At 43.8% G+C, this 45,798-nt stretch carries 53 protein-coding genes (1 of these 53 running past the window's edge); 41 read left to right on the top strand and 12 right to left on the bottom strand.

What is annotated here, in order from left to right; genetic code table 11:
- Positions 1-55: 55 nt before the first annotated feature.
- The 6 genes from V7K48_RS18300 to V7K48_RS18275 form a co-directional block, all read right to left on the bottom strand.
- Complete coding sequence (locus V7K48_RS18300) at positions 56-553, bottom strand: AAA-like domain-containing protein (protein ID WP_335074670.1); 498 nt, start codon at positions 551-553, stop codon at positions 56-58.
- Between the two features lie 100 nt (positions 554-653).
- The gene (locus V7K48_RS18295) at positions 654-1,040 is read right to left on the bottom strand and encodes a four helix bundle protein (RefSeq protein WP_335074669.1); all 387 of its coding nucleotides are present in this window, start codon (positions 1,038-1,040) and stop codon (positions 654-656) included.
- A 105-nt stretch (positions 1,041-1,145) separates the two neighbouring features.
- Positions 1,146-2,681, bottom strand: coding sequence for an AAA-like domain-containing protein (locus tag V7K48_RS18290; RefSeq protein ID WP_335074668.1), 1,536 nt, complete (start codon positions 2,679-2,681; stop codon positions 1,146-1,148).
- A gap of 587 nt (positions 2,682-3,268) precedes the next feature.
- Positions 3,269-7,726 carry an NACHT domain-containing protein gene (locus V7K48_RS18285; protein WP_335074667.1) on the bottom strand — a complete coding sequence of 1,486 codons (4,458 nt, stop codon included), beginning with the start codon at positions 7,724-7,726 and terminating at the stop codon, positions 3,269-3,271.
- Between the two features lie 99 nt (positions 7,727-7,825).
- Positions 7,826-8,833, bottom strand: a complete 1,008-nt coding sequence (locus V7K48_RS18280; protein ID WP_335074666.1) for an SPFH domain-containing protein — start codon at positions 8,831-8,833, stop codon at positions 7,826-7,828.
- 87 nt (positions 8,834-8,920) lie between these two features.
- Positions 8,921-9,355 carry an NfeD family protein gene (locus V7K48_RS18275; RefSeq protein ID WP_335074665.1) on the bottom strand — a complete coding sequence of 145 codons (435 nt, stop codon included), beginning with the start codon at positions 9,353-9,355 and terminating at the stop codon, positions 8,921-8,923.
- Between the two features lie 233 nt (positions 9,356-9,588).
- Here V7K48_RS18275 and V7K48_RS18270 point away from each other — a divergent pair, with 233 nt between their 5' ends.
- Complete coding sequence (locus V7K48_RS18270) at positions 9,589-11,583, top strand: protein phosphatase 2C domain-containing protein (protein ID WP_335074664.1); 1,995 nt, start codon at positions 9,589-9,591, stop codon at positions 11,581-11,583.
- Here V7K48_RS18270 and V7K48_RS18265 read toward each other — a convergent pair.
- Positions 11,563-11,874: a hypothetical protein gene (locus V7K48_RS18265; protein WP_335074663.1), complete on the bottom strand. Its 312-nt coding sequence runs from the start codon at positions 11,872-11,874 to the stop codon at positions 11,563-11,565. The two genes, V7K48_RS18270 and V7K48_RS18265, sit on opposite strands and share 21 nt — an antisense overlap.
- Before the next feature lie 10 nt (positions 11,875-11,884).
- Between V7K48_RS18265 and V7K48_RS18260 the strand changes: the two genes are divergently transcribed.
- The 12 genes from V7K48_RS18260 (at position 11,885) to V7K48_RS18205 (ending at position 24,906) form a co-directional block, all read left to right on the top strand.
- A complete protein-coding gene (locus V7K48_RS18260; RefSeq protein WP_335074662.1) occupies positions 11,885-13,306 on the top strand; it encodes an AAA family ATPase in 1,422 nt (473 codons plus the stop codon).
- A 3-nt stretch (positions 13,307-13,309) separates the two neighbouring features.
- Positions 13,310-13,510 carry a hypothetical protein gene (locus tag V7K48_RS18255; protein WP_335074661.1) on the top strand — a complete coding sequence of 67 codons (201 nt, stop codon included), beginning with the start codon at positions 13,310-13,312 and terminating at the stop codon, positions 13,508-13,510.
- Complete coding sequence (locus V7K48_RS18250; RefSeq protein ID WP_335074660.1) at positions 13,503-14,624, top strand: beta-propeller domain-containing protein; 1,122 nt, start codon at positions 13,503-13,505, stop codon at positions 14,622-14,624. The genes V7K48_RS18255 and V7K48_RS18250 overlap by 8 nt, the downstream gene beginning before the upstream one ends.
- A gap of 32 nt (positions 14,625-14,656) precedes the next feature.
- Positions 14,657-15,718, top strand: coding sequence for a WD40 repeat domain-containing protein (locus V7K48_RS18245; RefSeq protein ID WP_335074659.1), 1,062 nt, complete (start codon positions 14,657-14,659; stop codon positions 15,716-15,718).
- Positions 15,719-15,723: 5 nt separating this feature from the next.
- Positions 15,724-16,296 carry an ATP-binding protein gene (locus tag V7K48_RS18240; RefSeq protein ID WP_335074658.1) on the top strand — a complete coding sequence of 191 codons (573 nt, stop codon included), beginning with the start codon at positions 15,724-15,726 and terminating at the stop codon, positions 16,294-16,296.
- A gap of 225 nt (positions 16,297-16,521) precedes the next feature.
- Entirely contained in the window at positions 16,522-16,740 is a 219-nt protein-coding gene (locus V7K48_RS18235; protein WP_335074657.1) for a hypothetical protein, read from the top strand.
- 665 nt (positions 16,741-17,405) lie between these two features.
- Positions 17,406-18,152, top strand: a complete 747-nt coding sequence (locus tag V7K48_RS18230) for a GDSL-type esterase/lipase family protein (protein ID WP_335074656.1) — start codon at positions 17,406-17,408, stop codon at positions 18,150-18,152.
- 220 nt (positions 18,153-18,372) lie between these two features.
- Positions 18,373-18,807 (top strand): hypothetical protein, encoded by a 435-nt coding sequence (locus V7K48_RS18225; RefSeq protein WP_335074655.1) that lies wholly within the window; start codon positions 18,373-18,375, stop codon positions 18,805-18,807.
- A 659-nt stretch (positions 18,808-19,466) separates the two neighbouring features.
- Positions 19,467-20,756, top strand: coding sequence for a cation:proton antiporter (locus V7K48_RS18220; protein WP_335074654.1), 1,290 nt, complete (start codon positions 19,467-19,469; stop codon positions 20,754-20,756).
- 501 nt (positions 20,757-21,257) lie between these two features.
- The gene (locus V7K48_RS18215; RefSeq protein ID WP_335074653.1) at positions 21,258-23,468 is read left to right on the top strand and encodes a cation:proton antiporter; all 2,211 of its coding nucleotides are present in this window, start codon (positions 21,258-21,260) and stop codon (positions 23,466-23,468) included.
- 4 nt (positions 23,469-23,472) lie between these two features.
- Positions 23,473-23,973 carry a hypothetical protein gene (locus V7K48_RS18210; protein WP_335074652.1) on the top strand — a complete coding sequence of 167 codons (501 nt, stop codon included), beginning with the start codon at positions 23,473-23,475 and terminating at the stop codon, positions 23,971-23,973.
- Between the two features lie 87 nt (positions 23,974-24,060).
- On the top strand, positions 24,061-24,906 hold the full coding sequence (locus tag V7K48_RS18205) for an AMIN domain-containing protein (protein ID WP_335074650.1): 846 nt from the start codon (positions 24,061-24,063) through the stop codon (positions 24,904-24,906).
- A 67-nt stretch (positions 24,907-24,973) separates the two neighbouring features.
- Here V7K48_RS18205 and V7K48_RS18200 read toward each other — a convergent pair whose 3' ends face one another.
- Positions 24,974-26,893 (bottom strand): transketolase C-terminal domain-containing protein, encoded by a 1,920-nt coding sequence (locus tag V7K48_RS18200; protein ID WP_335074649.1) that lies wholly within the window; start codon positions 26,891-26,893, stop codon positions 24,974-24,976.
- A 294-nt stretch (positions 26,894-27,187) separates the two neighbouring features.
- On the opposite strand from V7K48_RS18200, the gene V7K48_RS18195 reads away from it, so the two are divergent.
- Complete coding sequence (locus tag V7K48_RS18195; RefSeq protein WP_335074648.1) at positions 27,188-27,946, top strand: DeoR/GlpR family DNA-binding transcription regulator; 759 nt, start codon at positions 27,188-27,190, stop codon at positions 27,944-27,946.
- On the opposite strand, the gene V7K48_RS18190 is transcribed toward V7K48_RS18195, so the two are convergent.
- The 3 genes from V7K48_RS18190 to V7K48_RS18180 form a co-directional block, all read right to left on the bottom strand.
- A complete protein-coding gene (locus V7K48_RS18190; protein WP_335074647.1) occupies positions 27,917-28,072 on the bottom strand; it encodes a hypothetical protein in 156 nt (51 codons plus the stop codon). The genes V7K48_RS18195 and V7K48_RS18190 overlap by 30 nt on opposite strands.
- A 15-nt stretch (positions 28,073-28,087) precedes the next feature.
- A complete protein-coding gene (locus V7K48_RS18185; RefSeq protein ID WP_334979390.1) occupies positions 28,088-28,627 on the bottom strand; it encodes a DUF3172 domain-containing protein in 540 nt (179 codons plus the stop codon).
- A gap of 229 nt (positions 28,628-28,856) precedes the next feature.
- Positions 28,857-29,156, bottom strand: coding sequence for a hypothetical protein (locus V7K48_RS18180; RefSeq protein WP_335074646.1), 300 nt, complete (start codon positions 29,154-29,156; stop codon positions 28,857-28,859).
- A 158-nt stretch (positions 29,157-29,314) separates the two neighbouring features.
- On the opposite strand from V7K48_RS18180, the gene V7K48_RS18175 reads away from it, so the two are divergent.
- Positions 29,315-29,860, top strand: a complete 546-nt coding sequence (locus V7K48_RS18175) for a GNAT family N-acetyltransferase (RefSeq protein WP_335074645.1) — start codon at positions 29,315-29,317, stop codon at positions 29,858-29,860.
- Between the two features lie 111 nt (positions 29,861-29,971).
- Here V7K48_RS18175 and V7K48_RS18170 read toward each other — a convergent pair whose 3' ends face one another.
- The gene (locus V7K48_RS18170) at positions 29,972-30,448 is read right to left on the bottom strand and encodes an NAD(P)H-quinone oxidoreductase subunit N (RefSeq protein ID WP_335074644.1); all 477 of its coding nucleotides are present in this window, start codon (positions 30,446-30,448) and stop codon (positions 29,972-29,974) included.
- Positions 30,449-30,925: 477 nt separating this feature from the next.
- Between V7K48_RS18170 and V7K48_RS18165 the strand changes: the two genes are divergently transcribed.
- From V7K48_RS18165 to V7K48_RS18040, 26 genes are all read left to right on the top strand, one after another.
- Positions 30,926-31,126, top strand: coding sequence for a hypothetical protein (locus tag V7K48_RS18165; protein WP_335074643.1), 201 nt, complete (start codon positions 30,926-30,928; stop codon positions 31,124-31,126).
- A gap of 255 nt (positions 31,127-31,381) precedes the next feature.
- Complete coding sequence (gene rplC, locus V7K48_RS18160; protein WP_334979401.1) at positions 31,382-32,014, top strand: 50S ribosomal protein L3; 633 nt, start codon at positions 31,382-31,384, stop codon at positions 32,012-32,014.
- Between the two features lie 229 nt (positions 32,015-32,243).
- Complete coding sequence (gene rplD / locus V7K48_RS18155) at positions 32,244-32,882, top strand: 50S ribosomal protein L4 (protein WP_335074642.1); 639 nt, start codon at positions 32,244-32,246, stop codon at positions 32,880-32,882.
- The gene (locus tag V7K48_RS18150) at positions 32,875-33,189 is read left to right on the top strand and encodes a 50S ribosomal protein L23 (protein ID WP_094349089.1); all 315 of its coding nucleotides are present in this window, start codon (positions 32,875-32,877) and stop codon (positions 33,187-33,189) included. The genes rplD and V7K48_RS18150 overlap by 8 nt, the downstream gene beginning before the upstream one ends.
- A gap of 123 nt (positions 33,190-33,312) precedes the next feature.
- Complete coding sequence (rplB, locus tag V7K48_RS18145; RefSeq protein WP_335074641.1) at positions 33,313-34,176, top strand: 50S ribosomal protein L2; 864 nt, start codon at positions 33,313-33,315, stop codon at positions 34,174-34,176.
- A gap of 143 nt (positions 34,177-34,319) precedes the next feature.
- Entirely contained in the window at positions 34,320-34,598 is a 279-nt protein-coding gene (gene rpsS / locus V7K48_RS18140) for a 30S ribosomal protein S19 (RefSeq protein ID WP_012410721.1), read from the top strand.
- Between the two features lie 81 nt (positions 34,599-34,679).
- Entirely contained in the window at positions 34,680-35,036 is a 357-nt protein-coding gene (gene rplV, locus V7K48_RS18135) for a 50S ribosomal protein L22 (RefSeq protein ID WP_196518347.1), read from the top strand.
- 54 nt (positions 35,037-35,090) lie between these two features.
- Positions 35,091-35,867 (top strand): 30S ribosomal protein S3, encoded by a 777-nt coding sequence (gene rpsC, locus V7K48_RS18130; RefSeq protein ID WP_335074640.1) that lies wholly within the window; start codon positions 35,091-35,093, stop codon positions 35,865-35,867.
- A 107-nt stretch (positions 35,868-35,974) separates the two neighbouring features.
- The gene (gene rplP, locus V7K48_RS18125) at positions 35,975-36,400 is read left to right on the top strand and encodes a 50S ribosomal protein L16 (protein ID WP_335074639.1); all 426 of its coding nucleotides are present in this window, start codon (positions 35,975-35,977) and stop codon (positions 36,398-36,400) included.
- A gap of 3 nt (positions 36,401-36,403) precedes the next feature.
- The gene (gene rpmC / locus V7K48_RS18120; RefSeq protein WP_335074638.1) at positions 36,404-36,631 is read left to right on the top strand and encodes a 50S ribosomal protein L29; all 228 of its coding nucleotides are present in this window, start codon (positions 36,404-36,406) and stop codon (positions 36,629-36,631) included.
- Between the two features lie 6 nt (positions 36,632-36,637).
- Positions 36,638-36,886 (top strand): 30S ribosomal protein S17, encoded by a 249-nt coding sequence (gene rpsQ / locus V7K48_RS18115; RefSeq protein WP_100901244.1) that lies wholly within the window; start codon positions 36,638-36,640, stop codon positions 36,884-36,886.
- Between the two features lie 46 nt (positions 36,887-36,932).
- Entirely contained in the window at positions 36,933-37,301 is a 369-nt protein-coding gene (rplN, locus tag V7K48_RS18110) for a 50S ribosomal protein L14 (RefSeq protein ID WP_069070772.1), read from the top strand.
- Positions 37,301-37,654 carry a 50S ribosomal protein L24 gene (rplX, locus tag V7K48_RS18105; protein WP_335074637.1) on the top strand — a complete coding sequence of 118 codons (354 nt, stop codon included), beginning with the start codon at positions 37,301-37,303 and terminating at the stop codon, positions 37,652-37,654. The genes rplN and rplX overlap by 1 nt, the downstream gene beginning before the upstream one ends.
- A gap of 110 nt (positions 37,655-37,764) precedes the next feature.
- The gene (gene rplE, locus V7K48_RS18100) at positions 37,765-38,313 is read left to right on the top strand and encodes a 50S ribosomal protein L5 (RefSeq protein WP_334979413.1); all 549 of its coding nucleotides are present in this window, start codon (positions 37,765-37,767) and stop codon (positions 38,311-38,313) included.
- A gap of 20 nt (positions 38,314-38,333) precedes the next feature.
- A complete protein-coding gene (gene rpsH / locus V7K48_RS18095) occupies positions 38,334-38,735 on the top strand; it encodes a 30S ribosomal protein S8 (protein ID WP_109011927.1) in 402 nt (133 codons plus the stop codon).
- 99 nt (positions 38,736-38,834) lie between these two features.
- On the top strand, positions 38,835-39,383 hold the full coding sequence (gene rplF, locus V7K48_RS18090) for a 50S ribosomal protein L6 (protein WP_335074636.1): 549 nt from the start codon (positions 38,835-38,837) through the stop codon (positions 39,381-39,383).
- 2 nt (positions 39,384-39,385) lie between these two features.
- Positions 39,386-39,748, top strand: a complete 363-nt coding sequence (gene rplR, locus V7K48_RS18085; RefSeq protein ID WP_335074635.1) for a 50S ribosomal protein L18 — start codon at positions 39,386-39,388, stop codon at positions 39,746-39,748.
- A 209-nt stretch (positions 39,749-39,957) separates the two neighbouring features.
- Entirely contained in the window at positions 39,958-40,485 is a 528-nt protein-coding gene (rpsE, locus tag V7K48_RS18080; RefSeq protein WP_094328453.1) for a 30S ribosomal protein S5, read from the top strand.
- A 48-nt stretch (positions 40,486-40,533) separates the two neighbouring features.
- The gene (rplO, locus tag V7K48_RS18075; RefSeq protein WP_334979417.1) at positions 40,534-40,977 is read left to right on the top strand and encodes a 50S ribosomal protein L15; all 444 of its coding nucleotides are present in this window, start codon (positions 40,534-40,536) and stop codon (positions 40,975-40,977) included.
- A gap of 74 nt (positions 40,978-41,051) precedes the next feature.
- Positions 41,052-42,365 carry a preprotein translocase subunit SecY gene (gene secY, locus V7K48_RS18070; protein ID WP_335074634.1) on the top strand — a complete coding sequence of 438 codons (1,314 nt, stop codon included), beginning with the start codon at positions 41,052-41,054 and terminating at the stop codon, positions 42,363-42,365.
- Entirely contained in the window at positions 42,365-42,916 is a 552-nt protein-coding gene (locus V7K48_RS18065) for an adenylate kinase (protein WP_335074633.1), read from the top strand. Before secY ends, V7K48_RS18065 begins: the two co-directional genes overlap by 1 nt.
- Before the next feature lie 217 nt (positions 42,917-43,133).
- Positions 43,134-43,358 carry a translation initiation factor IF-1 gene (gene infA, locus V7K48_RS18060; protein ID WP_006276978.1) on the top strand — a complete coding sequence of 75 codons (225 nt, stop codon included), beginning with the start codon at positions 43,134-43,136 and terminating at the stop codon, positions 43,356-43,358.
- A 117-nt stretch (positions 43,359-43,475) separates the two neighbouring features.
- Positions 43,476-43,589 (top strand): 50S ribosomal protein L36, encoded by a 114-nt coding sequence (rpmJ, locus tag V7K48_RS18055; protein WP_015129703.1) that lies wholly within the window; start codon positions 43,476-43,478, stop codon positions 43,587-43,589.
- Positions 43,590-43,704: 115 nt separating this feature from the next.
- The gene (gene rpsM / locus V7K48_RS18050; RefSeq protein ID WP_069070762.1) at positions 43,705-44,085 is read left to right on the top strand and encodes a 30S ribosomal protein S13; all 381 of its coding nucleotides are present in this window, start codon (positions 43,705-43,707) and stop codon (positions 44,083-44,085) included.
- Positions 44,086-44,139: 54 nt separating this feature from the next.
- Positions 44,140-44,535, top strand: coding sequence for a 30S ribosomal protein S11 (rpsK, locus tag V7K48_RS18045; protein WP_012410703.1), 396 nt, complete (start codon positions 44,140-44,142; stop codon positions 44,533-44,535).
- A 393-nt stretch (positions 44,536-44,928) separates the two neighbouring features.
- Positions 44,929-45,798, top strand: the 5' portion of a protein-coding gene (locus V7K48_RS18040; protein WP_012410702.1) for a DNA-directed RNA polymerase subunit alpha. The gene runs 78 nt beyond the window's last position; the window shows 870 of its 948 coding nt (coding positions 1-870); it begins with the start codon at positions 44,929-44,931; its stop codon lies beyond the right edge, outside the window.

Here is a 45,798-nt window from a genome sequence, read left to right as displayed (position 1 = left end):
CGCTCGTGCCAATGCCAAGCTCAAGCTTTGTTTTATCAGACTGATGCTTAAAAGACTAGCTGCCAGCTAAAAAAGATATCAAATGGGTTCTATAAAAATCATCGGTAAAATTTAAGCTGAGGGTAGAGTCAATTTCGTCCACAAAAATCACCACCCGTTCTTTAACCTCAGCCAGTAAAACCTGCTCAAAAAACAGTGTTAACCGTTGCGATACTCCTAAATGCTGGTGTTGTTGCCACCAACTCACCACATCTGTATCAAACATCAGTTGGTCATCTAGCTTCACCAAAAAGCCAAAATACCACTGTTCTACTGTGACTTGTACCCCCAATTCCTGGAGGTCAACAATTACTGAGCGAATTCCCTCGTCCCTTAATGTTTCTGCCGTGCGTACCATCAGGCTAGACTTACCCATTTGACGCGGCGTGAGAACATAGGCGAAAGTTGCCGACTCACATAAACGGAGCAATTCTTCATCAGCTTGACGAGGAATGTAAATACCACCGCCAGCTTGCACAGTCCCGCCTACGGTGTAAATGGTTGGATTAGCCATCTAAGGGACTCCGGGACAAGGGGGATAAGGGGACAAGGGGACAAGGGGACAAGGGGGACAAGGGGGATAAGGGGGACAAGGGGGACAAGGAAGATTTGCTTTACTCATGGATAATCCATTGATTAGGATTGTTAATCATGTTTACTAAACCACTTAAAACTTGATTGTAAGTACCGTATAGTTCTCTTCCTTGTTCTATATCTAAATACTCACATTTGACAGCAAACTTTATCCATACCTGAGTTTCAGCAGCCTCAGCTTCGCAGTCATTTAATTTAGCAATAAAAGCAGCTTTATATCTACGCTTTCTCCAAGCTTCTGCTAGATTGGCACATACAGAGCGTGACGAACGCCGCATTTGGTCTGTCAAAGCGTATTTTTCTTCTGTAGGAAACTTTTTTGAGAGTTGAAAGATTTTCATAGCTGTATCAAATGCCAATTTAAATATCGCTAAATCTTCATGGCTCTTAAATCTCTTTTTATCCACTCCCTTAATCCCCCTTGTCTCCTTGTCCCCCTCGTCCCCTCTGTCTTCCTTGTCCCCCTCGTCCCCCCTATCTTCCTTGTCCCCCTCCTCCCCCTTGTCCCCTAACTAGCCACGCAGATGCTCCTGGAAATAGTCGGTGTAAAGTTGACAACGGGGAAACACTACACGCCCTTCCCGGCGCACTAAACCTGCACCCCGCAAACGGAAAAAGATGCGCTCATCTTCACAGGTGCTCTGGCGAATTACTTGGAACATACCCTGAACCAACTCCTGTTTGTTATGCAGCCGGAAGAGGTGGTTACGCAAATGATTGCCAAAGGGGCCATTATCTGCGATCGCATTGGCAAAAAGTTCGGTAGTCTGGAGGCGATCGCTAGCAACTAAATAAAGTGCAAGGCGTACTAAATAAGGATGTCCACCTAGCAACGCTACTAATTGCTTTTCTTCACTGGCGTTGAGGGGTGAACGATGACGGCGGTTTAAATCAGCAACCTGTACTGCTGTAAAGTCCTCTAAATCAATTACTAGCCCAACATTAAAGGGGGATTGGTTGAGATTATCAATTAGCTGGTAGGGTTCGGTGGAAGTCACCAGCGCTAAATCCAGTTGCTTCCAGATGGGAGTGGTAGCGCGGCTATTGTGCCAGCTTCGCAGCATTCCAAAGAAATCAGAGCGAAAATCAGTATCAAAGACCCTTTCAACTTCATCCATCGCTAAGACAATGGGGTTGCCAAATTCTTTCAGCAAATAGCGCCCGACATAGCGAGTGCAACGTTGACTATTGCCCAAAGGCATATTCCAATACTCATCAACTTTGTCTATCATTTCCAGTTCATCAGTTAACCAAGTACAGAACTGGCGAAAGAAAAGATCAGCATTAGTTAAGGCGGCTTTGTCAAACAATTGGAAATCCAGCAAAGTAACCCGCTTCCCTACATTCACAGCAGTATGAATTGTGCGGATTAACAGGGAACTTTTGCCCATTTGCCGGGGGCCTTTAATTGTAATTGTTACACCTTGCCGCTCAATAGTCTGCAAAGCAAGTAGATCAGATGAGCGTTCCACGTAAAAAGCAGATTGCGATTCCATTGTTCCTTCCGGCATTTCCAGCGAGAGGGGCTGTGCTGAAGGAAAGGGATGGGGTAAGAGTGACGGCTGACTCATCTGGAGTAAGTCTGCTTTCGATTTTTCTTCACTGATAGCCAATGCACCGCCAGAGACAGCCTGCAACAACTCTGCAATCAGGCGCGGCGTATCTTCTGCATCTTTCCAGAACGCCCAGTTAATCCCATTTAAGTAAGCACTCAAGGGATACAGGAACGGTTCTTGATACGCCAGACGCACCGGGAGAATTATCGGGCGTCCTGACTGTGATTTTGCTAAGTGGTGTGCTGTCTCTATTTCTGCAACCACCATCTCGCTGCTAGTTGACAAGGCTGAAAGAAAAGTAATCAGAAAATCAGCTTGGCGAATTTCTGCTTCAATACATTCAGCCCAGCGTGTACCAACAGACATGGTTTGGTCGATAAAGACTTTGTGCTGCTGCGATAGCGCCTGGAAGACTTGCATCGCCACCGGCTCATCGGGGCTAGCATTACGCTTATAGCTGATGAAGATGCGTTTAGCCTGTGAGTTTAACATTACTATTAACCTTGTCTTGCTTCAGCTTTTTGAGTGGAAAAGCTTGTCTAGTTGCGAGTCAATCTTGTACAGAAGTTGGGTAATTCTGTGTTTCGTCATCCAAGGGCAGTTTTTCCCTATTTCGAGGATTAGCTAAACAAATTAGGATTTTATTCACAGCGCTATCAATTAGATACACTCTACTACAGCGCAGTTGCAGCCAATTACCGACAGCACAAAAAACTCATTAACGGAGTTCAAAGACTCATTAACGGAGTTTAAAGACTCGTTAACGGAGCTAAAAGAGGCTGCGCCAACGAGAATGTCAAAGGCGAACGCAACGACTAATACCAATTCAATTAATGATTGCAACACATCCTTGGGTGAAGACGCGATGAATCGCGTCTCTACAAATGGTCTATTTGTCGCATTCTTCTTTTAAATTGGTATAATCAGCACTGCGTAAGTACTGCCCACCTAAAACTAAAACTGATGTAGGTTGGGTTGAGGAAGGAAACCCAACACAATTAAGTTTTTGTTGGATTTCGCTATCGCTCAACCCAAGCGTATTGCTCTATTATTACCAGAAGTGCAATAAGCTAAAAGTATTAAGCTCCATCTTCCATAGCACCTAATGCTTTGAGAGTTGCTTTTTTAGATTCGGTTAAGCCTGTAATGCCTGTAATGTTCATATCTTCGTAAGGTCTTTTTAGTCTAATGGTTCTTATGCTATTACCTGTGCTAGTCTCCCAAAGCATTATTGTGCCATCACAACTACAACTAGCAAGCATTTTACTATCCAGACTAAAAGCAACTGAACGAATCCAAAGAGAATGACCTTGTAAAATTTTCAGGCATTTACCGCTGTTTATATCCCAAAGTATTATAGTTTGGTCGTCTGCACCACTCGCTAGAGTTTTACCATCTGGACTAAAAGCAACTGCGGATACTGATCTGATGTGACCTTGTAAAGTTTTCCAGCATTCACCCGTGAAGGGACACCATAACCCAACGCTTTCATTAAGAGTACCACTAGCTAAAAGTTTACCATCCGCACTGAAAGCAATTGAACGTGTCCAAGGGCCGCTTCCGATTTCTAATATTTTAAGACATTGGCTTGTATAAATATTCCATAGCTTTATCTCTCCGCCATAATTGCTAATAGCTAATGTTTCACCATCGGGACTGAAAACAACTGAGCGGATTGAGTAATTATCTTCAAAAATTTTCCAGCATTCTCCCAGTTTAACATTCCATAATCTTACACTTCTGTCACTACTACCACTGGCAAGTATCTCACCATTTGGGCAGAAAACGATTGATTGTACCCAATCACTGTGTCCCTGCAAAATGTTCAAGCATTCTCCTGTGCAGAAATTCCATAATCTGATTGTTGTATCAGCACTACCGCTAGCAAGTATTTTACCCTCTCTATCAAGAGCAACTGATTGCACCCAATTGGTGTGACCTTGTAAAATTTTTACAGATTTACCAGTGCTAATATTCCATAATTTTACTGTTGTCTCATCATCTGCACTAACAATCATTTCACCATTTAAACTAAAAACGACAGAGTTTACCCAAATACTGTGTCCCTGTAAAACTTTTTGGCATTCACCTGTAGCAACACTCCAAAATCTCACTGTCTTGTCATAGCTACCACTAACAAGAGTATCTCCATCTGGACTAAAAGCAATTGAACGTACTAAATTGAAGTGTCCCTTTAATATTTTTAGACATTCACCTGTTATTACATCCCAAAATCTGATATTTTGGTCGCCGCTACTAGCAATTGTCTTACTATCAGCGCTAAAAGCAACTACTAATGATGAGATATTATCCCTTTGCAAGGTTAACTTACATTCGCCTGTATTCACGTTCCATAATCTTACAGTCTCATCATAACCACCACTTGCAAGCATCTTACCGTCTGGACTAAAAGTAACTGATTTTACAGAATTTCTATGTCCTTCTAAAGTTTTTAAGCATTCGCTGGTTTTAATATTCCATAATTTGATCGTGTGTTCAGAACCACTACTAGCCAGCATCTCAGCATCTGGACTAAATGCAATTGAGTATACTGAATTATTATGCCCCTGCAAAATCTGTAAGCATTTACCAGTTTGAATATCCCATAATCTCACTGTATTATCAGAACTGCCACTAGCAAGAATCTTACCTTTAGGACAGAAAGCAACTGAATTTACAGAATTATTGTGTCCTTGTAAAATTGTTAAGCATTTACCAGTGCGGGTATCCCATAGCCTTATAGTCCTATCGTGACTACTGCTAGCAACTTTATTACTATCGTGACTAAAGTCAACTGAAAGTATTGCGTTAGTATGTCCATTACAAGTCAAAATTTCTTCGCCAGTAGCAACTTTCCATATCCGAACAATGCCTTCACCATCACCAGTAACTACAAATTGACTATCAAAACTATACGCAACTGAAAAAATTGCACCAAATAGTTTAGTAAAAATGCTGTCAATCAAATTTGCTTGTGCAAGGTTAACATGACGCAAGCTAGCCTCAGTAAAATCAGCACCTTTAATTACCGTACCGCTTAAATTTCTCCCATCTAACGCATACTTATCAACCTTTACCAAAACTGTCGCCGCGTTTCCCCCAACATAACCAACCTCATCCTCACTTTTCCCGCGCGTCCCCTCAATCACCTTAATAACCGACTCCTTAACCTCAACATTAATCATCCCTACCAGTAAATCCATCACCGCTTTTGTCAAAGGTGCTTTACCAAAAGTCCCCCTCAACTTCTCCAAGGATTCGCTTATAAATCCCTTGAGTGCCGCAGCTGGTAAAATCTCTCCAGCCACATCTACCTGACGAATGAAATAAGAAGACCAACTATAATCAACAAGTGCAGCATCATGATTTATCTGGAAGCGCACCCGCGCTAACTCAGTAAAATCGCTAGCTAACACTCCCAACTCGGCTGCAAATTTATAGGCTACAAAAAACTCTAGCAGCGACCGATGCGCTGGAGTATAATCACCATCAGCATTGCGGATGAGCATAGTTTGCCCCATCATGTCGTAATGCCAGTGGTCTAAATCTTTCTGTTCCTGCACTACCGAACCAAATAACCGCCGAATTCTGTCAGGGAAAAGCCGATAATTGAGGCTCATTTCGTCAGTAGACAGCATTTCCCAAGAAAGTTCGCACAAAAAGTATAGCTTTTCTGCCAAAGAAGTAAACGTGCGATCGCTCTTAATATCCCGTTCCATTTTCCGCCGCACCGCATACAAGTAAACCCGCGACATATCCACAGGTTTACCCGCCTCAATATCCGGCAAAGCTTCCAAAATTAACTCAGTCATCACCGGACGACGGGCTAAATCCAATAATTGCGGATTTCCCATTACTTGTTCAACTGTTGCAGTTTCCGTTTGATGCGACAACACCAGCCGAATTTGCTCGTCGTTAAATTTCTCCAGTTCCAGCACTTCAAACTGCGGTGTTTCCCCTGTCAACTGTTTGGTAGAAGCTTGTAACTCGGCATTGAGTAAAGCGCGTCCTTCCTTGGCGTCGGGAAAATGTTCGGTGCGACAAGTCAGGATCACCTTGGCACCAGGAACCACCACTTTTGCCAGTTCCCAAAAGTTATTAATCATCTGCTGACGGTCAACTTTTGCTGCCATTTCGTCAAAACCATCGAAAATTAGCAGCAATTTGCCCATGCGGTTCAACTGGTCAAAAACTTCGCTAGTTAAACGGATATTGTGTTGTGTAAAAAAGAACCCCGCCAAAACGTTCTCGACATTTATTGCTTTGGCAAAATCCCGCAGCGTAATTACCAAAGGCAAACGGGGACGCTCAACACCGCGTTTTTGGGCATCTTGGTAACGTTGCAATGCCAGCCAAGCATAGTGGAAGGCAAACCAAGTTTTCCCCGTACCAAATTCTCCTAGTATAGAAATATGCTCTTTAGCTGGATCATCCAACCAGACATCAATATAACCATCAATCCAACCATCGCGATCGCTATAGTGACTGATGCCGATACGCTGCTTAGTATCGGGGTCAATTTCCTCTTTTGTGCAAGCTAAAGGAACGTATTTTGTATCTATTTGCCGCCGGATAATTTCTGCTTCTAACCAATCGAGATAATCACTAAAATCAGCATCTTGGTCAATGAGTTCGTCAAAAGTGTAACAACCTAAGTGGCGATTTTCCTCCTTTTCCACCTCATTCCGCGCCGCTCGTGCAATCCGTCTGGCTGTTACTAACCAACCTTCATCAGTTCTCTGCTGCTCCACAGAGGAACGCAAAACAGCTACATCCTTGAGTCCAACTTCGCCCTCAATTCCCCGGATCAGGATGCGGTCATATCGGTTACGCCGTGTTGGTACATTGATAATCCACTCAAAATATGAATCACCCCAAATTTCATACTTTTCAAAGCGGTAACCCAAGGTTTCAAACCAGCCGCGCATTTGTTGAGCTAGGGCAATGGCTTGACACTTATTTTTTGTGGATGTTTCGGCCTCCAGCAGTGAAGGGGAATTCTGGGCATTCAACCGCGCCATTTCAGTACAAATACTTTCCAGCGTCGGCAACCTGTCGAGTAGTTCTTGGATATTGGCAATGCGTTGTTGCAAAGAGCCAATTTGTTGACTCATTAGTGTATCTGCTGGGTTGCGAGTGCGTTTAGCAACTTCTGCAAAAACAATATAAAACGCAGCAATTTCCCGTCTAATGTCAATTCCCAAACTTCTAATGTCATCACCCAACGCATAAGCATCAAGCCAAGCATCAACCTCAGAAAGCAAAATTGAGGGGTTATTATGGTCAAATGCTTTGCGGAAAGCTTGTTTTATTGCTTCTTGGCGAAAAAGTTCTAAAAAAGGCTTGGGTTTCCCAACGCCGTACTCTACCAGTGCATAAGCATAAACCCCACTAAAATCTGCTGGTGGATGCTCTGGGTCAAGTTTAAACTGCCGAAGTAATTTAATTACAGTCTCATTGCGCTGAATTTTTTCCTTAATTAAAGGATTAGCGATCGCAATAATAGCGTTGATGACTTGTTCTGGGTTAATTATCATTATTCATTAGTCATTAGTCATTAGTCATTGGAAAGAGACGAAGAGATAAGGAAGAAATTTGTCCCTTTGTCCCCTTATCCCCACTCTCCACCTCTACTCCTAACTAGCGCGGTTATTTTCTAATCCTGGTATTTGCTTAGAAAATAACTCGTTAGAGTTAACCTGACCATCTGAAACGACAGAGCGTATACCCTCTAAGGCAGCGGGAATAGTACGCGGATCTATAAAAATCACCTTGCTGCTATCGCTTTTACCAATTGTCGCGCCCATATCCAGATAACCCAAGGCAAACAGAACTTCCACCGCTTTATTTGCATTGGGATTAGTGTGGAGTTTTTGGGCAATAATTTCTGCTGATTCTGCGATCGCCTGCGCTTTTAGAACCTGCTGCTGACGTTCAGCTTGAGCTTTCAAAACAATCGCCTTTTGTTCAGCTTCCGCTTGCAGAATTGTCGATTTTTGACGAGCTTCGGCATCCAATATTTGCGCGTCAGCTTTACCTCTGGCACTATTAACGGCAGATTCGCGTTCCCCCTCAGAAGTTAAAATTGCTGCCCGTTTGCGTCGTTCTGCCGACATTTGCAATTCCATCGATTCTCGCACTGCTTGAGACGGAATAATATCTCGCAGTTCTACCCGTGTCACTTTTACACCCCAAGGATCGGTAGCAACGTCCAAATCCTGTAATAAAAGTTCACTGATGTGGGAACGAGCAGTAAAAGTTTGATCTAACTCCAACTGTCCCATTTCGGCGCGAATTTGAGTCAGCACCATGTTTACCATTGCCGACTGGAGATTTTCTACCTTGTACCAGGCTTTTTCCATATCCACAATCCGCCAGTAAAACACTGCATCTACCTCAATACCAACGTTGTCACGGGTGATGCACTGTTGAGGAGGAATATCTAAGACTTTTTCTCGGATAGTTTCTCGGTAGACAACTCTATCTACGAAAGGAATGACAAAGTTTAGTCCTGGTTCCAGTTTTTTGTTATAACTACCCAATCTTTCCACTAAAGCTTGATTGCCCTGATTGACGACTTTCACAGAACCTGCTACAGCACCACCACCAAGGGCTAAAAAGACGAGCAAAAAGAACTGTTCCATTGTGAATCTCCTGATTTTTTAAGTATTAAATGTCACTCCAAATTCAAGGGAGTGGGAAGCAGGGGAACTACTAACTCTGCCTCCTGCCTAAGAATTCAACAGATTTTCAGGTATCACAATTAAGGTGGTACCTTCTCTCCTGACTACATAAACTCTTTGATGGGGTGGTACGGTAAATTTGTCATCGTCACATCGTGCTTGCCAAGAATTTCCCTCATACAGCACCCGCCCTGTTTTCCCAGGCAGAATTTCTGTTAAGGTTTCAGCTATGACTGCATCCCGAATTTTCGATTTGCGTTGTCGCGGTTGCAAAAACCGACGGGAAAGCAAAACTAGTGTGGTGGAAAGTAATAGCCAAACTATAACTTGCAACCATACACTTCCCAAACCCACTCCAGACAGCAGTGCTACTACAAAAGCGCTAATTCCCATCATGAAGGCGACAAACGCTGATGGTAAGAACAATTCCATTAGACATAAAACTGCTCCTGCTAAAAGCCAGATTAAGGTAAGACTTGGCATAGCGCCATCCTAAACTCTACATTGACGTAAATGCATTTCTACGATTAGATACAGCCAGACGTAAGTTATTTACAGAAAGCAAAACTTGGTATTTATACCAATCATTTTGATTAATTTCAGTAACAAGGTGTAGCTAGCAGTACACCAGTCTAGTTTATTCTAGGCTTCAATTCATTGCCAGCTAAAGTTAATCGAAATTCATGAGTTGATTAGTTTTTTAAATTTATACTTTTATGATTTCTACTCAACTGATAATTTATTGTATAAATCCAGGCTGTAATAGCCCGATTAATCCTATGGGAGATAGGGTTTGTGCCAGTTGTCAAACTCCTTTGGTTCACCGCTATCTTTGGGCTACTGGCTCACTGTCTGCTCAAATTCCACCAACTACAAAGGTTGTAGATAGATACGAAGTAATTAAGCACCAGATTTGGCTGGATACTCAACCGGGACTGCCACCAGATGTACCTGAAGAATTGCCAAAGGAAGTAATTCCTTATCTACGATTATATCAAGAGCGGTTGCATCTGCCCCAGGCTTATGGGTTTGCTAGTGACCTTGAGGGAGATACAACTAATATCCTCTTATTAGAAAATGTGCCGATAGATGAGACAGGAAATATCTATCCAACTATTGTTGAGGCATGGGAGCAAGCAACAGCGGTACGACAAGTTTATTGGCTGTGGCAAATTCTCCAACTTTGGACACCTTTATCAGAATTGGGACTTAGCCGCAGTTTACTGGTAGTAGACAACTTGAGAGTCCAAGGTTGGTGTGTGCGACTGTTGGAAGTGTACAAAACACCAGCAGATGAGAAGCTGAGTTTACAAAATCTGGGGGAGTGTTGGCAGTTTTGGGTAGCGTCTGCAAAGGCATCAGTAGCCAAAGGGTTACAGAACATAGTCCAGCAGATGTGTGAAACTGAGGTTGAGTTAGAGGCTATTAATATTCAACTCAATAATTTACTACTAGCATCTGCGGCAGAATTGCCATTAGTTCTGAAGGTGGCAGGCTCTACAGATATTGGCCCAGTTATGGCACAAAATGAAGACGCTTGCTACCCGAATGCTTTGAGTGACTTAGATGAACCTTTATTGCCTCACTTGTCGATTGTTTGCGATGGCATTGGCGGACACGAAGGCGGCGAGGTTGCTAGTAGGTTAGCAGTGCAGTCTGTAAAGTTGCAAATTCGCGCTTTACTAACAGAGGTTACAGAACAAGCTGTACTTGTACCACCAGAGTTGTTGCAGGAACAATTAGAAGCAAGCTTGCGGGTGGTAAATAATGTGATTTATGCCCGCAATAATGAACAAAAACGCCAAGGCAAAGAACGCATGGCTACAACTATTGTAATGGCAGTACAAGTTCCACAACGAGTGCAGACGAGTACTGGGTGGCAATCAAATAATACCCATGAACTTTACTTAGCTAATGTTGGTGATAGCCGTGCCTATTGGATTACTCGCAATTATTGTCAGCTACTGACAGTAGATGATGATGTGGCAACACGAGAAGTACGCCTTGCAAAAAGCTTATATCGAAAGGCACTTTTGAGACCAGATGCTAGTGCCCTAACTCAAGCTTTGGGGACAAGAGATGCAGAATCTTTGCGTCTCAAGGTTCAGCGATTCATTGTAGAAGAAGATGGCATATTGCTACTGTGTTCTGATGGATTAAGTGATAATAATTGGGTAGAACAATCTTGGCAAAATTATGCAATACCCGTGTTAACAGGTAAACTGACAGTTGAAGATGCTGTCCGCAACTGGATTAACTTGGCAAACGAAAAAAATGGGCGTGATAATACGTCGGTTGTTCTCACTTATTACCGTGTCTCCCCAGAATACTTAGTACCTGTGACTCCGGCGTTGCCAGAAGAGATTATAGAAGCAGAAATACAAGAAGAACAAGAGGAACAAGAAGAACCAATTTCCTTGACAGAAAGTTCGCGATCGCTGCTAGATTTGGATCTAGATTTGGATCTAAATTTGGATCTAGATTTGGATCTTTCAGAGGAACCATTTATAAGCCCAGAAATCCCACCAACCTTAATTACAAAACCTAAGCGGGATAAACGTTTGGTAATGCTGGGGGGAGTGTTGGCGTTGCTTGTGGGGGGTACAAGTTTGGGATTATTTGCTTGGTGGCAATTTAATCCTCAAGGATTCCAGCAGATGTGTCGGCAACTTCCCCAAAGAGTGCAGCAATTATGTCCGCCTGGAAAATAGGGAATGGGGACTGGGAAATAGGTTATACCGAAATGTTGCAATGTTGATGATGAATGTCGCGATGTTGATGATGAATGTCGTGATGTTGATGATGAATGTCGCGATGTTGGTAACAACAGCTTCTACATTCAGTGTGACGGCGAATGAAGTTGTGATAACTCGTGAGCTAATATAGGTGAGCGATCGCACCACACATAACTCTACATTACATCTTGCGCCAATGTGTGAGCTTGCAAGTAATTTGACTAAGTGAATCTGCGATAAGGTAAGGGTATCACAATCTGTTCTCACTCCAGGAAAGATGAATATTGACCCCGTATCTGTAATTAATGCTATTAAAGCTGTTGCACCTGCTACTGTTTCCCTTGGTATCCAGCAGGCTCAACGTAACGAATATATTATTAAAGTTTTAAAACGTTTAAATCTTGCTCCAATACAGCCTCCCAAAGATTTTGAAGGTGTTTATACTTATGCTTTGGTAGACTATGGCGTATTTCAAGCTGATGATATACTCAATTTTTTTAGAAATAAAGAGATTAAAAAAACTTTTTATAAGGCTTTTGCAGAAAAAGCATTGGCTATTGATAATGAGGAATGGAATACATTAAATGATGAGGCACAACAAGCAAAAATAGACTTAGTTAAAGTTAAGGAATTTCATCAATTTTTTGTCAGTGTGGCAAAACGCTCTAAAAATCCTGGAGAAATTCTAACTAATGTACAACTTCAAGAACACCGGAAGACATTTACAGAATCTCTAAAACAGTCGCTTTATCCAGATGAGTTTAAAACACTAATTGAAGAAAAAACTAAGGCATTTTGCGGTCGTAAATTTGTATTTGACGAATTTGATGATTTCCTTAAAAAGCATCCCAAAGGATATTTTACCGTGATTGGGGATGCGGGTATGGGGAAAAGTGCGATCACAGCCCAATCTGTATCTAAATACAAAGCTATCTGCTACTTCAATATTCGAGCAGAAGGTCGCAACACACCAGACCAATTTTTGCAAAGTATTCGTCAACAACTGATTAATCGCTATCAGTTACAGAATGCAGATAATGATAATTTACCTACTTTGCTGACGAAAGTAAATGAAAAGCTGGCAACTGGTGAACCCTTGGTAATTGTGGTTGATGCACTCGATGAAGTCGAACAACCAAGGTCAGGAAATCTTTTAGATTTACCTAAAAATCTGCCAGATAGCATATATTTTCTGCTAACTAGGCGACGCTATGCACAAAATGAAAAGCGCTTGTTGACTGAAGAAGTTCCAGAGCAGCAGTTGGATTTAACAGCAAATAAGTATGAAGTCTGGAATCGAAAAGATGTGAAAGAGTACATTAGTACATGTATCAATGATGAGCCAGAGCATGATGGTTTGAAGGCATGGATTCAAAAACGCAAGATTCAGCCGCCATATTTTATTGAGCAGGTAGCACAAAAAAGTGAAAACAATTTTATGTATCTGTACTATGTCTTACCAAGTATTGCTAGAGGAGATTATCAAGACTTAAGTTTAGAAGAATTACCTGAGAAACTTCAGGGTTATTATGAACAGCATTGGAAGCAAATGGGAATGGATACTCCAGACAAGCGGACAAATGCGATTATCCTTTGTGTACTGGTTGAGGTAGGTAAACCGATTTCCTGTGAATCCATTGCTCGCATTACTGGTCGAGACGAATATGATGTCTTGGAGCTTTTGAATAAGTGGCTATAATTCTTGAGAAAACAAAAACAAAATGAGGAAGACTACTATTCAATTTATCACCAAAGTTTTGCAGATTTCCTCCGCAAGCAATCGACTCTCAAAAGAGAAAAAAAGAACAATAATATTGATTGGCAAGAAGTTCAGCGTCTTATTTCCGACTCTAATGACCAATTGTGGGCAAGCCTAAAATCAGGTGAGGACGAAGATGAGTAGTTTTGCTGAAAAATTTGCCCAGTTATCCTTAAGCGACCAGCGAACCATCCTCATTGACCCTCATGTTAAAGCAAAGATAGGAAAGTGGAAACCACTTTATAAAAAACTGACTGATTTTGATTTTATCAATGCTAAAATCAACCATTCTGATTTTGGTGTGCAGTCACTCATTGAGGATTATGATTTAATTAATGACTCAGAAATATTAAACAATCCAGAATATAATGCAAAGCAAGTCAAAACGCTGAAATTGATTCAAGGAGCATTGCGATTGTCAGCGCATATATTAGTCAAAGATAAAATGCAACTGGCAGGGCAATTGTGGGGGCGAATGCAGCACTTTGCAGTACCGGAAATTCAAGCAATGCTTAAAGTAGCAAAGCAGCAAGTTTTACCTTGGTTCTGTCCGTTAACATCTAACTTAATTTCCCCTGGTGGAAGTTTACTTTTCACTCTCACAGGTCATAGCGATTCAGTAAATGCAGTAACCCTCCCCCCCGATGGCAAGCAGGTGATTTCTGCTTCACGTGACGAGACACTCAAACTCTGGAATCTGGAAACTGGAGAAAATGAGCGGACTTTCCACGGTCATAGCGGCTGGGTAAATGCAGTAACCCTCACCCCCGATGGCAAGCAGGTGATTTCTGCTTCACGTGACGAGACACTCAAACTCTGGAATCTGGAAACTGGGGAGGATGAGCGTACTTTCCACGGTCATAGCGGCTCGGTAAATGCAGTAGCCCTTACCCCTGATGGCAAGCAGGTGATTTCTGGTTCAGATGACAAGACACTCAAACTCTGGAATCTGGAAACTGGAGAAAATGAGCGGGCTTTTTACGGTCATAGCGACAGAGTAACAGCAATAGCTCTCACCCCTGATGGCAAGCAGGTGATTTCTGGTTCAAATGACAACACACTCAAACTCTGGAATCTGCACACTGGGGAAAATGAGCGTACTTTCAACAGTCATAGCGATAGAGTAACAGCAGTAGCTCTCACCCCCGATGGCAAGCAGGTAATTTCTGGTTCAAATGACAAGACAACACACTCAAACTCTGGAATCTGCACACTGGGGAAAATGAGCGTACTTTCAACGGTCATAGCGACAGAGTAACAGCAGTAGCTCTCACCCCCGATGGCAGGCAAGTGATTTCTGGTTCATGTGACAACACACTCAAACTTTGGAATCTTGAAACTGGGGAAAATGAGCGTACTTTCAACGGTCATAGCTACTTAGTAAATGCAGTAGCTATGACTCCCGATGGCAAGCAGGTAATTTCTGGTTCAGGTGACAGCACACTCAAACTCTGGAATCTGGAAATTGGGGAAAATGAGCGTACTTTCCAGGGTCATAACGACTGGGTAACAGCAGTAGCCCTCACCCCCGATGGCAAAAAAGTGATTTCTGCTTCAGATGACAAGACACTCAAACTTTGGAATCTGCAAACTCGAAAGGATGAGCTTACTTTCCAGGGTCATAACGGCTGTATAACAGCAGTAGCCCTCACCCCCGATGGACAGCAGGTGATTTCTGCTTCATTAGACAGCACACTCAGGCTCTGGAATCTGCAAACTGGGGAGAATAAATATACTTTCCACGGTCATAGCAGCGAAGTATATGCGGTAGCCTTCACCCTTAATGGCAAACAGGTGATTTCTGCTTCACATGACAAGACACTCAAACTCTGGAATCTGGAAACTGGGGAGGATGAGCGTACTTTCCACGGTCATAGCGGCTCGGTAAATGCAGTAGCCCTTACCCCTGATGGCAAGCAGGTGATTTCTGGTTCAGATGACAAGACACTCAAACTCTGGAATCTGGAAACTGGGGAGGATGAGCGTACTTTCCACGGTCATAGCAACGTGGTACATGCAGTAGCCCTCACCCCGGATGGTAAGCAGGTTATTTCCGGTTCGCGTGACAACACACTTAAACTCTGGAATCTTGAAACTGAGGAGGATGAGCGTACTTTCTACGTTCATAGCAACATAGTATATGCGGTAGCCCTCACCCCCGATGGACAGCAGGTGATTTCTGGTTCAAATGACAACACACTCAAACTCTGGAATCTTCAAACTGGGGAAGAAATTGCTACTTTTACAGGAGAGGCTCCATTTCTTTGCTGTGCTGTTGCAGCAGATGGGGTAACAATTGTGGCAGGAGAGTCGTCAGGGAGAGTGCATTTTTTGCGATTGGAGAATGTCTAAAAAGTATGAACACTTCACCTCGACCCCCAACGCCAATCAATTTCCCCTATTACCCAACAGAATTTCAACAAGTCATTCTCGAAAAAAGTCAAAACTTTGTTGGTCGTGCCTTCGTCTTCACGGCCATATCCAACTTTCTCCAGCATTATGACCGAGGTTACTTTACCATAATTGGCGCACCCGGTAGCGGCAAAAGTGTCATCCTCGCCAAGTACGTCACAGAAAATCCCCACGTTCTCTATTACAACGCCCAACTCCCAGGCAAAAATCGCGCTGAGGAATTTATTTCTACTATCTGCACGCAAATTGACCCGACATCTCAAGAAACCTCTCTACCTTCCCTTCTTCAGCAAGTCAGCGACAAGCTAGAACCTCAACAAAAGTTTATCATTGCTATTGATGCCTTGGATACTGTTAACCGCACCGACCAAACCCCAGGCTCAAATCTCTTTTATCTTCCCAGATATCTCCCGCGTGGCGTCTATTTCCTTCTTACCCGTCGTCCCTATGTGCGAAAACAATCCGGTTTGTTGATAGAAGCACCTTCTGAAATTCTCAATTTAGCAGAATACCCATAACAAAACCAGGAAGATGTCGAAGCATACATTCGGCAATACGTCAATAACTCAGAAGAATTCACAGCACAGCTAACCACCAAAAGCGAAAATAATTTTCTTTACCTTAGCCAGATATTACCTGCTATCTCTAAGGAATTTGATGGACTTCCCCCTGGTTTAGAGGCGTATTATCAACAGCATTTGCACAAGATGATTCCCCCTAATTCGCCAACTTTTGAGAGGAAATTGAAATCATTTGTGCTGAGTGTGTTGGTGCAAGTTTCATTACCCTTATCAGCAGAAGTAATTGCTAGTGCGATTGATGCTGATGAATACGATGTTGAAGAAGTTCTGGAAAATTGGCATGAGTTTTTAACACTCCAACAAATTGATGGAGAAATTCGCTACAGTCTTTATCATTCCACCTTCCAGGATTTCTTAAGCAAGCAAGTAAATTTTGCTTAGATTCTACCCCAAACTCCTTTAACTTCTTCCTTTGCAATCTTTGCGTCCTCAAGACTTACACACTCAAAACCTGAAACCTCGATTCCCCCTAACCCCCCTTAAAAAGGCTACCGTGTATACACAAGTCTTATTACCCCCCTTAATCCCCCCTTATAAAGGGGGGAAACAGAAAAAATGTTGTTCCCTCCCCTTTATAAGGGGAGGGTTAGGGTGGGGTAAAACCGAGATTTATCAACTACTTGAGACTTGTGTATACACGTTAGGCTTGCAGGGAGGGGTATTAGGGACTTTTGCAAGAAGTCTATTAACAAAGTGCGTAGGCATAGCTCGCACTTCTCTACGAGACATTGCGCGTAGCTTGCTTCCACAAAGTGGTACAACAAAGCTCAGTGACCATCGTAGACATCGCTCACCCATACCTAAAATAGACTAAAACATGGTGCGTAAGCGTAGCCCGTCGTAGACATCGCATAGCCGTTTTCAGTACCAAACCCCAAACTTGAGCTTTTAAACTACAAATTTCACCTCAAAGGCTCAAATGTGGCAATATTAAGCTTGCAACCATATCAACAAGTACAAACCCCATATATGCTGAACACTAAACATAGCCATCTATGGTATAGAAATGTATAGAATCTTGTAAAGATATAAAATATAGTTGTTAAATGCACACATTTCTAGCTTCTTCCTCAATGCAGGTGTCTGTACCACCAAATCACTTTCAACCAATGAAGATTGTCGCACTGGGGGACAGCTTAATTTATGGATTCGGCGACCCAGAAAAAGGAGGCTGGATAGAGCAACTACGGCGATGGTGGATGTTGCCGGATAGTGCGGGTCACGTTCTTTATAATTTAGGGGTAAGAGGCGATCGCACGCAACAAGTAGCACAAAGGCTAGAAGTAGAATTTCGCCACCGGGGTGAACTGCGAAATCGTGTTCCTGATTTGATAATTTTATCCGTAGGCGTGAATGACTCAGCACGGTTAGCACGTCCCGATGGCCGAAGTTACACAAATTTTACTGTATTTGAAAAGGAAATTGCTTCTCTGCTAGATTTAGCACAGCAACTATGTCCTGTATTATTTGTGGGTATGGTGCCAGTGGATGAAGCCAAGATGCCATTTTTAGATTGTTTTTACTATAATCATGCCGACCAGTACCGCTATAAAGAAGCAACTCGAATTGCTTGCACGAAACGGCAGATTCCCTATTTAGATATTTTTGAGCAATGGATGAAACACGGTGAAAATTGGCGGCTCAAACGCTTGAGTGAAGATGGTCTTCATCCCAATACACTAGGTTATCAGGCTTTGTTAGAAGATGTGATCAATTGGGATGCGATACATTCAGCAGGCTTTGCCAATGCAGCTTACCATTCTCAATTTGATTATCACCTTAAACCATCCTAATAATATAGATGTGTTAGTGCTTTGGGCAAGCCGATATTTTCGTATTGGCCATTTTTGCAAAAAGCACCACAATTTTGCCGAATTTTTAATAACATCCATTTGAAAATCCATCTATAAAAACTCTAACTTCTCTCTTGTTAATTACAGACGCGATTCATCGCGTCTCTACTCTTAACTCTTGTACAGACGCGATTCATCGCGTCTCTAACTCCTAACTCTTATGACACCAACTTTATTTGGTCGTTGGCAAACTCGATTATTATTACTTGCAACGGTGGGCGTACTTGTGTCTTTGCCCTTTGCAATTGGTTTGATTGGTTCTAGTGCTAACTCGGTTTATTTTTGGATACTTGGTTATGTCGCCGTCTTTGGCTTAGGTTGGGATGTGCTTTATAACTATCTTCAAAAATACCGCTGGGACAGGGATTGGCCCGCAGCTTATCAACTCTTAGCTGGTATATGGGAATTAATATTTGTGTTCTGTGGAGTAAAACTGTTTGGCTTTTTACCAATACCTTTACCTAAAGAAGAACTACCGTTAGCAGTTTTTTTATTGTACTATAGTATTGTGTGGCTAGCAGTTTTTATTAGTTCACAAAGTCTGATGCGAATTATCTTCCTCCGTTGGCGTTTCCGGGGTGGGGAATGGTTCTAAAACCTCAAATACTCTAAATATTCAATTTTTGTTCACCTAGTTACTTACAGCCTTTTCATCTATTTGAACCACAATCCCTTGTAGGGGAGCACATCTGTCATCGGTGTCAATTTAATGCAAAAGCATTGCCTGATAAGCATTTGACAATTTTTTGATGTACCACCTAGATTTTAGATCCCCCCTAGCCCCCCTTAAAAGGGGGGAACTAGAATCGAGTGCCCCCTTTTTAAGGGGGTTGGGGGATCTAAAAGACGGGAAATTAAGTGTTTGAGCTTAAGTTGACACCTATGACATCTGTGCGCCCCTACCTTATGCTTTGATTACCTGAATATTGCTGTAATCAAAAATCAACAATTAAATATAGCAATCCTATCTGAGTTGTGAGAAATCTGGGTGATGACGAGCTGCTAAGTACACCAAGGAAAACAGAACAAAAACAGAATTCACAAATCTCACGAATGATTTAGGAGTGCTATAGCAAATTTAAAAAATCATATATGGCGGTTTGAGTTTGAATGCAATATGTTGTATTGACCTACAGTTGTGTGCATCGCTATGAACATTGGTTGGAAGTTGAATCCTCATCAAAATTGTGTTAGTAAAGAGTCCCTAATCCATAATCCCTAGTTCAATGCAGAGACGCAAATTAAGGAAATGCAATGTCAAATTTTGATCTGGTTATTCAGCTATTTCTGCAACTCACAGTTATTTTAGCCACTTGTCGCATCGTTACGATTTTAGGACGCCGCTATCTTGGTCAAACTGATGTTGTTTGCGAAATGATCGCAGGTGTAATGCTAGGGCCATCACTTTTGGGCTTGATTGCACCAGATTTTCAGCAATGGTTGTTTCCTAAACTTCCTATCATTACTTCTTTAGGAGACAAGATTCCCAACCCATCAATGTCGATTTTATATGCTATCAGCCAGATTGGGTTGGTAATTTATATGTTTTTAATTGGTTTAGAGTTCAACACCAAACTCTTAAAACATCATATCAAAAGTGCAAGTTTGCTATCTGCTGCCGGGATTATTACTCCCTTTATTTTAGGAGCGATCGCTTCTTTTTGGTTTTATCATAATGGCGATTTCTTTCAACCAAAAGTCATGCCTTGGTCAGCTGCTTTGTATCTAGGTGCATCAATGACAATTACGGCTTTTCCGATGTTAGCTCGCATTCTTTACGAACGCGGTCTTGCACAAACCCGCTTCGGTACTTTGGCTTTAGGTGCAGCATCGGTAGATGATGGAGTTGCATGGTGTTTGCTAGCGATCGTGCTTGCAAGTGTGAAAAATTCTGTGAGCATCGCCATATTAGCAATTGGTGGGGGCATTTGCTACGTGCTATTTGCGATTTTTCTCGGTCAACCTCTACTGAGAGCCTTCACACGCATGACAAAACGCGATGCAGGTGTGAACAGACAAACCTTAACTTTAATGTTGATAATTTTGATGTTTTGTGCATGGTTTACCGATGTCACAGGCATCTATGCAATATTCGGTGCTTTCGTGCTGGGAGCAGTGACACCACGCGGAGAATTTGCCCAACAAATTCGCCAACATACAGAATTTTTAACTACTTCTTTTTTGCTACCAATGTTTTTTGTCTTCTCTGGATTGAACACTCAAATTGGATTGGTAAACACACCTACTTTGTGGGGTATTACGCTCTTAATTATTGCGATCGCAATTCTGGGTAAAGGTATTGCTTGTATGTTAGCTGCAAAATTGGCAGGGGAAAATTGGCGGGAATCTGCAACTATCGGCGCTCTGATGAATGCTCGTGGCTTGATGGAGTTAATCATCCTCAATATTGGTCTTGAACAAGGTATAATTACTCCAACTTTATTCACTATCATGGTTATTATGGCAGTCATTACTACGCTCATGGCATCACCACTGATTGCCTTTTTGTTGCAAGGTACAAGCTATGATAAATCTTCAGCTTAAGCAAATTTAAATATAAAATTAATCACCTAGCAATTGGGTAAAATTTTCTGCTTTGACTCTGGATATAACTGCTAATTTGTTTGTAATGGCTTTTAAATGTCATTACAAACTGACTACCTCTTACATAATTTTCTTGATATCACTAATTCGGAAGTTATTCTAGATTAAGCTACTAAAATCATTAGAATTTATGTTTCACGGTTGCAACTGCATCGTAACAACAATTGACATGACAATGAAGCACAAATTACCCTTCCATGTATAATACACTTGGGTTAAGGCTAAAACTGCTTATCAAAGTCAATTGTTTGAACGACCTGCATTCAGGTACCAGACGCACCAGAAGAACGCATAGACATCAAGTGGCTGACCATAGGGTAGGACACAAAGAGAAATAAATATTTAACTGAACTGTATTGGGGTGTATCTAACAAGCTTGACATTTTCCAGTCTTTTAAAGAATCATCTTAGAAAAACCAGATAGTTACTTTTGAGGAAACCATGCACATAGTTATTCTCGTTCTGGTTGAGGTGCTGATTGTTATTGGACTTTCACGGCTAGTAGGGCTAGGATTTCGCTCCATTAAGCAACCGCTGGTAATTGGTGAGATTGTCGCCGGGATTATGCTTGGCCCATCTTTATTTGGTTTAGTTGCTCCCGATGTAGCAGTTACCTTGTTTCCACCAGAAACTTTTCCTTTTCTAAATGTTTTGTCTCAGATGGGACTAATATTTTTCATGTTTCTGATTGGGCTAGAACTAAATCCCAAATACCTCAGCGGCCAATTAGAGGTAGCGGTTTTAACTTCTCACGTAAGTATTTTGGTGCCCTTTTCCTTAGGAACATTGCTAGCGGTGCTACTTTATCCCCTAGTTTCCAATGCAAGTGTATCCTTTACCGCCTTCGCTTTGTTTTTGGGAGCGGCGATGTCGATTACTGCCTTTCCAGTGTTGGCGCGAATCATTACTGAAAACAATTTACAAGGAACGCGTTTAGGAACGTTGGCGTTAACTTGTGCTGCGGTGGATGATGTGACAGCTTGGTGTCTCTTGGCAGTAGCGATCGCTGTAGCTCGAACTGGTAACTTTGCTGGTGCCATACCAACAATTATCGCCAGCATAGTCTACATCGGCTTGATGTTGACAGCGGGACGTTGGTTCCTCAAACGCCTTGCCAAACACTACCTCCGTGCAGGACGCCTCAGCCAATTGCTGCTAGCTGGGATTTATATGGGCGTGGTTGCATCGGCACTAATCACCGAACTAATTGGTATTCACTTAATTTTTGGGGCATTTTTACTGGGAGCCGCCATGCCCAAAAATGAAGATTTAGTGCGGGAATTGGCAGTAAAAACTGAAGATTTTGTCCTTATCTTCTTGCTGCCAATATTTTTCGCCTACAGTGGCTTAAAGACGCAGATTGGCCTGCTCAACCGTCCCGAATTGTGGCTTTTGTGTGCGTTGGTTTTAGGAGTGGCGATCGCAGGCAAATATGTTGGCACTTATGTAGCGGCCCGTGTGAGTGGCATTAGTAAACGGGAAGCCTCGGCACTCGGTTGGTTAATGAATACTCGCGGCTTGACTGAACTGATAGTGCTAAACATTGGTCTAGAGTTAGGGGTAATTTCCCCCTTAATATTTACCATGCTGGTAATTATGGCATTGGTAACTACCTTCATGACCTCGCCACTCCTAGAATGGACATATCCGAAAAAGCTGATCAGGTTAGATATCATGAAGCCACAGTTGGAAGCAGAAACAGGTATAGACACCTCTGCTGTCAGTGAAGCTTCCCCTCGTGCCTACCGAATTTTGGTGCCAGTGGCTAATCCAAGTACGCAAAAAGGTTTAGTACAGTTGGCAGTAGCGTTGGCGCAGCCTGCTGTAGGGATCGCTCTCAATTACCGATATCCTGCCGTTGTTAACCCCCTCAGCCTGATTGAATTTCAAGAAGACTATGCCTTTGAAAGTACCCCAGTCGAAGCAGACCGATTAATCGCCCAGCGCCGCCACCAATTAGAAGAATTGATTAATACTCTCGAACCGCCAGAAACTCGTTCTTGTGTGCATCCTATCGTTCGCATATCCAGCAATGTTGCCCGCGAAACAGCACAGATTGCCACATTAGAACAAGTTGATTTAATTCTCGTGGGCTGGCATCGGCCAGCTTTTAGTAGTAATCGTTTAGGTGGACGAGTTGGACAAATGCTTACCACTGCACCAGTGGATGTAGCAGTGTTTATAGATAAAGGCAAAGAGCGATTAGAAAGTTTATTGGTACCTTATTCTGCGAATATCCATGATGATTTAGCACTAATACTAGCTCTGAGACTGCTAATCAATCGTGAGACTTGTATGTTGCAGATATTACAGATAGTATCAAATAATACTAAAGAAGAATTGAATTATGAACTGCACACGATCATGGAGCAATTGCCCACCAGTGTACGCGATCGCATTGAAATCAAAATTATCGAAGCCGCAGAACCAATCCAAGCCGTAATTCAAGCCTCAGAAGGTGTTGACCTAACTATTGCTGGCACCAGCCGCGCTTGGGGTATCGAGCGCCAAACCTTGGGAAGATACACAGATCAACTAGCCATCCAATGTCGTTCCTCCCTGCTGATTACCCGCCGCTACAGTCAAGTCACCGCTCACCTTGCCTCTATGCTTCCTGAGGTTAGTAGTCAAGAGCCAACATTGAGGAGTTGAAATTATGAATCATTTCAAGTTCAAATCTTTGGCTTTTTACGGAGTAGCAATAATTTCAGTACTACTGTTGTTTAAAACTGTAAGTGTTTATGGGGAAAACAATCTCAAGGCTCCTCCTCCAGTTAACGGCCGCTATCGTCTAACCCTGTCAGAGAATTTGCCGAACTGTGAAAAATCGGATACCCTAACGTTAAACATTCAACAGTCAGGTATTTACTTAAATGCCTCTGTATTATCGGCAAACGCTAACGCCGATACTGACGAAAAGCACTCTCTGGCAGGTATCTTCAGAAATCAACAGTTAAATTTATCTGGAAAAGTTGGCAGATCAATCCTTTGTAATATTCCTCGCCCCCAAAATGATCCTCTGAACTCAGTCACAATTCAAATGCAACTTGTGGATAAAGGTAATATGACAGGTCAATTAACCGTAAGTGGCATTCCCCAAACTCTGAGATTTACCGCAGTCCCCCAAAAAGCTGAGGAAAAATCTCAGAAGTTATAAATTGGGGAGTGGGGAGTGGGGATTTAAAGCGCGAAGTAAACAGCAATGTCAGCGCATTGTATGGGTTTTATGGAGCAGATAAAAAGAATGGATCAGGGACTAAAGACTAGGCAATTTTGCCAATGGCGCAAGCAGCTATTTAGCATCAGTATATTGGGCTTTTGTGCAGCGATCGCCCTTGAAACTTGCACTACTGCCGCTAAACCAGTAGCAAAGCTAAATAATTGGCGTTTTTCCCCCAAGACACAGCAACTCGAAATCACCCTCTCAGCAGGCACAACCCCCCGTTATTTCTACCTAGCCCAACCCTCTCGTCTGGTTGTAGATTTACCGAATACTAAGTTGGGCAAAATTACCACGCAAAAAAATTATTCTGGAGCAATCAAAAGCATTCGCGTTTCTCAACTGAATCAGAACGACACCCGCATTGTCTTAGATTTAGCACCAGGGACTGTTTTTAATCCCAAACGGGTACAACTGCAACCTGTTTCCCGAAAAAACTCCACTCGCTGGGTATTACGTCCGGTTATTTCTGGTAAAACTACTGCCGTGAAACCAGGAAATTCTCCACCTTCACCCAAGAAACAACCTCAAACACCGGATAAGCCACAGCCGCCTAGTAACGTACCTGTAACTACTACTAATTTACAAGCGCCTTTACTCACCGTTCCGCCTATATCAAATGAATTGCCCTCAACAACTACTACTAATTCAGAGCAGCCTCTTATCACTGTACCTCCCCTAGCTCCTAATACATCTTCTCAACAACCTGGTTTAATTCTTCCCCCTCCTTCTTTCCCAAATCAACCCAATAACTTGAATAACATTCCTCCTTCTGGGATGTCGGAATTTCCAGTTCCAACAATCCCCAATGTTCCCAATCCCCAGGTAATAGAGTTTGGTCAACCTTTACCCAAAACCCAATTCAAATAGAGGATTGGGTATAGCAGATGGGGCATGGAAAATCGAACCAATACCCCATCTGCATAATTAGCAACTATTATCTTTCTCCAACTAACTCCTTCACTTTATTGATGATGCCGACTGGATCGATACCTTGATATGGATACTGTTCCCACAAACCGCCGCAACCTTCTTTATAAGTTCCAAGATGGGCATATTTGGGAGTCAACCCCCGCTCTAGCAGCCAAGAGCCGAAACGACTACCTAAGCCTGTCCGACGGTTGAAAGGTTCTACTACAAGCACAAAAGGAGCGTTACCAACTTTGGTAATCATTTCTTCATCAATGGTGTTTAAAGTTGTTTTGCTAATCAAACCAATGTCTAACCCTTCTTGCTTAAGACGCTCTACAGCATCAACGGCACGATAGAGAGCATCGCCAAAACTGATAATGTAGCCTTGCGTCCCTTCTCGTATAACCTCATCTTTACCAGGAACAAATTTGTAGCCACTTCCAAAGAAGTCATTGCCGTTGCTGTCCTGAATATTGGGCACTTTGGAACGGGTGGAGAAAATAAACCGCAGTCCCGGCTCAAAGAACACAGCTTCTACACAAGCTGTCATTTGATTATTATCTGCCGGGAAGTACAACTGTGTTGGGTAGCCATCATCCAAGCCATTATCAGCAAACATATTGTTCAAACCAAAGTGGCAGCTGTTATCTGCCATGTCATCTATACCCGCATGGGAAAAATGACACAGAACATTGGAATAGTTCAGCCGTGCCATCGTGATTTCTGAGATACACATTTCTAAGAAGGCGCTGAAGGTTGCAAAAATACCTTGCTTGCCCTTGTCCATCCCGAATCCGGCCATAGCAGAGAAGTTGCTCCGTTCCATAATGCCGGAGGAAATAAATATTTCTGGGTATGTTTCATGAATTATCTTCAAACCGCAGGAGCCTTCTAGGTCGCTATCAATAACCTTGACTTTTTCTTTACGCTCTGCCTCACTCATGCGACTGAGGACACCCACCACGGCTTCACCAAATACACTACGGTTAGCGCCCCATTTGTCACTAGAACCCAGAAATGTATATGTTTGTTTGGGTTTTTCAATACTTTTAAGGTATTCGACAGCCGCAGTTTGTCCGCGAGATTCTAGATACTTAACTGCTAAATCTACAGGAATTACATCATGGCCATGAATGGAACCTTCTAAACCTTCAATACCAGGACACATCGGGCGTTTATTGATCAGAGCGATCGCTCCGGGAGTATTCACAGCTTCGCTCAGGCGACGGTATAAATCGTCTAAGTCTTCCCCGTCTCCTTGAAGTACCTTTAAGCCGTGACCTTCTAAGGTTTTGGCGACACTGAAACCAGGTAAATATTTAGAAGGATGTCCAGCGATCGTGACATCATTGTCATCAATGAGCAGCTTGACGTTAAGATGTTGAGCAACAGCCAAGCGAGCAGCTTCGGCATCATTGCCTTCTTGCTGCGAACCATCAGAACCGAGACAGAAAACAGCCTTGCCTGGATTCGCCATTGCCACACCATTGATGTAAGGCCAAATATGGCCCAAGCGCCCAGAACTAAATTTCACACCAGGAGTTAGTTTTAGTTCCGGGTGTCCCGGTAAATTGGAATGTGCTTGCCGATAACGTAAAAGTTGCTCGGCAGGTAAATCACCATGCAATGTTGCCATCAGATATTGCGTGGCGACTCGATGTCCTGCTTCATCAAAGAAAATCGGTACAAATTGCTCCGATGCTCCCCGGAAAAAGGCATCGAGAATCATCACCTCTGGGACTGTATCGTATGGCCCGCCAGTATGACCGCCGACTCCGCTAGCAGCGCCAGTCGCTGTAAAAAAGACGATCGCATCTCGGCAAAGTTGAATATTCGCTTTGAGAGTATCTCGTTGTTCAGCGGTGAGGCTGGAATTTGCGGGATTGAGCGCTAAAGGTTTGTAAGCACCGAGATCAATTGGAAATTGGGAATTCATAATAGTCATGGTTTCTTGATTAAATAAAAAACAATTTGAACAGATCGAACGCGCGATCGCACTACAAAAAAATTGTTAAAACCCCGATGGGCAACAATTATCCAAGCTCAAGCCAACCACTCAGAACCATTGTGGAACCGTGTGATTTCATCAAAAGCCAAAATCAATACATGCAATTGTGCATGAATGTGCTTGAATTCAATTGAAGTTACGGATTACCGTACAGAGACTTGCATATCAATAAGTATAAACTCACAAACGTGCAATTTCAAGTTCAAAAACGCAATTTCCGGAAAATTAATTATGTTAACTGCTGAACGACGACAATTCATCTTGGAAATTCTGCGTCGTGATAAAAAGGTACTTTCAACAGAACTTAGTGCTATTCTCAAGGTTTCTGAGGATACAATTCGGCGGGACTTGCGAGAACTCGCAGAAACTGGACTATTGCAACGCGTTCATGGGGGAGCGCTGCTCAAATCTCCAGCCACCGCTAGTTATGCCGATCGCCAAAAGCAAGCGCCAAAAGAAAAGGAAGCGATCGCTCGGACAGCAGCAAAGTTAGTTTGTACAGGACAGGTGGTGATTTTAGATGGAGGTACGACAACTCTCCAGGTAACACGTCATTTGCCCCTAGATTTGCAAGCGACAGTGATCACAAATAGTCCGCCAATCGCCGTTGCTTTAGCAGAACATCCCCATATAGAAGTTGTGATGTTAGGTGGACAACTCTACAAAAAAGCTTTGGTAAACGTGGGTACTGTCACGATTGAGACATTACGGATGATTCGTGCAGATTTGTGTATGTTGGGAGTTTGCAGTTTGCATCCAGAGATTGGGATTAGTGTACCTAACCTAGACGAAGCTCACGTCAAACGAGCCATGATTGCTGGATCGGCTGAGGTAGTAGGATTAGTGACAGCAGAGAAATTGGACACGGCTGCTCCTTATCTAGTGGAGTCCATTCGCGCCCTGACTTACTTAGTAACAGCACCTACAGTATCTAATAATATGCTGAGTGCCTACAAAGCTTTAGGTTTGACCATTATCCGTGATCAGTAGGGATGATCTGATGAAGGCAGATGCGATCGCTGGGGATTGGAGAGAAGCGAGGACAAGGAGAATAACTTCTAACTCCTGTACAGACGCGATTAATCGCGTTTCTACTTCTAACTCAGCACTCCCCATGCCCCATTCCCAAATCTAAAATCTGTCCGTTTCTTGAGGTGATCCAACCGCTCCTGGTTGAGCCGTGAAGAAGTTTTGAGCAGCTTCATTCTGATATATGCACCTAATATCAGGTTTGTCACTGTCCAAGTTACCTGTAAAGCCAAAGGTGTTCAGGCGATTTTTGCACTCATTTACCTGCTCAGATGTCACCAGCTTACGTTGCTCTAAAAGCGCCCAGTTATTTTGTCGGATCACACATCCCGGACGCATACTTGGCTGGGCAACATAGACATTAAAGGGGTTGAGAGTGACGAACAGTCTAGCGTCCATCACCATCGCGCTGGCTCCGTACTGTACACAAATTTCAGGATTTGGTGCTTTGGTGTCAATAAATTCACGGGAAGCCACATTTGATGGGGCCAACGTGGTTGTAGAACTAAAGGCAATACCAATCCCAATTCCCAAAATCAATACCCCTCCCATAATTGCGATAGTGAAGAGGTTAAACATTGGGGATTGGAAAATAGAGGGTTTAGAAGTAGTAGCTGATTTACCAGTGGGTTTACGTCTCATTGTTGCTTAATCACCTTCACGCCATTTGGCAGGGAGTGGTCTAAAGTTTTCTCCTTCTTTCAGTATGCCTATTCTTGACTGTAATTGCCTGTGAATGGTTATATAGCGGTTCTCAATTGTATAGAATACAGACAATTCGTAGGGGTACAGCAATGCTGTGCCCTTATTGTATATTGCTTCCATTCAAGAACCGCTATAAATTCGCTCATCAACAGGATTAAAGCTTTCATTACAACCTCTGCTTTAACTGTTGAATTTTCTGTAAAACTTTTTCCTGATGTTGCGTCAGCTTGATCCATCGGGGTAGGCGACTGGCAAGACTGCCATTGTGCCAGCCTAATGTCTCATCTGGCAAACGTTCTCGCAACCTTGATTGAACATAGCCTTCCAAGAAGTTCAAATGTGCTTCATTATAAGCCCAAAGCACCTGACCGCAACAAGAGGTTTGTAGCCACAGGGGCAAGCCAAAAAAATGGTCTAATATTCCATAGCTGGAATTTCTTTTAGCTATGTAATTGTTTTGCCACAATAGCAATGCAGCTTTTCGCTTCCCATCCTTTAATTGTTGCTTTGTATAACTACAGTGGTGACAGGTAATTCTTTTGATTGAACTGAAACTTGATTGCTGAGAGTTTACAGTTAATACTTTGGCAGTGCGTAGGCGCAGCCCGCCGTAGGTATCGCATTGTGGACAATTTCAGATACCCACTTATACCGTTTTTGCAACCAATTCCAGAACCTATGCTGATCCGCCCCGCCACAACAGCTGACGTACCCGCAGTTTTACCAATGGTTGCCAAAATTTGTGCTTTGCATGAGTCTTGGGATTCCGCCAAATATGGTTTTCTACCGAATCCAGAACAGCGTTATGAACAATGGTTGACGCGTTTGGCAAATAGCGATCGCTTTGCCGACACTTCCAGCGTACGCAGTATATTTCTAGTATCTGAAAATGAAGGGCAACTTGTAGCTTTTCTAGTAGCAACAATTGAACGAGAAATACCAATTTATCGGTTACAGGAATTTGCCTTTATTCATGATATCTGGGTTGAGCCGGAATATCGTCAAAACGGAATTGCGCGGCAGATGGTAATGCTAAGTGTTGAACGCTTTCATCAGATGGGCGTCAAGCAGATTCGTCTAGATACAGCAATTGCTAACGAGGCTTCACGGCGGTTATTTGCATCTTGTGGTTTTCGACTCAGCATTATTGAAATGCTGAGAGAATTATGAGTAGAGACGCGATTAATCGCGTCTGTACAGGAGTTAGGAGTAGAAACGCGGTTAATCGCGTCTGTTAGGAGTTTTAAATTTTTAACTCCTCACTCCTCACTTTTATAGATGTTAGCTAGCTAACAGAGTTTTTTCTAGAGAAGTCCAACGGAAGGCGCGATCGCCACCTCTCTCAATGATTACTCTCACTCGCGGTTCTAGCTGAGGCAAATTCGTTAAATACTCAAGTTCCTCATTGGAAAGAATATGCCCTTCAATAATCCATAAGACCAGCCCTTTTGACTTTGGTGGTAGCTGTTCTAGATGATAATTGAGAATTGGTGGTAAATAGTACACATGACCTACTGCCGCACCAGTACCAGTACTTTTTTTACCAAGATGAGGAGGTCTGACTCCATGAATTCTTGTGAGATACGCAGCTACATCGCCCAGCCCCTTAGCAGTAATGTGGAGGGTGGTATAGCCAGCTGCGCGTAGTCGGCGCTGATATCGACCTTCATAACCCCCTTCCAGAGGTATATACACTCCCAGAGCGCCAAATTTTTCCAGATCGCGGATCAAACCGTTGCCAGTGGTAATTAGTGCCATAGATTTTCGTCTTATCCCACTTAGATATCTCTATTATTTACCCTGAACCGATAGATTAAGTTAAAGCATTTTCTTTGGGCATTGGGCATGGTTATTTTCCTTGTCCCCTTGTCTTCCCCAATCCCCATTCCCCAAAAATAGCTCTACAAACTACTAGACAAATATAAATAAATAATTTATATTATTAGATTGTGACCAAACACGCAAATTAAGTTGCCTTCTTACTGTCATTCTGAGGTAGTGTTAGCATCAAAAACTGATGACTAAATCCAAACTGGATAATCTAACTCAGATTGATCATAGACTGGTAAACTAAGAAAGTTTTCAGGTCACGATTGGAGTTTATGGACAAACAAGCAAAGTTAATCCTAAGCTCCAGAGTACATTTACTCCTGTGCCTCTGAAAAAGCAGGCAAAATCTTAAACGATCGTTTAAGGTGTTTAAGGAAGTAAAAACTGAGCAGCAATGTTGGTTTCATGGCATTACGTCAGTCTCAGTTAACGGATACTGGGCGGTATAAACCGCTTAAGTCCAACTGCAACACGGCAGTAGCCAACCTCCGGGAAGCCGCCCTTCGGGCGGATATAAATCGGAAAACCCGCCGACAGCGCTGCCTCCAGAAAGTGCTAGAGCAATTGCTTGGACGAAAGCATTGCTGCACACAGCTTAAGCTGTAGCGCATTGCATTGATTCCAAAAGTTACTCCTTCCCATTGGGAAGGGACTTGTGCCTGTTCTGGTGATCTAGTGAGTGAAGCTAAACAGATTCACCAAGCAGTACGGACACGGTTTGTTGTGTCCCAAAGCATTTGGAGCGGTTTATTTAAACCATTCCAAGTTTCGTAGGCTAACGCAGCCTAAATTGATGCGTACAAAGCGTGTCCTCTAGAGTCCAATTCCAAGGTCAGCAAATAGAAAGGAGAACCAGTTACTGTGTCTGTAGGTATTCTCGGCACCAAGCTGGGCATGACCCAAATATTTGACGAAGCAGGAGTAGCCATTCCTGTGACTGTCATTCAAGCAGGGCCATGCACTGTTACACAAGTTAAAACGAAACAAACTGACGGTTACTTTGCCATTCAAGTTGGTTATGGCGAAGTCAAACCAAAGGCACTTAACAGACCACTACTGGGTCATTTGGCTAAATCATCTGCCCCAGCATTGCGTCACTTAAATGAATATCACACCGATAGCTCTAGTGATTATGCTTTAGGTCAACAGATTAAAGCAGATATTTTTAGTGCAGGTCAAATTGTCGATGTAGTCGGCACAAGCATTGGTCGCGGCTTTGCCGGTAACCAGAAGCGCAACAACTTTGGTCGGGGGCCCATGTCACACGGTTCCAAAAACCACAGAGCGCCCGGTTCGATTGGTGCTGGTACAACACCAGGTCGTGTCTATCCAGGTAAGCGGATGGCAGGGCGTTTAGGTGGAAAACGGATCACAATCCGCAAGCTGACCATAGTGCGAGTTGACCCAGAACGCAACTTATTGCTAATTAAGGGAGCCATTCCTGGTAAACCGGGTGCTCTGGTGAGTGTTGTGCCGGCAAAAGTAGTGGGATAGTCAAAAGTCATTAGTTAAAAGTGAGCCAGTGCGGTCTTCTCCCAAAGGGAGAGGCTAGCGCCAAGGGAGTTTCCCCCATGAGTAACTGGCGAACCCAAAGGGTCATTAGTCAGTAGTCATTGGCTAAGGACAAATGGCAAAAGACCAATGACAAATGACGCCACGTGCTTCACTTGGGGAGACCCTAAGACCGCAGTGGCTCACAAATGACAAAGGACAGATAACAAAGATGGTTGAAAGCGTAGTTAAAAATTGGCAAGGAGAACAGGTCGGCGAGACGACCTTCGAGTTGCGCGTTGCCAAGGAACAAACAGCGTCTCATATTGTGCATCGCGCCTTAGTACGGCAATTGACTAATGCTCGTCAAGGAAATGCCAGTACAAAAACTCGTTCTGAAGTCAGAGGTGGCGGACGTAAACCTTGGCGACAAAAAGGGACTGGTCGCGCTCGTGCAGGGTCTATTCGTTCACCACTATGGCGTGGTGGTGGTGTAATCTTTGGGCCAAAGCCCAGAGACTTCAATCTCAAGTTGAACCGCAAAGAGCGACGTTTAGCACTGCGGACAGCATTTGTCGGTCGCGTTGACGATTTGATTGTAGTAGAAGAATTTAGCGCCGAGCTATCTCGCCCGAAGACTAAAGAATTAGTGGCAGCACTTGCCCGTTGGGGAGTGGTACCAGAAAGTAAGTCACTGTTAATTTTGTCTGAGATTGCGGATACAGATAACGTTTATTTGTCAGCCCGCAACATTGAAAATTTAAAACTAATTGCAGCCGACCAGCTAAATGTTTTTGATTTACTGCACGCTGACAAAATTGTAGTTACGGCATCAGCCTTAGAAAAAATTCAGGAGGTCTACAGTGCCTAGCTTTGACCCCCGTGATCTTGCTGACTTAGTGCGTCGCCCAATTGTCACCGAGAAAGCGACTATCTTGATGGAGCAGAACAAGTACACCTTTGAAGTAATTCCAAAGGCATCTAAGCCAGAAATCAAGGCTGCGATCGAAGACTTGTTTCAGGTCAAGGTTGTAAAAGTCAACACCATCCTACCACCGCGTAAAAAGCGGCGCGTTGGTAAATTTATTGGTTATAAACCCCAATATAAGCGAGCCATTGTTACCGTCGCACCTGGGGATGAAGACAAGATTAGACAAGTTCTATTCCCAGAAGTCTAACAAAGTTAGAAGTTAGGAGTTAAAAGTTAGGAGTTACTACGCTCAAAACTCAGCACTCAAAATTTCAAACTCAGCACGGGCTAAACCATAGCTATCCGCTAACAGCACTCAGCACTTAAAAATATGGGTACTCGTTCTTATCGCCCTTATACCCCCAGCACTCGCCAAGTTACAGTCTCTGACTTTGCAGAAGTTACAAAAACCGAGCCAGAGAAATCTTTAACAACCTCGAAGCATCGCGCCAAAGGTCGGAATAATCACGGGCGAATTACTAGTCGTCGCCGGGGTGGCGGACACAAACAGCTTTACCGGATCATCGATTTTAAAAGGGATAAACATAATATTCCTGCCAAAGTCGCAGCGATTGAATATGATCCTAACCGCAATGCCCGAATTGCCCTTTTGTATTACCAAGACGGCGAAAAACGGTACATCCTCCACCCCAACGGTTTGAAAGTTGGAACAATAGTTATTTCTGGACCTGAAGCTCCCTTTGAAGATGGTAATGCCTTACCGCTCTGGAAGATTCCCTTGGGTACTAGTGTCCACAACGTAGAACTGACTCCTGGTAAAGGTGGTCAAATTGTCCGAGCCGCTGGTGCTAGCGCCCAAGTCGTGGCAAAAGAAGGTAATTATGTAACTCTCAAGTTGCCTTCAGGAGAAGTCCGCTTGATTCGACGCGAGTCCTACGCCACCATTGGGCAAGTAGGCAACACCGATGCTAGAAACCTAAGTGCAGGAAAAGCCGGACGAAATCGCTGGAAAGGTCGCCGTCCTAAGGTTAGAGGTAGTGTCATGAACCCCGTTGATCACCCACATGGTGGTGGTGAAGGTAGGGCACCTATCGGTAGATCTGGACCTGTAACACCTTGGGGTAAACCCACATTGGGTGCGAAGACACGCAATCGCAAGAAACTCAGCAGCAAATTGATTATACGTCGTCGCCGTAAGTCTTCTAAACGCGGTCGCGGTGGTCGTGAATCATAGAATTTTAGATTTTGGATTTTAGATTTTAGATTGGGGTCTACTTAATTAAGATTCTAAAATTTTCCACCCCAGTGAGATACCTAATCATCCAAAATCCGAAATTCTAAATCCAAAATCCAAAATCCAAAATCCAAAATTGAACTATGGGTCGTTCTCTAAAAAAAGGTCCTTTTGTTGCGGATCATCTCCTAAAGAAAATTGAAAAGCTCAACGACAACAACAGAAAAGAAGTTATTAAAACTTGGTCACGAGCTTCGACAATTTTGCCTCTAATGGTAGGTCATACCATAGCTGTTCACAACGGACGCCAACACGTTCCAGTTTTTGTAAATGAACAGATGGTGGGACACAAGTTGGGTGAATTTGCCCCGACACGCACCTACAGGGGTCATGGAAAAAGCGACAAAAAAGCAGGTAGGTAGTCATTAGTTGTGAAGTCATTAGTCATTAGCTAAAGACAAGTGACAAATGATAAATGACAAATGACAAAATTGGAGAAAATTATGGCTAATGATACTACTGAAGTAAAAGCGATCGCTCGTTTTATCCGCATCTCGGCCTACAAAGTGCGTCGCGTCCTCGATCAAATCCGGGGGCGATCGTACCGAGAAGCGCTAATCATTCTAGAATTCATGCCTTATCGCGCCACTGAACCCATATTGAAGGTTCTCAGAAGCGCTGCTGCCAATGCCGAACATAACGCTGGGCTAGATCGGACTCAACTAGTGATTACTCAGGCATACGCCGATCAAGGGCCGCCATTGAAGCGGTTCCAGCCAAGGGCGCAAGGTCGAGCTTACCAAATTCGCAAGCCAACGTGTCATATTACTGTGGCTGTTGCAGCTGCCCCAGAAAAATAAGCTTTTTTTACCCGAATAAATTGCGTAAAGTAAGAAATTTTAGAGGAAGCATTCGTGGGACAGAAGATTCATCCAGTTGGTTTTCGCCTGGGTATTACACATGAACATCAATCCCGTTGGTTTGCTGTTCCTGAACGCTATCCAGAACTTCTACAAGAAGACTACAAACTGCGTCAATACATAGAACAAAAGCTGGGTAGACTCGCTCAAAATAACGCCGGAATTTCCGAGGTGCGGATTGAGCGTAAAGCTGACCAAATCGACCTAGAAGTACGTACAGCAAGACCAGGCGTAGTCGTGGGTCGTGGTGGACAAGGTATCGAATCTTTACGTACCGGACTCCAAGGACTGTTGGGTAGCAATCGTCAAATTCGGATCAACGTAGTTGAAGTCCAACGAGTTGATGCTGATGCCTACCTAATTGCCGAATACATTGCTCAACAATTGGAACGCCGGGTTTCCTTTCGGCGGGTAGTGCGGCAATCGATTCAGCGTGCCCAACGCGCTGGTGTCCAAGGTATTAAAATCCAAGTCAGCGGTCGGCTCAACGGTGCAGAAATTGCCCGGACAGAGTGGACTCGTGAAGGTAGAGTACCTTTACATACCTTACGGGCTGACATTGACTACTCTTATTGCACGGCAAAAACTGTTTACGGCATTTTGGGCATCAAAGTATGGGTGTTTAAAGGAGAGATTATTCCTGGACAGGAAGAAACTCCATTACCACCAGCAACCCGCGATCGCGATCCCCGCGATCGCGAACGTGAACCCCGTCGTCGTCAACAACAACGTCGTCGCCAGCAATTTGAAGACCGCTCAAATGAAGGGTAAATCGGAGCTGGGGGCTGGGGACTAGGGACTGGGTAAGAATTACACTCAATCCCCAATCCCTAATCCCCAATCCCTAATCCTCAATCCCTAGCACCTAGTAGCCAATCATGTTAAGTCCTAGAAGAACTAAATTCCGCAAACAACAGCGCGGACGGATGGAGGGACTAGCCACCCGTGGCAGCACCCTCAACTTCGGTGATTTTGCACTCCAAGCTCAAGAACCCGCTTGGATTACCTCCCGACAAATCGAGGCTTCTCGTAGGGCAATGACCCGTTATATTCGCCGGGGTGGACAAATCTGGATTCGGATTTTCCCTGATAAACCTGTAACCATGCGTCCCGCTGAAACCCGGATGGGTTCCGGTAAAGGTTCGCCAGAGTTTTGGGTAGCTGTAGTCAAGCCAGGGCGAATTTTGTTTGAAATCGCTGGGGTGACTGAAGAAATCGCCCGTGAAGCTATGCGTTTGGCTTCATTTAAACTGCCCATAAAAACCAAGTTTATTGTGCGCTCTCAACCACAGGAGCAGGAGTAGGTTATGCCTCTTCCCAAGATTTCAGAAGCTAGAGAATTAAGTGACGATAAACTCTCTGAGGAAATTGTCGCGATCAAAAGACAACTATTTCAGTTGCGCTTGCAAAAAGCCACCAGACAACTAGAAAAGCCTCACCAGTTTAAACAGATCCGCCACCGCCTAGCTCAATTGCTGACGGTAGAAACCGAACGCAAACGGGCAGCAATTCAATTGGCTAAAGAAGAAAAGTAGGAGATTATGGCAGTCAAAGAACGAGTTGGCTTGGTAGTGAGCGATAAAATGCAAAAAACTGTGGTAGTTGCCATAGAAAACCGCGCCCCTCACCCCAAGTACGGCAAGATTGTAGTTAACACCCAAAGATATAAAGTTCACGACGAAGAAAATAAGTGTAAAGTAGGCGATCGCGTTCGCATTCAGGAAACTAGACCCCTGAGTAAAACCAAGCGCTGGAAAATCACAGAAGTCCTGAACGTCAAACCTACTTAAACCTCATCGTTGTTAGTTTCTAACAACATTACAAGGGAGAATAATTGTGATTCAACCCCAGACTTACCTGAATGTCGCAGATAACAGCGGCGCCCGAAAACTAATGTGCATCCGCATCTTAGGTGGAGGCAACCGCCGTTATGGTTTTATCGGTGATAAAATTATCGCTGTTGTCAAAGATGCTACACCCAACATGGCTGTAAAAAAGTCTGATGTCGTGGAAGCAGTAATTGTCCGGACTCGGAAAGCTGTAAGTCGTGACAGCGGCATGAGTATTCGCTTTGATGATAACGCTGCTGTAATCATCAACAAAGACGGCAACCCCAGAGGCACACGGGTTTTTGGCCCAGTAGCCCGGGAACTGCGCGATAAAAACTTTACCAAAATTGTCTCTCTGGCTCCGGAGGTGCTTTAATGGCAACCAAACAGGGTACGCCCAAAGTATTCCACAAAATGCACGTCAAAACTGGCGACACCGTACAAGTGATTGCTGGGAAAGACAAAGGAAAAGTTGGTGAAATTGTCCAGGCACTTCCCCAACTGAGTAAAGTTATCGTCAAAGGTGTCAACATTAAAACCAAGCACGTCAAACCCCAGCAAGAAGGGGAATCAGGGCGGATTATCACCCAGGAATTCCCGATTCATAGCTCCAACGTGATGCTTTATTCCACCAAGCAAAACGTTGCCAGTCGTGTTTGTTATACCTTTACGCCAGAAGGCAAAAAAGTCAGAAAACTCAAGAAAACTGGTGAACTTCTTGATAAATAAGAATTAGCCAACTTGAGATTTTAGATTTTAAATTTAATCCAAAATCCAAAATCTAAAATCCAAAATTAAAAGTTCCCTGACCAAGCCCAGGGATATCAGGACAAAAAACTATGGCGACAACAAGACTCAAAAGCTTATATCAAGAGACAATCGTCCCCAAACTGATCAATCAGTTTCAATATACCAACGTTCATCAAGTACCGAAGTTGGTAAAGGTTACTATTAACCGAGGTTTGGGTGAAGCAGCTCAAAATGCGAAGTCGCTGGAAGCATCCATAAATGAAATTTCGCTGGTAACAGGTCAAAAACCAGTGGTGACGCGGGCAAAAAAGGCGATCGCTGGCTTTAAAATTCGTCAAGGGATGCCTGTGGGAATCATGGTTACCCTCAGAGCCGAACGGATGTATGCCTTTTTCGACCGACTGGTTAGCCTATCACTACCCAGAATTCGAGATTTTCGCGGCGTTAGCCCTAAAAGCTTTGACGGACGCGGTAACTACACTCTGGGTGTGAGAGAACAGCTAATTTTTCCAGAAGTCGAGTACGACAGCGTTGATCAAGTGCGTGGAATGGATATTTCCATCATCACCACAGCAAAAAACGACGAAGAGGGCCGCGCCTTACTTAAAGAATTAGGAATGCCCTTTCGCGATCAATAAGTTCATCTATAGAGGGAACGATGGCGGCTAACGATACAATTGCAGATATGCTGACGCGCATCCGCAATGCCAACCTGGCGCGGCATCAAACTACACAAGTGCCAGCGACAAAAATGACCCGGAGTATTGCCAAAGTACTGCGGGAGGAAGGCTTTATTGCTGAAATCGAAGAAGCAGAAGAAGGGGTAAAGCGCAATCTAGTGATTTCCCTGAAATACAAGGGTAAAAACCGTCAGCCTCTGATCACCGCCTTAAAGCGAGTGAGTAAGCCTGGCTTGCGTGTTTACTCCAATAGAAAAGAATTACCAAGGGTACTAGGTGGCATTGGCATTGCGATTATTTCTACATCCAGTGGGATTATGACTGACCGCGAAGCGCGGCGTCAGAACTTGGGTGGCGAAGTGCTTTGTTACGTTTGGTAGTCACCAGAAGTGAGGAGTTAGGAGTCAGGAGTGAAAAGTTAGTTATCAAAACTCATAACTCATAACTCATAACTCATAACAGGATAAAGGACAAAAGTCATGTCTCGTATTGGTAAACGTCCAATTACTATTCCCGCCAAAGTCCAAGTGGCGATCGATGGTCCGAATATTGTGGTGAAAGGCCCGAAAGGAGAACTTTCTCGCACTCTCACAGCTAATGTCTCACTCTCCCAAGAGGGAGAAATATTACACGTAAATCGTCGGGATGAAACTCGTACCTCAAAGCAGCTGCACGGCTTGAGTCGAACTTTAGTTGCCAATATGGTAGAGGGAGTTTCCCAAGGTTTTCAGCGCCGTTTGGAAATTCAAGGTGTTGGTTACAGGGCACAAATTCAAGGGCGTAACCTAGTTTTAAATATGGGTTACAGCCATCAGGTGCAAATTGTTCCCCCAGATGGAATTCAGTTTGCAGTAGAAGGGACCACTAACGTCATTGTCAGCGGCTATGACAAAGAAATAGTCGGTAACACAGCTGCAAAAATTCGTGCCGTTCGTCCACCAGAACCTTACAAAGGTAAAGGCATTCGCTATGCCGGTGAAGTGGTCAGACGGAAAGCTGGTAAGACTGGTAAGGGTGGTAAGAAGTAGAAATGAAACTTACTCGTAGAGAATCAAAAAATCGTCGTCATCGACGGGTTCGTGGCAAAGTTATTGGCTCCCCAGAACGTCCGCGTTTAGCGATATTTCGTTCAAATGAGCATATTTACGCCCAGGTAATTGATGATACTCAGCATCAAACCATAGTGGCAGCATCGACTGTGGAGCCAGAGTTGAAATCTAGTTTAGCGTCATGTGCAAACTGTGACGCATCGGTGCAAGTTGGTAAGTTGATCGCAGTGCGATCGCTAGAAAAAGGCATCACCAAAGTAGTCTTTGATCGCGGTGGTAACTTATATCATGGTCGTGTCAAAGCACTAGCTGATGCAGCCCGCGAGGCTGGTTTAGATTTCTAAAGTCATTGGTCATTAGAGACGCGATTAATCGCGTCTGTACAATGGTCATTAGTCATTGAACAAATGACAAAGGACAAATGACAAAAGACAAATGACAACTGACCCTTCAGGTTCGCCAGTTACTCATGGGGGAGACCCCCTTGGCGCTAGCCTCTCCTTTGGGAGAAGACCGCACTGGCTCACAAATGACGTTCACTAGAGCATAAATTATGGCAACAGAGCGTAAAAGTAGAACAAAGCGTGCCAAAAAAGAAGAAACTACTTGGCAAGAGCGGGTTATCCAAATCCGGCGTGTGAGCAAGGTTGTTAAAGGAGGTAAAAAACTCAGCTTCCGAGCGATCGTTGTCGTCGGTAACGAACGCGGTCAAGTCGGTGTAGGAGTAGGCAAAGCCTCAGATGTAATTGGTGCTGTTAAAAAAGGCGTAGCCGACGGCAAAAAACACCTCATTGATATCCCAATCACCAAATCCAACTCCATCCCCCATCCCATTGATGGTGTCGGTGGTGGTGCAAAGGTGATTATGCGTCCAGCCTCACCTGGTACTGGGGTAATTGCGGGTGGTGCTGTGCGAACTGTGCTGGAATTGGCAGGAGTTCGTAACGTCTTAGCCAAGCAACTTGGCTCCAACAATCCACTCAATAATGCTAGAGCCGCAGTTAACGCCTTATCTACACTGCGTACTCTTTCTGAAGTCGCCGAAGATCGCGGTATTCCTATTCAAAATCTCTACATCTAGTAGAGTCTGACCTATAAAGCTTTTGTGTAAACAAGAACTAATTACATCATGAGACTTAACGATGTTAAGCCGCAAAAAGGCTCAAAGAAACGCAAGAAGCGTGTAGCTAGAGGTATTTCTGCCGGTCAAGGTGCCAGTGCTGGTCTAGGTATGCGAGGCCAAAAATCTCGCTCTGGTAGTGGTACTCGACCCGGTTTTGAAGGTGGTCAACAGCCATTGTACCGCCGCTTACCTAAGCTGAAGGGCTTTCCGATTGTGAATCGGAAAATTTACACTACGATTAATGTAGAGAAGCTAGCCTCCCTTCCCGCAAATACGGAAGTAACTTTGACCTCTTTGAAAGCAGCAGGTATCCTTACTGCTATCAAGGGACCATTGAAAATTTTAGGTAACGGGGAATTGAGCACTCCGCTCAAGGTACAAGCGGCAGCTTTCACAGGTACAGCTCGGAGCAAAATTGAGGCAGCTGGTGGGAGTTGTGAAGTCTTATGAGTGAGCCGGAACAGCGCACTTAAATGCAAGCCAACTCGCTGTCAGAGCCTGGTTCACTATAAAGGTAGCACTCTATGATCAGTCGAGACAAAGCCCCAACGGCTCAAGAAACTTTTATGCAGATGGCACAAGCAGCTGGGCTTAGAGGTAGGCTGCTTGTCACCGTCGGTATTTTAATTTTGGTTCGCCTGGGCATCTTTTTGCCCATTCCAGGAATTAATCGAGAACGGTTTCATGAAGCCATATCGGGAAATAATTCTGTATTCGGTTTATTGGATATATTTTCAGGACGCGGACTTTCGACTTTGGGAGTCTTTGCGTTGGGAATTTTGCCCTTCATTAATGCGTCTATTATTATCCAATTACTTACCGCTGCAATTCCATCTTTAGAAAATTTACAGAAAAATGAAGGTGAAGCGGGGCGGCGGAAAATTTCGCAAATTACCCGCTATGTGACTGTAGGTTGGGCAATTATCCAAAGTACAGCTTTTTCGGCATTATTCCTCCAGCAATTTGCCTTAAAGCCAGGGCCAATCTTCATAGCTGAAACCGCGATCGCTCTGACTGCTGGTTCCATGTTCGTCATGTGGGCATCAGAACTAATTACAGAACGTGGTATTGGGAATGGTGCATCACTGCTGATTTTTGTCAACATTGTGGCGTCATTACCAAAAGCTTTAGGTGATACTATCGATTTGGTGCAAATCGGCGGTCGGGAAACAGTGGGTCGCGTGATAGTACTGATCTTAGTTTTCTTGGCAACCATTGTTGGTATTGTGGTTGTGCAGGAAGGAATGCGCCGCATCCCGATTATTTCGGCTCGTCGCCAAGTAGGTCGTCGAGTTTTGGCAGAGCAACGTAGCTTTTTACCCTTGCGGCTAAATCAAGGCGGCGTGATGCCAATTATTTTTGCTGCTGCCATCCTCAGTTTGCCACTGCTGATTGCCAATTTCGCCAAGAATGCCGAATTGGCAAATATAATTAACACTTATCTAAGTCCAAGCGGTTCTGGCTCTTGGGTCTATGCCTTGGTCTACATGATTTCCATCATTTTCTTCAGCTATTTCTATTCTTCGTTGATTCTCAACCCGGTAGACGTGGCGCAGAACTTGAAAAAAATGGGTTCTAGCATTCCTGGCATTCGTCCCGGCAAAGCAACTAGTGAGTATATCGAGCGCGTGTCTAATCGACTCACTTTTTTGGGTGCGATCTTCTTGGGACTGGTTGCTATTATCCCAACTGGTGTAGAAAGGGCTTTAGGAGTACCTACCTTTAAGGGGTTGGGTGCTACCTCTTTATTAATTCTGGTTGGTGTGGCGATTGATACGGCAAGACAAATCCAAACTTACGTCATCTCTCAGCGCTATGAAGGAATGGTGAAACAATAGTGACGCGACTAATCTTCTTGGGACCACCTGGAGCTGGTAAAGGAACACAAGCTCAAACTTTGGCTGAACACTTGAATATTCCCCATGTTTCTACAGGTGAAATATTAAGACAAGCCATGAAAGAGCAAACTCCTTTGGGAATCAAGGCTCAAAACTATGTAAATAGCGGTGATTTAGTCCCTGATCAGCTAGTGCAGGACTTGGTACAGGAGCGCCTCAACCAACCAGATGCAGATGATGGTTGGATTCTTGATGGTTTTCCCCGCAAAGTGACGCAAGCGGCTTTTCTAGAAGAATTGCTGGAAACAATACATCAGAGTGGCGAAAAGGTAGTCAATCTAGATGCACCAGACGATGTTGTGGTAGAACGTTTGCTAGCTAGAGGGCGAAAAGATGATACCGAAGAGGTGATTCGTCGTCGGTTAGAAGTGTACCGCACTGAAACTGCACCCTTAATTGATTATTATCGCGATCGCCAAAAACTTTTAACAGTAAATGGTAATCAGTCCCAAGAAGATGTCACTGGTGAACTCCAAAAGGTAATCGCTTGATGATTATGGAGATTATAAAGATGAGCAAGGATAAGGGAGATAACGGTAATATTTTCTCCCCCTTCTCCCTGATCTCCCCCATTCCCCCCTACCAAGAAACAGAGCAATTTTAGCTAAGATATATTAATAAACTGTTGATATATTTCTTAAAGTGTGTTCTCTTGCAGATCAAGTGCTGCAACTGAACACGAGATTGTTGAGTTGAGGAAAAAACAAATTGTCTAAACAAGATTTGATTGAAATGGAAGGCACAGTTACAGAGTCCTTGCCCAATGCGATGTTTCGCGTTGACTTGGACAATGGCTTTAACGTGCTGGCACACATTTCTGGCAAGATTCGCCGCAATTATATCAAGATTTTGCCTGGCGATCGCGTCAAGGTAGAGTTAACTCCCTACGACTTGACCAAAGGCAGAATTACCTATCGACTACGAAAGAAGTAAGTATATGTAGAGAATCTTACCATAAAACCATTTTTTTGACTGTTTGCTAGTCATTTAACTGGATTAATTTACCTAGAAATGCTATAATTTTATATTTGGAGTCAAAGAATAAAAGGCATGAAAGTTAGAGCCTCAGTCAAGAAAATCTGTGAAAAGTGCAACGTGATCAAACGTCGTGGTCGCGTCATGGTAATTTGCGTGAACCCCAAGCACAAACAACGTCAAGGATAACACTCTTACCAAGAGAGTGAGTTGCAGGACGCATATGATCATTAAAACGAAAAGACGCGATTAATCACGTTTTTCCAACCAACAGTAATTGCGAGAACAATAGGGAGAGTTCATTGTGGCACGGATTGCCGGAGTAGACCTTCCACGCGATAAGCGCGTCGAGATCGGTCTCACTTACATCTACGGAATTGGATTATCACGCTCTCAAGAAATTATAGCGGCTACTGGTGTGAACCCAGACACCCGCGTTAAGGACTTAAGTGATGCCGATGTGACAGCCCTGCGAGGGGAAATAGAAAGCAACTATCAAGTTGAAGGCGACTTGCGGCGCTTGGAGTCTTTGAACATCAAGCGCTTAGTTGACATTGGTACTTACAGAGGGCGTCGTCATCGCATGGGCTTACCAGTCAGAGGCCAAAGAACTCGCACAAATGCCAGAACCCGTCGAGGAAGAAGGCAGACAGTAGCTGGGAAGAAGAAGGCTCCAGGGAAATAATTTTGCAACGCTTGCTAATCCGAGCGAGTTTTACCTTAAATCAACTAAACAAGTATGGCGAGACAACCAACTAAAAAATCCGGGAGCAAGAAGCAGAAACGGAATGTACCCAGTGGGATGGCCTACATCCAGTCTACTTTCAACAATAGCATTGTCACCATTACCGATCAAAATGGAGATGTCATCTCCTGGGCTAGTGCTGGTTCTAGCGGTTTTAAGGGAGCAAAAAAGGGAACTCCCTTTGCAGCGCAAACCGCTGCTGAAAGTGCAGCCCGTCGAGCCATTGATCAAGGAATGCGCCAAATTGAGGTAATGGTCAGTGGGCCAGGAGCAGGTAGAGAAACCGCTATCCGGGCACTTCAAGGAGCAGGACTGGAAATTACACTGATTCGGGATATTACCCCGATTCCTCACAATGGTTGTCGTCCACCCAAGCGCCGTCGAGTTTAAACACTAAGACTTGGGCCGTGAGGACGAAAAGTTACAGCCAGCAATGACCGCTTGGGCGGATAACGTGCAAACTGTCATTAAATGAAAGCTTGGGCGACCAGAAGCGCGTCAGATTTTCCCGCCGGGAAAGCTGTTAAACTTCGGGCTACCCAAAATATTATCAATCAATTTTGGATTTTAGATTTGTGATTTTAGATTGAACCCGACTACAAGGGTGCTGGGCCTCGTGGATTTTAAGTTGATGATTTAAGATTTGTTGCGCTGACAAGAGGCGGAGCATGAACCAAAGAAGCACAATCCAAAATCCAAAATCCAAAATCGAAAATTGGCAATCAATTCGGGAGGCAATTGATTTGTCTGCTAGCAGCACCTTAGAAAAAGGGAGGCTCATCCGTGGCGCAGTTTCAAATTGAATGTGTAGAGTCGAATACCGAGGAAAGTCGGAACCATTACAGTAAATTTGTTTTGGAACCTCTGGAACGTGGTCAAGGAACAACTGTTGGCAACGCACTACGGCGGGTTTTACTGTCTAATTTAGAAGGTACAGCAGTTACAGCAGTGCGGATTGCAGGCGTTTCACATGAGTTCGCCACAGTTCCGGGCGTGCGGGAAGATGTGCTGGAAATTCTCATGAGAATGAAGGAAGTTATCCTAAAAAACTATTCTTCGCAGCCTCAGATTGGGAGATTACTCGTTAGCGGCCCAACAACAATCACTGCGGCGCATTTTGATTTGCCCAGTGAAGTAGAAGTTATTGATCCGACTCAGTATGTAGCTACCATCGCCGAAGGTGGAAAGCTGGAAATGGAATTTCGGATCGAGAAAGGCAAAGGCTATCGCACCGTAGAGCGAGGACGTGAGGAAGCCACATCGTTGGACTTTCTCCAAATTGACTCAATATTTATGCCGGTGCGAAAAGTCAACTATAGTGTTGAAGAATCTCGTGGGGAAGGCTTGATTCCAAAAGACCGACTGCTGTTGGAAGTTTGGACAAATGGCAGTATTTCCCCCCAAGAAGCACTATCTTCGGCCGCTGGGATCTTGGTAGATTTATTCAACCCGTTGAAAGATATCTCCCTGGAACCAACAGACACAGGTTCGGACATTCCAGACGACCCAACTGCCCAGATACCCATCGAAGAGTTGCAACTTTCCGTGCGGGCATATAACTGTCTTAAACGGGCACAAGTTAACTCTGTGGCAGATTTGTTGGATTATACCCAAGAAGACCTCTTAGAAATTAAGAACTTTGGTCAGAAGTCA

Source organism: Nostoc sp. (genome assembly GCF_036919615.1).
Taxonomy (GTDB): Bacteria; Cyanobacteriota; Cyanobacteriia; order Cyanobacteriales; family Nostocaceae; genus Nostoc.
This window is presented reverse-complemented; position numbering and strand designations above follow the sequence as displayed.

What these genes read in the sequence shown, in the direction of transcription:
- rpmC (WP_335074638.1), top strand. Translation starts at nt 36,404, where the DNA reads ATGCCTCTTCCCAAGATTTCAGAAGCTAGAGAATTAAGTGACGATAAA.
- V7K48_RS18275 (WP_335074665.1), bottom strand. Translation starts at nt 9,355, where the DNA reads ATGCCAAGTCTTACCTTAATCTGGCTTTTAGCAGGAGCAGTTTTATGT.
- rpsH (WP_109011927.1), top strand. Translation starts at nt 38,334, where the DNA reads ATGGCGGCTAACGATACAATTGCAGATATGCTGACGCGCATCCGCAAT.
- rpsS (WP_012410721.1), top strand. Translation starts at nt 34,320, where the DNA reads ATGGGTCGTTCTCTAAAAAAAGGTCCTTTTGTTGCGGATCATCTCCTA.
- rplP (WP_335074639.1), top strand. Translation starts at nt 35,975, where the DNA reads ATGTTAAGTCCTAGAAGAACTAAATTCCGCAAACAACAGCGCGGACGG.
- rplV (WP_196518347.1), top strand. Translation starts at nt 34,680, where the DNA reads ATGGCTAATGATACTACTGAAGTAAAAGCGATCGCTCGTTTTATCCGC.
- V7K48_RS18270 (WP_335074664.1), top strand. Translation starts at nt 9,589, where the DNA reads ATGATTTCTACTCAACTGATAATTTATTGTATAAATCCAGGCTGTAAT.
- V7K48_RS18225 (WP_335074655.1), top strand. Translation starts at nt 18,373, where the DNA reads ATGACACCAACTTTATTTGGTCGTTGGCAAACTCGATTATTATTACTT.
- V7K48_RS18230 (WP_335074656.1), top strand. Translation starts at nt 17,406, where the DNA reads ATGCACACATTTCTAGCTTCTTCCTCAATGCAGGTGTCTGTACCACCA.
- rpsK (WP_012410703.1), top strand. Translation starts at nt 44,140, where the DNA reads ATGGCGAGACAACCAACTAAAAAATCCGGGAGCAAGAAGCAGAAACGG.
- rplE (WP_334979413.1), top strand. Translation starts at nt 37,765, where the DNA reads ATGGCGACAACAAGACTCAAAAGCTTATATCAAGAGACAATCGTCCCC.
- rplX (WP_335074637.1), top strand. Translation starts at nt 37,301, where the DNA reads ATGGCAACCAAACAGGGTACGCCCAAAGTATTCCACAAAATGCACGTC.
- V7K48_RS18220 (WP_335074654.1), top strand. Translation starts at nt 19,467, where the DNA reads ATGTCAAATTTTGATCTGGTTATTCAGCTATTTCTGCAACTCACAGTT.
- V7K48_RS18185 (WP_334979390.1), bottom strand. Translation starts at nt 28,627, where the DNA reads ATGAGACGTAAACCCACTGGTAAATCAGCTACTACTTCTAAACCCTCT.
- rplD (WP_335074642.1), top strand. Translation starts at nt 32,244, where the DNA reads ATGGTTGAAAGCGTAGTTAAAAATTGGCAAGGAGAACAGGTCGGCGAG.
- V7K48_RS18195 (WP_335074648.1), top strand. Translation starts at nt 27,188, where the DNA reads ATGTTAACTGCTGAACGACGACAATTCATCTTGGAAATTCTGCGTCGT.
- rplB (WP_335074641.1), top strand. Translation starts at nt 33,313, where the DNA reads ATGGGTACTCGTTCTTATCGCCCTTATACCCCCAGCACTCGCCAAGTT.
- rpsE (WP_094328453.1), top strand. Translation starts at nt 39,958, where the DNA reads ATGGCAACAGAGCGTAAAAGTAGAACAAAGCGTGCCAAAAAAGAAGAA.
- V7K48_RS18215 (WP_335074653.1), top strand. Translation starts at nt 21,258, where the DNA reads ATGCACATAGTTATTCTCGTTCTGGTTGAGGTGCTGATTGTTATTGGA.
- rplR (WP_335074635.1), top strand. Translation starts at nt 39,386, where the DNA reads ATGAAACTTACTCGTAGAGAATCAAAAAATCGTCGTCATCGACGGGTT.
- V7K48_RS18300 (WP_335074670.1), bottom strand. Translation starts at nt 553, where the DNA reads ATGGCTAATCCAACCATTTACACCGTAGGCGGGACTGTGCAAGCTGGC.
- V7K48_RS18285 (WP_335074667.1), bottom strand. Translation starts at nt 7,726, where the DNA reads ATGATAATTAACCCAGAACAAGTCATCAACGCTATTATTGCGATCGCT.
- V7K48_RS18170 (WP_335074644.1), bottom strand. Translation starts at nt 30,448, where the DNA reads ATGGCACTAATTACCACTGGCAACGGTTTGATCCGCGATCTGGAAAAA.
- V7K48_RS18210 (WP_335074652.1), top strand. Translation starts at nt 23,473, where the DNA reads ATGAATCATTTCAAGTTCAAATCTTTGGCTTTTTACGGAGTAGCAATA.
- rplO (WP_334979417.1), top strand. Translation starts at nt 40,534, where the DNA reads ATGAGACTTAACGATGTTAAGCCGCAAAAAGGCTCAAAGAAACGCAAG.
- rpmJ (WP_015129703.1), top strand. Translation starts at nt 43,476, where the DNA reads ATGAAAGTTAGAGCCTCAGTCAAGAAAATCTGTGAAAAGTGCAACGTG.
- V7K48_RS18260 (WP_335074662.1), top strand. Translation starts at nt 11,885, where the DNA reads ATGAATATTGACCCCGTATCTGTAATTAATGCTATTAAAGCTGTTGCA.
- secY (WP_335074634.1), top strand. Translation starts at nt 41,052, where the DNA reads ATGATCAGTCGAGACAAAGCCCCAACGGCTCAAGAAACTTTTATGCAG.
- V7K48_RS18205 (WP_335074650.1), top strand. Translation starts at nt 24,061, where the DNA reads ATGGATCAGGGACTAAAGACTAGGCAATTTTGCCAATGGCGCAAGCAG.
- V7K48_RS18250 (WP_335074660.1), top strand. Translation starts at nt 13,503, where the DNA reads ATGAGTAGTTTTGCTGAAAAATTTGCCCAGTTATCCTTAAGCGACCAG.
- V7K48_RS18190 (WP_335074647.1), bottom strand. Translation starts at nt 28,072, where the DNA reads ATGGGGAGTGCTGAGTTAGAAGTAGAAACGCGATTAATCGCGTCTGTA.
- V7K48_RS18240 (WP_335074658.1), top strand. Translation starts at nt 15,724, where the DNA reads ATGAACACTTCACCTCGACCCCCAACGCCAATCAATTTCCCCTATTAC.
- V7K48_RS18280 (WP_335074666.1), bottom strand. Translation starts at nt 8,833, where the DNA reads ATGGAACAGTTCTTTTTGCTCGTCTTTTTAGCCCTTGGTGGTGGTGCT.
- V7K48_RS18200 (WP_335074649.1), bottom strand. Translation starts at nt 26,893, where the DNA reads ATGACTATTATGAATTCCCAATTTCCAATTGATCTCGGTGCTTACAAA.
- rpsQ (WP_100901244.1), top strand. Translation starts at nt 36,638, where the DNA reads ATGGCAGTCAAAGAACGAGTTGGCTTGGTAGTGAGCGATAAAATGCAA.
- V7K48_RS18165 (WP_335074643.1), top strand. Translation starts at nt 30,926, where the DNA reads ATGGCATTACGTCAGTCTCAGTTAACGGATACTGGGCGGTATAAACCG.
- rplF (WP_335074636.1), top strand. Translation starts at nt 38,835, where the DNA reads ATGTCTCGTATTGGTAAACGTCCAATTACTATTCCCGCCAAAGTCCAA.
- V7K48_RS18290 (WP_335074668.1), bottom strand. Translation starts at nt 2,681, where the DNA reads ATGTTAAACTCACAGGCTAAACGCATCTTCATCAGCTATAAGCGTAAT.